This is a genomic window from Shinella sp. M31, from assembly GCF_049199205.1.
In the GTDB taxonomy this organism is placed as follows: Bacteria; Pseudomonadota; Alphaproteobacteria; order Rhizobiales; family Rhizobiaceae; genus Shinella.
Map to the genome: position 1 here is coordinate 24,650 of NZ_JBLZPH010000138.1, position 56,682 is coordinate 81,331.

Sequence of the window (56,682 nt, forward strand, 5' to 3'; positions counted from 1 at the left end):
GGGTTCCCGCTCGGCGCATGCCTTGCCACCAACGAGGCCGCCTCCGGCATGGTCGCCGGTACGCATGGCTCGACCTATGGCGGCAATCCGCTCGCCATGGCCGTCGGCAATGCCGTGCTCGACGTCGTGCTCGAAGACGGCTTCCTCGACCATGTGCGCGATGTCGCGCTCGTCTTCCGTCAGGGCCTTGCCGCCTTGAAGGATCGTTTCCCCGAGGTCATCGAGGACGTGCGTGGCGAGGGCCTGATGCTCGGCATCAAGGCGAAGATTCCCGTCGCCGAACTCCTTGCGGCCGTTCGCGCGGAAAAACTGCTGGGCGTGCCGGCTGGCGACAATGTGCTGCGGCTCCTGCCGCCGCTCACCGTCACCGCCGAGGAAGCACGCGAAGGGCTCGCCCGCATCGAGCGCGCAGCCGAAAAGCTGACGGCGGCGAAAGCCGCCTGATCAGAGACCGGGACAGACAGGATACATCATGGCCAAGCATTTCCTCGACCTTTCCGCCGTTTCGGAAAGCGATCTCCGCGTCATCATGGACGATGCGCACAAGCGCAAGGCAGCCAACAAGGCCGGCAAGGAAGAGCGACCGCTCGCCGGCAAGATGCTCGCGATGATCTTCGAGAAGCCTTCGACCCGCACGCGCGTCTCCTTCGATGTCGGCATGCGCCAGCTCGGCGGCGAGACGCTGTTCCTGTCGGGCACGGAAATGCAGCTCGGCCGCGCCGAGACGATCGGCGACACGGCCAAGGTGCTGTCGCGCTATGTCGATGCCATCATGATCCGCACGACGGACCACAATCGCCTGCTGGAGCTGGCCGAGCACGCCACCGTGCCCGTCATCAACGCGCTGACGGACCTGACGCATCCCTGCCAGATCATGGCCGACGTCATGACCTTCGAGGAGCATCGCGGCTCGGCCAAGGGCAAGACCTTCACCTGGACGGGTGACGGCAACAACGTGCTGCATTCCTTCGTCGAGGGCTCCGCCCGCTTCGGCTATACGATGAAGATGGCCGTGCCGATGGGCTCCGAGCCCGACGACAAGATCCTCAACTGGGCGCGTGACAATGGCGGCAACATCCTGCTCGGCCATGACCCGGAGGCGCTCGTCGATGGCGCCGACCTCATCGTCACCGACTGCTGGGTCTCGATGAACCAGGAACACCGCGCCCGCGGTCACAACATCTTCCAGCCCTATCAGGTCAACAAGACCTTGATGGCGCGCGCCAACAAGGATGCGCTCTTCATGCACTGCCTGCCGGCGCATCGCGGCGAGGAAGTGACGGACGAGGTCATCGACGGCCCGCAGTCCGTGGTCTTCGACGAGGCGGAAAACCGCCTGCACGCGCAGAAGTCGATCCTCGCCTGGTGCCTCGGCGCCGTCTGAGGCGCGTCTTGAAAAACCGTGCCGCCCGCACGATCTAGGGGCCATCACGAAGCGCCGGAAGGTGCTTTCTCTGGCGTATGCCCGCCCGGTATGGAATGATCGGGCTAGAGCGCGCTCAAATCACGGTAGAACGCCGGTCGAAAGCAGCCGGGCCCATGGCCCGGTGGCTTCCCGGTGTGCAAGGAGCAGAACGATGATGGCTGAAAGTGCCCTGAAACTCGGTGAAGTCGGCTTTGCCGGCGACGACCATGTCCTGCCGTTCCAGGTCGAAGGCCTGGATGTGCGCGGCCGTGCCGTGCAGCTTGGCCCGATGCTCGACACCATCCTCGGCCGGCACAACTATCCGGCCCCCGTCGCGCGCCTGCTGGCCGAAGCCATCACGCTCACCGTGCTGCTCGGCACCTCGCTGAAATTCGAGGGCAAGCTGATCGTCCAGACCAAGGGCGACGGCCCGGTCGACCTGCTGGTCGCGGATTTTTCAGCGTCGGAGAACGTGCGCGCCTATGCCCGTTTCGATCAGGACGCGCTCGACGCGGCGATCGGGGCCGGCGCAACGGAGCCGCACGAACTACTGGGCAAGGGCATTCTTGCCTTCACCATCGACCAGGGCGCGCATACGCAGCGCTACCAGGGCATCGTTCCGCTCGACGGCCATACGCTCGAAGAGATCGCCGGCGTCTATTTCCGCCAGTCGGAACAGATCCCGACCAAGGTGCGCCTTGGCGTCGCCGAACTCTATGACCGCGACGAGGCCGGTAAATCCCGCCATCGCTGGCGGGCCGGCGGCATGGTCGCGCAGTTCCTGCCGCAGGCGCCGGAGCGCATGCGGCAGGCCGACCTGCCGGGTGGTGACGGCGACGAGCCTGGGCAGAAGATCGCCGATGACGACACCTGGGCCGAAGCCAAGGCCATGGTCGAGACGATCGACGCCGACGAGCTGACGGATCCCAATGTCGGCACCGAACGGCTGCTGTACCGTCTCTTCCACGAGCGCGGCGTGCGCGTTTACGAACCGCAGCAGGTCTTCGACCGCTGCTCCTGCTCGCGCGAGAAGCTGAAGGGCGTTCTCGCCGGCCTCAGCGCCGACGACATCGCACACACGGCCGACGAGAAGGGCGAAATCGCGGTGACCTGCGAATTCTGCTCGACGACCTACCGCTTCGAAGCGGCGGAGGTTTTGCCGGAGTAAGGCAGCGTATGCCCTCATCCGGCTGCCGCCACCTTCTCCCCGCCTGCGGGGAGAAGAGAGGGATGCAAGGCCCCGCCTTGCGTCTACGAAAGTGATTTCAGGAAAACAGTGCGGCGATGTCCCTTCGCCCCGCTTGCGGGGAGAAGGTGACCGGCAGGCCGGATGAGGGGCAATCCACCCAATGCTCAATTCAGCGTGCGCGTCTGCCCCGGCGTATCCAGCGAAAAAGCGGGAATGGCGACGTCGAAGGCTTCGCCGTTTTCGGCTTCCATGCGGTAGCGGCCGAACATGATGCCGGACGGTGTCTCCAGCGGGCAGCCGGAGGAATATTCGTAGGTATCTCCGGGACGCAGCACGGGCTGCTCGCCGATGACGCCGGGTCCGTTGACCTCGTCCACCTGGCCGTTCTGGTCGGTGATGTTCCAGTAGCGCGTCACGAGGCGAACGGCGATGTCGGAGTGGTTGGAAATGACGACCCTGTATCCCCAGACATAACGGCTGTCGTCGGGATCGGACTGATCGGCCAGATAATACGGCTCGACGGTCACTTCGATGTCGCGGGTCAGCGCACGATACATAGGCAAGCCTTGAACTGATTAGGTCCTGCTATTGTACAGGATTATGGTTTCGTCAAGGATAAGCAAAGAAGCACCGGCTTTGTCGGCCGGTGCCTCCGTATTTGTCCGTTCTCGCGTGCGAAAATCAGGCCTGGACCTTGGAAAGCGCCCGCGCGAAATCTTCGAGCAGATCGTCGCTGTCCTCGATGCCGGCCGAGAAGCGCACGGTGCCGGCGGACATGCCGAGCTCGGTGCGGGCCTCGTCCGTCAGGTTCTTGTGCGTCGTCGTTGCCGGATGCGTGATCAGGCTCTTGGCGTCGCCGAGATTGTTGGAAATCTTCACGACCTCCAGCGCATCCTGCAACGCGAAGGCCGCGTCCTTGCCACCCTTCATTTCGAAGCACACCAGCGTCGAGCCCCCGGTCATCTGCTTGGCGATGATATCGGCCTGCGGATGGTCCTTGCGGCCGGGGTAGATCACGCGCGCGATCTGCTTCTGGTCGGCGAGGAAATCGGCGATGCGGCTCGCATTCTCCGTCTGCTGCTTGACGCGCAACGGCAGCGTCTCGATGCCCTTCAGCAGCGTCCAGGCATTGAACGGCGACATGGCCGGGCCGGTGTGGCGGAAGTAATCGTGCAGGTTCTCGTCGATCCACTCTTTGTCCGAAAGCACGACGCCGCCGAGGCAGCGGCCCTGGCCATCGATATGCTTGGTGGCGGAATAGACAACGACGTGCGCGCCCAGTTCCAGCGGCTTCTGGAAGAGCGGGGTCGCAAACACGTTGTCGACGACGACCTTGGCGCCGATCTGGTTGGCAAGCTTCGCGACGCCGGCGATGTCGATGACTTCGAGCGTCGGGTTGGTCGGGCTTTCCAGGAAGAAGACCTTGGTGTTCTTCCGGATCGCGCCTTCCCAGTTGGCGAGGTCGCGGCCGTCGATCAGCGTGCATTCGATGCCGTATTTCGGCGCAAGCGTCTCGACCACCCAGCGGCAGGAGCCGAAGAGCGCGCGGGCGGCGACGATATGATCGCCGGCCTTCAGCTGGCAGAGGATCGCGGCGGAGACGGCGGCCATGCCGGATGCCGTGGCGCGCGCGTCTTCCGCGCCTTCCAGCATGCACATGCGCTTTTCGAACATGTCGTTGGTCGGGCTGCCGTAGCGGGCATAGATGAAACCGTCCGTCTCGCCCTTGAAGCGGGCTTCGGCCGCCGCAGAGGTGTCATAGACGAAACCCTGCGTGAGGAAGATCGCCTCGGCGGTTTCGCCGTGCTGGGAGCGGGTGGTTCCGCCGTGAACGAGTTGAGTGGCTGGGCGCCAGGACTTGCTCATGTGATCGTTGCCTTCAAACAAAAAAACCGGCCGCAAAAGCAGGCCGGTTTCGAACCCGGCCTTTTTAGCTACTTGTTTAACGTGGCTGCAAGCCGACCGGCCAAATCACCACGGGATAATCTGCTAATACTGCGCGCCCGCGCTTGCGTCAATTGCCGGCATTTGGTTTTGTGCGAACCCTCTGACAGGACGGGATTATCATGGCTTCTGCGACGCGCAGCACGGGCATTCTGGCGGACAACGCCATCAGCGGCTTGTTCGACAGCGGACGGCTGAAGAGCGAAGCCGCGCTGGATGCGGACCAGATCCAGCCGGCAAGCCTCGACCTGCGTCTCGGTGCCAAGGCGTTTCGCGTGCGCGCCAGCTTCCTGCCGGGGCCGTCGCATCTGGTCGCCGACAAGCTCGACCGGCTGCAGCTCCATGTCATCGATCTCTCCGAAGGTGCCGTGCTGGAAACCGGCTGCGTCTATATCGTGCCGCTGATGGAAAGCCTCGATCTGCCGGAAGACCTCGCAGCTTCCGCGAACCCAAAGAGCTCCACCGGCCGCCTCGATATCTTCACCCGCGTCATCACCGATCGCGCGCAGGAGTTCGACAAGATCCCGGCCGGCTATTCCGGCCCGCTCTACCTCGAAATCTCGCCGCGCACCTTCCCCATCGTCGTACGCCGCGGCTCGCGCCTGTCGCAGATCCGTTTCCGCAAGGGCAAGGCCCTGCTGGACGAGACCGAGCTCTTGGCGCTGCATGGGTCCGATACGCTGGTCGCCAGCGAGACGCCGAACGTCTCGGGCGGCGGCATCGCGCTTTCGATCGATCTTAAGGGCACCGGCCCGGAGGGCCTGATCGGTTATCGCGGGAAGCATCACACCTCCGTCGTCGATGTCGACCGCAAGAACCAGCACGACATCTTCGATTTCTGGGAGCCGCTGTTCAGCCGGGGCCGCAACGAGCTGATCCTCGATCCCGATGAGTTCTACATCCTCGTCTCGCGCGAAGCCGTGCATGTGCCGCCGCTCTATGCGGCCGAAATGACGCCCTTCGATCCGTTGGTCGGCGAGTTCCGCGTGCACTACGCCGGCTTCTTCGATCCCGGCTTCGGCCATGCGCCGGCCGGCGGCTCGGGCAGTCGCGCGGTGCTGGAAGTGCGCAGCCATGAAGTGCCCTTCATCCTTGAGCACGGCCAGATCGTCGGCCGCCTCGTCTATGAGCACATGCTCGATGCGCCGGAAGGCCTCTATGGCTCCGGCCTCGGCTCGAACTATCAGGCGCAGGGCCTGAAGCTCTCCAAGCATTTCCGCGCCGGCTGACCCCGGCGTTCGGGCGCTTTACATTAAAGTTAAACGTTTTTATTGTGCGGTGAGCCGCGCTTCTTTGCGGCGCCACGGCGAGACGGGCTTTTTATGTCAAGACCCACGATCAAGACCATCGCGCAGGAGACCGGCCTTTCGATCGCCACCGTATCGAAGGCGCTGAACGACAGCCCGCAGGTGCGGCCGGAAACCCGCGCCCTCGTCGTGGCCGCTGCCGAACGCGTCGGCTATCAGCTCAACATGCATGGCGTTCAGCTGCGTACGGGAAAGACCTATCAGGTCGCGGCGATCATGACGGCGCCCGGTCCCAAGCAGAACGAATGGGAGGGCGTCGAATATGCCCAGCTGCTCAGCGGCATCTCCTGGGCGCTGGAGGACAGTCCCTTTCGCGTCTCGCTCTATGCCGTGCGCTCCTTCGAGGAGAGCATCGCCACGATCCGCCAGATCGTTTCGCTGAAGAAAGCCGACGGCATCATCGTGTCGGGCACCCATGCCGACGATCCGCGCGTGCGCCTCATGCAGGAGGCGGATTTCCCCTTCGTCACCTACGGCACGACGATCCACAACGCCCCGCACGCCTATGTGGATGCCGACAATGAGCAGATGATCCGCCTGTCGGTGGCGCGCCTCGCCGAGCGCGGCCACAGCCGCATCGCGCTGATCAACCCGATGGCGGACCTCAGCTATTCGCTGACCCGCTTGGAAGCCTACCGCCAGGCCCTCGATATCGCCGGCCTGGCCTTTGATCCGGCGCTCACCGCCCACGGCCACCTCACGCCCGCCTTCGGCCGCGAAAACGTGCTGCACATGTCGGGCCTTCCAAACCCGCCGACCGCCTATATTTGCGCCAACGAAGCCTCAGCGCTGGGCGCCTTCTCCGGTTTCCATGCCCGCGGCCTCGTGCACGGCCGCGACGCCGTGATCAACGCCACCGACGACCTGAACGTCAGCCAATACTTCGCCCCGCCCATCACCACCTATTTCCTACCGATCCACGAACCGAGCGAAATGCTCGGCCGCTACATTCTGCGCCGCATGGAAGGGGAAGCGCCGGAGGCGCTGCAGACGCTGATCATGCCCAAGCTGATCGAGCGGTCGGATGATCGGCTGGTGAGAAACTAGAGAACGAAATCGAACTTGCCGAAGGCTTTATGGCTTAGACGCCTCTGAAGTCGATGTGGCCAACAGGAGGCAGGCTATTCCTTGCCGATTAACGCGTGATATACGCGACTCGGCTGGTTTCGCTCTCGTATGCAGTTGAAACACCCTCTGCGGATTACCTTTGTTTAAAAAAATTTCCTTCCGGATTCTAGTCAAGCCGATGTCGTTTTGCTACTTAGAATTGATCTTTCTGGTTGATTAGAGCAAGAATAGGGTTGTGATGAATTTTGTAGCTTCCGCACAAGGCACCAGCGGCAACGATGAAATTACCGCGCATGCTGGCGAGATCGTCGATGGTGCGGCAGGCGACGATCTTATAAGGGGCACAACAGGCGCAACTATGCGCGGCGGGCTTGGTTTTGATACGCTCGTATTCAGCGCCAAGGGATATCTGGAGAGTATCACTTTTGATGTTGGAAAGCAGCGTCTTGGCGATGTCGCCTTGCAGCCTGGAACATTCATTTCCGGCTTCGAAAAGTTCGAATTCACTTTTGGGAGCGGTGATGACGCCCTTGATATTCGAGGAGCGACTTTCGGGAAAGATTATAAGTCGGGCAGTTATTTTTCAGGGAGCACGGGCAAAGATACCGTTTTTATCGATCATCTCGCCACCGGGTTTGCTTCCATCCAGGGTTTCGAGGTTCTTCAAGCTGATTTTTCGAAGCTTAACACTGCCGTAAACTGGAATGGCTCGACTATCGAATTCGGTGGCTTTAGCGGCATACTCTGGAACGTGAAGAGCATGTTCATCAAGGGTGGCAGCGGGAACGATGTTTTTACGAACGCCAACCTCGGTGGCGCTATTGAAATCTACGGTGGTGCAGGCAATGACCGGATGGGTTGGGCCAGCAACGAAGACCCGCATAAAAACACGATTTTTGACGGCGGCCCGGGCAATGACATTATTTCTGGATATCTTTCCACAACTGTTAGAGGTGGGGCAGGAATAGACCACATAGGGTTGTCCTTCGATACGGTCCGCACCAATATCTATTTCAAGGTGTCCTCTCAGCTGTCATCTGAGATAACGCTACCAAATAATACAAAAATCAGTGGTTTTGAGCACTTTTCCATGGCGTTCGGTCGTGGCGATGACACGCTGGATGTCCGGGGAATGAATTTGTCTCCCACGTTCTACATGGGAGGACGAAAGGAAAACGCTCAAAGTATGTTTGGCGGCGGTTACGGTGTCGACACCGTCGTTATTGATTCAAAGACAAGAGGGTCGTTCTCTCTTATGAATTTTGAGATGCTTCGGGCGAATTTCTCTGATGTTAAATCGGATATTTCGGTGGAAAATGGCGGAACTATTCGGTTCTCTGGATTTATATTCGATGGCGGTGTTTTTAATTCAGTGGATATTGTAGCCGGATCTGGTCAGGACAACCTTGACGGATCATGGAAAAATGATCGCTTAAATGGCGGTGCAGGTAACGATTACATCACTGGAATGGATGGCGACGATGTCCTGATTGGCGGCTTGGGGCGTGACGTTCTTGAGGGAGGATCGGGAAATGACACCTATATCCTCGATAAGTATGACCGAATTTACGAAAATACAGATGATGGGATCGACACTGTAAAAATTGGCATTTCCTATACGCTGCAGGATGGCTTCGAGAATCTTACTTTGCTTGGGCGGGCAAGCATAAACGCGACCGGGAATGCGCTGCGAAACGTCATCATCGGAAATAGTGGTGACAACATCATTGATGGTATGGAAAACATAGATACGATGGATGGCCGAGGCGGCAACGACGCCTACTATGTCGATTCTGCAGGCGATATCATTGTTGAAGCGAAAGGAAATGGTTTTGATCGTGTTATCACCTCCGTGAGTTACACGCTGAGTGCCGGAGTAGAGGTGGAAAGCCTCTACGCTAGTTCGGACTCTCCGGCCAAAAAGATCAAGCTTACCGGGAATGAGTTCGGGCAAAAGCTCTTCGGCAATGCGGCTGCAAATGTGATTAATGGCGGTGCTGGTAAAGATTGGATAGACGGAGGTAAGGGCAGTGACACCCTTATCGGCGGTAGGGATGCCGATAGCTTCGTGTTTAACAAGGGCTATGGCCAGGACAGGATCGAGGATTTCGAAGATAATGTCGATAATATCGACCTGCGTTCCTATAATTTCGCGTCAATCAAGTCGGTAATCAGCAAGGCCGTTCAGGTCGGAGATGACGTCCACATCAAGCTTGGCGGCACCGATATTATCATGCTGAGCGATTTCAGGCTGAAAGATCTCGATGCGCGCGATTTTCTGATTTGATGCGTGGGCCTGTGTGAACGGGCCGACTTCATCGATGCAGATTGACCTGTATTGCCTCAGAAAAGGTGGGGTTGACGTGTGTCAAGCGAAGGCCCGCACGCTCCTCCGCTTGACACACCCCGCGAACTGTTGAATGACTGCGGCCTCGGCGCCGCCTGCGGGTATGATGTAATGGTAGCCTGTCGGCTTCACAAGGCTACTCGCAATGGTTGTATAAGCTGGCTGTAATCACATATTTACAAATATGATCAGTGATTTAAGAGCGTTCCTGCTTGCGAATTTCCTCGGAATTTTTGCCAGCGAGCAGCACAGAAATCGCACCAGTTCTCGAAAGGAACGGACCTTCTGTAAGCCGATGTTTACGAAATGGTCTCGCGCATGGTCGTAATGAATTGCAGCGCACCCGAGTGGCACCAGGAACCGCCCACCTCGTTCCAGCATGGTCTTCCAAATGAACGGTCGTCATTTGAGACCAATTCCGGGCGAGGGTGCTGACCAAATTCCTCGATTTTCCAGAGCGATTTAAATCGCGTTTTTGAAAATGCCTACGGTCGTGTTCAAGTCAGGTCTGATTTGAGATTTATTCCTCCCCCGCCGCATCTCGATCCGCGTTGTCTAACCCGGTGACAAAATGGATCCTCGTCTCACCGAACAAGGAGAGGCGACATGACCAAGGCAAAACCGACCGCAACCGTTCCGACCGACAAGGCTGTCATCGCAGTAGCGATCGCGGAAGGACGGAAAATGATCGAGGCTGGAAAATCCAAAATCGATACCGCCCTAGCGATTTACGAAAAGCTTGAAGGCATGGAGCAGGACGTGATCGTCAAAGCGTTCATCGAGGGCGCAGCACTGACGGAAAAGGGTGCTCTCACTTATTGGTACAACTGCCGTAGGCGCCTTGCGAAAGAGCGACGTAGTAAAGTGCGATAGTGTGCATGAATATGTCGAGGACGATGAGACGGATTGTTGGGGCAGAAACTGGTGAGTTGTGCCCACCGCACCAAGCGCGTCATCTCGTTTACAGCCCTGAGGGATATCCCAGCGTTAAAGCGTATATAGGTGCATGTGTAGGGTTGTTGAGCCCAAGCAGGCTTCCAATCCATGAGTGCCGTAGCGCTGCGGTTGGACAAGCAGTTAGTCCATGTTGTGTAGCGGCTAACATCACATTTTGGCCGATATGTCCGGCTTCGATCATGACAACTCTATATGCGTTTGCGTCGGCATATTTCCACATAGTCCGATCTAGATGTGCACATAGGAGTACCATACAAGGCATGGTCTCGGCCCATTCTTGGCCACCTACCAATTCTGAAAAGGGCGGAGTAGCTCCTGGGAGGCAGCATTCCAGTGAGTGCTCCTTGGCCGAATAGTGGTAAATTCCTTCTGCAAGACCTTCTACTTGGCGCACCAATACATAAGCCTCATAAGGATTGCGTGCGCCGCCTGAAGGGGTCATTCCAAGCGGAAGCTTACCCACGCAATTTTGCGTTTCGCCAGTGATGCCCATACCGGCATAGAGGCATTCCGATAGGATTGCCAGCGGAATGGCTTGGTCTCTGCCCTGGCGCCTAGTGCGTCGTGCTTCCATCAGGCCCAAAAGCGAACTTGTTCCGCTTGCCTTAGGAAGTGCAATGGCGCGCTCCGGGCTATTCAAATGAAAGAGACTAATGGCTCCATGACTTGCAAGTTTTTGACGTTGCATGCCTTCTGCCTGGTCAAGCGAGATGAATTCAGGATCTTGAACAGTGAAATGCATCAACGCGGTTGGCAGACCCCACTTCCAATGCTGCTCGACAGCATTCTCTCGCTCAGCCAGAGGATCACCTTCGCGGACGAGAACGGACATATCTAGAAGAGAGTCGATTGTTTCACGGAGTTCGGGCCAGGAAAACTCCGGAACGAGTTTTCGCACCTGTTTTAGGGGTATCCAATCCGGGATTTTTCGGAGAAAGCCAAGAAGGTCATAGCTGCATTCGAAAACCCTCTTGGTGAGGAAGTTGCAAGCTATCAGCTGGTCGCCTTCAGGCTGGAAAACTAGCGTTCTAGAAGACCTTATTCTCATAGTAGTGGCCCGTCGCGTGGGCGGCGACGGGCCCTCCCCGACTATTCAGCGCGGTACATCATCCCAGGGCTGACGAAGTTCGGCTTCGTTTTGACCGGGGTGACAGAGAGGTTGGGCTTCGACTGCGACGGCTTCGTGGATTGGGTCTTCATCGTCATCCTCTTTGTAGTTGTGAGCGGGCTACAGCCGCTAGGAAACGATGTGCGTTATTTCAAAATAATTCGTTAAAAGGTAAATATTAAATCCGGCAGTCTAAAGTATATATTGAGCTGATCTGACACAAGAAACGAATATATCTGACTTAAATTGGAATTATCAAATATTTAATTACGTTAAGACTACGTTTCAATACAATTGAGGCCGGAATCTGGCGATTCTTTTATATGGAGGGTGCGATGGAAGGCGACTATTGGGCAAAGACGTACGGGCGATATGCCAAAAATCAAAAACAATCCTCAAATATAGAGAGTGTTGAGTGTCTCCCGCTTCGCGCGCTCGTGGCACTCTTGGATAGTCAAATACCGAAGTTCGCAGACGATGAGGCATCGGACCTGCAATACCTGTTGAGAATGGCAAGGAGTGAAGCGGCAGATATGCTTGCTCGAGAGTACCGGATTCAACGCAAGGACGTGCCTAGTCAGGAATATCCCGCTTCACCCACTCAACCAGCTCACGTCGCATCTGGGGAATAAAGTCCCGGACAAGGTGCGGCACCAACGGGTCATTTAATGGGCGAGCCTGGGCGAATTTAATAGCAGTCCGCAATGATGTGGTTGTTGGAAGCGGATGCATTACGACCGCTGAAAATGAGGGGCCTGCATGGGTCAGAACCAAAGCATGCCCCCCTAACAGGGGGGCAGCGACGGGTAGCCATCGTAGCCGCATCAACGTAGGCTCATGCTGTCCACCTTGATTTGCTGCCACGAAAGAGAGGACGTTTAGTCGCTCGACCACTAGCCCTTTGTGGTCGCCGCGAAAGCGAGACCAATACGTGTCTCGTTTTGCACCCCACCCGGTAAGCCGTCTGAATACAGTGGTGCTTCCAGCCCGTGCAACGACCAACACGGACATAAACAGTTGGTCCATCGTTCCCGGCACAGTAAAATAGACATGATATAAACCTTGAGAGATAGAGGCGATTGGCTCCTCTAGGAGCGGGCTCATTGCCAGTCGAATTTCGGCACCGATTTGAATTTTGCTCGGCTGTGGCAAGTCAAATTTGAACTGTTCGGGCGGGAGAAACAGTGCGGCCTCGTCGATGCCAAAATGGTCTGCGATGTGCTTTCTTACCGCGGGGCTAGCTTCGCGCTCGCCGCTAAGATATTTTTCCAATTGAGCACGATGGATTTTCATCTCGCGTGCGGCCGCAGAAATGCTTCCTCTTGTCATACAGAGGCGCCTAAGGTTTAAAGCGAAATTCTCTCGTGCAGACATTTTGCCTTCTCGGACGGATTTGCCTCCCGTAAAAGCGTGGTATCCTCAGACGTAGCGAGCGAATATCCCTAAAATTATGGGGGATTTTTTTGGAAGTGGATTAGGCGGCAATTTGTTAAGTTGCGTCCTACCAAAATCCAAAAAGTGGAGACTTAGAATGGCCTCCTAGTAGGGTTTCTGCGTCTGTCGAAATAAAAAAATTTTACTCACTCTTGCATAATTAGTGCATTGACTTTTATGAATAAAGCTGGCGACAGTGCCGCACCTCCGTACACAGGTCTGATCATGCCGCAACGCTCCAAACATGACGCCGAAATACGAATGTCTATTGGCGTCGCAAGAGTTGCCTTGCGGGCGGGAAAGTCACCGGAGGAGGCGGTTCAAATGATTAAGGATCAACTACGGAGCAGAGAGGGAGCGGATGCTTCCCAAGCTTCAATCGTGTCACTTGAAAAGCCGCCGCACACTCCGCTGAGGCGAATAGAATAACAAATATCAGCCGAATCGGCATTTTGTGTATTTAAGTTTTCGCCTCAATCGCGACGTAGCACTGGTTTTTTTTAACAAGAGCATTGCCGCAGTTGTGCGGCCTTCTAGGAAGCACGCAAAGCTTTCTGGTTCATTGCCCTTTTTTCGAAAGAGCTGTTACGGTTGCGGTTTGCAGGCACCGCTTATAACATCAGACGCTTGTGCGTGGGCCATATCCAAGAGGTAGGTCAGCATAGAATCCACCCCCGCAACTTTTATCCGCAGCTCCTTCAGCATGGTCACCGTGTAGGCGAGGTTTTCTGCAGATGTAGGCGTTGGCGTCTTTGCTTGGCGACGAATTGCAGTGACTTCACTCATGATTGTTGCCCCTCAGGAAGTTAGCAAATCACAACCTCTACGGTAATTTCTGCCATTAGAATCGGCAAGAACTATTAATGATCCGTAAAATATTGCAACACTTATGCGAAGTCTACGAGAAAGTGCAACCTGAGGGAATGATTAACGTGATAAATTTTAACCTCGTTAAGTAAATTCGTTAAGGATATCAAAAAAGGCTCCTTGGCAGATACAACTCTACAACCAGGGTTGCCGAGAATCTTCCTTCGATCGGTACTCAAGAATTATTCAGTAGCACCTGCATCGAGTTCTACGGGCGCGGCATTAGCTTTTAGTGGAATCAAAAATTAGGAACCAGATTCGGTCAAACCGGGAAATCCGTAAATGTCCTATATGGGAGTGGGGAACCAAGAATTACGAGGCCATCACTACGTGATGACGTCGCTATGCTCCGAACCATTGTTCCTGTTATGATCTAAAATCCGTAAAAGTTCTATATGGGAGAGGGGAGAAAAGATTTACGGATTTCAAATTTCCATGCCCCAGACGGTAGGAAGGGGGCATGGAAAAAGTTCGAAAATCAGAGTGGGAAAGATACGTCTAGGCTGCAAGCTTCTCGGAAGATTTTGGAAGTTTTTCCATGGTTCCTTCCGGGAGAAAGAGTTCTATCTTGATCTCAGGATAAAAGTCCGATTTCAGTTTTAGCAGGGCTTCAATGACGTCGTCGGTATCGGGGGAGTTATTGGTTTCAAACGCTGCCTTCTTACCGTTGTCGATGTCACTGATTTTGCAAGGGATGCCGCAGGCATTTAGGCTTTCCATGAAAATCCCGTGCTTTAGCTTGTACTTGATGCGGATCGCATCGAAACCAGCTAAGCGCTGCTGATATGCACGCGTTATATCCTGCTTCAACCTTCCAATAGCTCCGTCTTGTTTTCTAATGTATTTAGATTTTGCGCTCGGTAGTGAACCCTTTGCAGTTCTAAGCTTCTCGAATATGAGAAAATCCTCTGTCAGCTTCAAGTTGTGCTTGTTTTTCTTGTCGTAGGTGTGCCAAGCCTCGCGCACTTGGTCGAACGCTGAATGGTCTTCAATAGGGACCGTATCGAAGGTGAGATGCTTGTATCGCTTGCCTTCGAATTCCACGTCGACATCGCGAATGTTCACCCGCCTCCGCTTCCAATCGAATTCCATCGACAGGCGTTTGTTGACAGTACGGTACACGAAGTCTGTGTCGTTCCTCACCATGTCTTTGATGCCAACGCCGGTCTTGTAGTCGATCTTCTGTTCGGGATGGCGATTTAAGAAAAGCTCGAATGTGGTGCTGTTTTCCTCGCGAAGGTTGAACAACGCGTTGGTTTTTATGCCACCTTTCTGGAGAACGATGCCGTTGTCACCGTCACCGGGCTTCAAGGTTGCAGACCCTCGGGTGCGCCATCCGAGAGGCTGACGAACCACATGCTTGATTTCCAGGGGTGGTTTGTCATCAAGCTGACCGCGTGCATCGCTGAACGCCTTGAACAAGTCGCCGGTCGTTGCCTGCTGGCTGGTGTTTCCGCTCGGTGTATGTCTTTATGTTCTTGGCAATATTCTCTGGACGAAAATACCGATCTCGCTCTTGTCCAAACTCCAGCAACTGATCGCCACTTCCACCTTGGTTGACCGGTAGGTCACCAAGTGTCCCGTAGGGATGAATAATGTTTATGGATTTTACTATCTCGTCTGCATGCCCGATGTTCATGCGATATGCAGCGGCGATTTGATGGCGCAGATAATGTTCGATACACCGATCGTAATTGAAACAGATAATGCTGATATTGTTTCCGATTTTTCCCGGGTCTTTTACGCCATCGACCAAAATGCGGAAAAAGTGTCCGAGCCATGTGTCATCCGGGTTTGTGAGACTCTTTCCGGTTGAGTTTATGGCCTTCGACCTCGGGTATTCTCGAAGGTTATTCCACTTATCGGGAAATAGGCTGCTCTCTCGTTCGGCCTTCGCAATCTTCAAAGCGATGAGCATCTTCCCTACAAGCGGTATAAACTCGTCGTCACTAAATCGGTCAATGAAGGCGTCAATGCTAACCGCTGTGTGAATACCATCGTGGATGGTCTTTGCAGCCTTTAACGGTTCCTCACGATCTGACGCTTGCGACCACAGCCGACCGAAGGTTTCGTACATCGTTGGATCGCCCACTATTGGGTCTCGTCCCCCGAAGTTTCGAAGCAATGCGCTTTTACGAATAGACTGTGCAAGTTCGCTGCCCACAGGCATCCCGAATTCGGCACTCGCGCCAGCGCCGATAACGAACGTCGTGTTATTTCTGAATGGCACGGAGCAATCTCTGATCAGTTATAGCCGTAGTACCCAAGCAAGGCCTTCTCGAGGAGAGAGCCCGCAGCACCAAGGCTAACAGCCCACGCACCGGCACCGGCCTTACCCATCATCTTAGTAACCCACTTGTTGACCTAAGGGCCGAACTTCTTTTCAGCCTCGATCCTCGGCTCATCGATAAGAGCGGCTTCCAACTCGATAAAGTCTGCATCATCGACGCCGTGGCTAGCGAGAGCCTGACGGAGTTCCTGCACGTTGCCATGGTTTACGGTGATATTGACCGTGCTGTTCTCTGCATTGCCCGCCACGCCGACATTGCCGTGGATCGTGTTGTAATAGATATTGCTCACTACCTTCTCCACTTCTGGGGCTTTCGTTGTTAGACCGTCGATCTCTCCCGCATTCGGGTATCGTTCTTAAGCGCCAGCACGAAGTCGAGAACTCGACTGCGCACTGCATCAACTATTCCGACAACCAACGCAGCAGATATCTCACCCCAAAACGAAAAGAGGCTCACGCCCTCATTCATCTCTCGTTCGATGAGAGGAAGATAGTTGTCGAAATTAAGCCTGCATGTCCCGCTGTCACCGAGTTGATCCGGTAGGATTGTCCCAATCGCTTGCCGGCACTTGAAGGTGGAGACCTCTTTGTTCTTCGCCGCTCGCTCGACTACCAACTGAGCAATCGGCATGTTGTTATACTGCGCAGCGATGGTCGCGCCGCTTGCTTTGAAAGCGATACCCATGGTGCGATACTTCGGCACCTCGACATCAGCCGGGTAGCCGTGAAGTTCGTGCCGCACCCAATCCTCAAGCAGATCGCTGTCGATGTTGGAGGCCAACACTAGCACCTTGCGGAGAAGGGTCGCGACTGGGGTCGTGTCGGAAAGAGCGTCGTTTTGAATCTCGGTAAGCAAACCCATGCCCGGTGTCCTTCTGTCCACTCGCAATTTAGGCGCTCAAGCGAACTTTAAGAAGAGTTCAATTCTAGAATTCAACGCTTTATTGCAGAATATTGTCATCAGGTACGTGATGAACCATTGCGTAGAAGCCACCGGAATATATGGCGTTGCGGTAGACCTAGGCGCCTGAGCGACGTTTCTTGGCGAACGCCTACAGAAGGTTCAAGCATTTATAATCTTCACGCTCATAGGCTTCATTCTTGCACTAGGCCTGTTTGGCGATCGCACGAGCCTGAATGAGACCATCCGTTTTATCCGTAACTGGATTAATGGGTTCGTTTTGGTCCTCGCTGTCGCGGCCGTCATTGTGCGGGTATATATCTCGCTAGGCATCAACGCGTGATCCACATAACTCGCCGGATCTAGGAATCTAGTCCTTGACTCAATTCGCCATGCGAACATAATAAGAACATCCATCTGCTGACGAACAACCGCTTGCTATGCTCGCATAAGAGAACGGCGATATGCGCCCAATCGCTAAACCCGATGAACCACTAGGGCCAGTCGATGAAGCCCTTGCTTGGCACCAAGGCGATGCCAGGGCGACCATTGCAACGCTCATCGCTGACTGCGGTCATCTACGCGAGCAACTGGCTATCACGGATCGAGCAGTTAGCCGGGGCTTCACTCGTGGCTGGAAGCCTTCGCCGGACCGAGAATGATCGACCGCAAGGCTGGTATAGTGCGGGAGCTTTATGCGGTTGAGCAGCCGATTGACCTCTATCAGTTTGGTCCTGCGCTTGTTGCGGCCGGATACACCGAGCAGGCCATCGTCAGCGCACTGGCAGCCTCGTCTATGAAAAGCGTCTCAAATATGCTGGTGGAAACCGAGAGAGTTGCAAGATGAAACGAGAGTTACCAAAGACCATAACTCGACAGCAGTCTTGGGAGCGGAACTACGAGAAGAACCGCTATATGCACAATCTTTCACTACCGGACCTCAGTGCTCGCCATGACGTGTTAACTAACAATATCACGACGCTCGTCGCGAAAGAGGGAAAACTTCTTATTTCGCCGGTCCCATACCAGGAAGATCCCAAGTGGATTGAACTGTATACGCACTGCCTGCACGAACTTCGTTTGCGGAGAATCCCGTTTCCGGGGCCATTCAACGCGAATGGCGACGGCTTTTTAAAGAATCTTGACCTAGAGACCCGGCGAGCCGTCTTTCTACGGCTTGAAATCACCAAGGGCCTCTTCAAGTTAGGTAAGAAGCATCACCTTGCTGATCTACGGACGAATGGAAAGTTAAGGCTGACGCCGGCCACTGTTTACGGAAAAGGCGGCTACGGTTACGCCGTTGATGACGACGAGATTAACAAATACATCGAACTCAATCACGGGAATAGCGTGATCCCGTCTCTTCTCGACGGGATCAACCTTCATGAGATCGCGCGATACAACATTCGGTTACCAATTAAGGCACCCACCGACTACTACCTTTTTTCGATGTCGAACACGTTTCGATATCGCCACGTTTTTGATTTCCACTACAATGGCGCGTTACAGATCGATAACCGTGCTGCATTTATATCGAGGGTGAGAGAAGGCGTAAAAAGCCATTTCGGCAAAGATGTCGAGGTCCATGAAATCAATGTGACTTATGTCGATCCTCTTCGGCCTATCAACCAAAAATACGTGGCCATGAGCATGAAGCATATTAAGTTTGCCTATCAGACAGAGTTTCGCTTCTGCCTCGTCCCCCGCTCACCCAACCTAGATCTGGGCGACGTTGTTACGATCGATATCGAGCCGCTGGAAGACATCTCGCACATCATCGATTTCGAGGAACTGGCGGCATAAAAGTCACGAAGTCGCCCCCTGTTTCATCGACAAATTCGACTTCGCCACAGCCCTCCAGTTCATGGCCGTTAGCGGACAACTCAGTGATCAACTTGACCATTGACGGGCTTGGCATTCGCTGATGTCATTGCGATGTGCGACCTTATGGGGGTGTGGTTCAGTAACGAACTCGTGCCGTGTTGGGGGGGCTTGAGGATTGTTCAGAGCACATAATCAAGGGCTGCGAAGATACTCAACGTAATCCGGGATATTGCTGAGGTGTGATAAAGCAGCAAAAGGTTTAGCCACGTTGAAAACCCGTAAACCCCGCACACCCTTCCGCTTGACACACCCCGTGAACTGTTGAATGACTGCGGCCTCGGCGCTGCCCTGCGGGTATGATGTAATGGTAGCCTGTCAGCTTCCCAAGCTGAACGCGCGGGTTCGATTCCCGCTACCCGCTCCAGCCGTCTGACGTGATTTTCCGTTGAATTTCCTGCTTTTGCTCCACTTTCGGCAGCCTGTTGCGTCGCGTCAAGACTCCTCAATAAAAACGTTTATATTTCTTATTGAAAACGTTTATATTCCTTGTTACGGTTCCGTCAGAATGGTGGGGCGGTCGTGCGCCTGCCGGGAGATTTGTCGAGTGCCGCCAGTTCAGGGCGGTGCCGATGGTTGAGGAGGAAGAGATGAGGAAATTCGTTGCGACTTTGGCGCTGGCCGTTCTTGCGGCGGGCGGCGTTCATGCGGCCGATCTGGGCGGCAAGCTTCTGAAGGTCGGGTCCGACACGACGTCGCCGCCGATGGAGAGCGTGGATCCGGCGAGCGGCCAGATCGTCGGCTTCGATGTCGATGTGGTCAACGCCATCTGCGCCAAGATCAATTGCCAAGCCGAATTCGTGACGACGGGCTGGGACGGCATCTTCGCCGCGCTTGATCAGGGCAATTTCGATCTCGTCGCCTCCGGTGTCTCGATCACCGAAGAGCGCAAGAAGGCGATGGATTTCTCCGATCCCTATATCGTCAACAGCCAGGCCGTGCTGACGCGCGCCGAGGACCAGGGCATCACGCTGGAAAAGTTCAAGGCCGAGGGCCGCAAGCTCTCCGCCCAGGCGAATACGACGGATGCGCAGGTCGCGGAGGGCGTCGTCGGCAAGGAAAACGTCGCAGCCTATGACAGCTTCAGCGCCGCCATCATCGCGCTCAAGAACAAAGACGTCGACGGCGTCGTGATCAACGGCGCCAATGCCGCCGCCTATGAGCGCGAATTCGCCGGCGAACTCGTCGCCTCGATCAAGGATCTCGAATCCGACCCGCTCGGCCTCGTCTTCCGCAAGGGCGACGAGAATATCGCCGCCTTCAACGAAGGCCTGAAGGCGATCAAGGACGATGGCACGCTCGACACGCTCGTCGCCAAATATTGGGGCCTTAAGTAATCTCTTCGCCGGAGGCGCTTTGCTGGCGCTTCCGGCGGTTCTTTCCATATCCAGATGGTTCCGGCGGGTTTCGCGTCGGAGCTGAAAAGCAGTTGAGAGGGCATCGCCGCCTTGGGGCGCATGACGCCCTGGCGCCGGAGGCCGCAATGTCGTTCGTCAGAAGCGTGAGACCCAGCAACCTGGTGATCCTGGCCGCGCTGCCCTTCATCGTCTATCTGTTCGCCTCCTCGCCGGATTATCAGCGCTCGCTGCGCGCGATCCTCGGCATCGAGCTGGGTTCTGGTACCTTCGTGCCGGGCTTCCTGCTTCTGGCCGTTGCCTTTTCCGCCGGCTTCGCCGTGCTTGTCCTTTCGCGCCTCAAGGCGGCCCGCCCGCGGCTAACGCTCGCCGCCGGGCTCGTCGGGCTGCTCGCGACGGCGGCGATCCTGGCCGGCGATCTCGTGCACCCCTTCATTGCCTCGGTGGTGGCCAACGGCGTCGATTCCTTCAAGTCCGATCTCGTCGTCAAGGGCGCAACACCACGACAGCTGACGGAGGCCGCCGATCTCATGGTGCGCGGCGTGGAGGCTTGGCTGTGGCCGGCCTATGCCGTGCTGCTGCTGGCCGGTCTTGGCCTCACCTTTGCCGGCAGCCGCGCGCCGGCGCCGTCGGAAAGTCCGGCGGGCCGGGCAGGGGCTTGGATCCTCGGTACCGTCAATGGTGCCGGCCTCGTCTTCGTCTTCCTCTTCGCCCATCTCGCCTTCGCATCGGGTCTCGCCACGACCATCCGCGCGGCGATCGCCGCCTATATTCTCGCGGCCATTCTCGGCCTCGTCTGGGTCGGACTTTTGAAGCTGCGCTATTCGCGCAAGAGCCTGTTGCTCTTCGTGGCCATGAGTGTGCTGTTTGCCGCGCTCTCGGCATGGTTCCTGCTGCAGCCGCGCGACAGCTATGTTCTGGCCGGCACGCTGGAGGGCAAGATCGGCATCGTCACCAACACGCCGGCCGGCCTGATCAGCGCCGTGCGCTTCGGCCAGTACGAGGGCGGCCCAACGACGGAGACGCCGGTGCGCACCTTCGTCACGCCACAACAGGCAATCGAGATCGTCGCGAAGAAGGAGGACGTCAGCGGTGCGCTGCTGCCGGCCGCCGCCGTGCCCGCCGATTGGCCGCGCCTCTGGCAGGTCGAAGCGCTGAACGACCGCGACCGGGCAGCGGGCATCACCTTCGCCGTCGTCGCCATCGCGCTCGGCCTTTTGACGCTCGGCGGCTTCCTGCATGGCCGCCATCCGCTGTCCATCGGCTCGGAATTCATCGTCGATACGATCCGTGGCATCCCGATGCTCGTCATCGTGCTCTATGTCGGCCTGCCGCTGTCGGGCGCCCTGAAGGACGCGACGGCCGGCGTCTTCGATCCGCCGAACCTCGTGCGCGGCATCGTCGCCATGGCGATCGCCTATTCCGCCTATCTCGCGGAAATCTTCCGCTCGGGCATCAATGCCATTCCGGCTGGCCAGATCGAGGCGGCGGGAAGCCTCGGACTCAACCGCTGGCAGACGGCGCGGCTCGTCATCCTGCCGCAGGCCTTCCGCATCGTCATTCCGCCGCTGGGCAATGAGCTGATCGCTATCCTGAAGGACACGTCGCTGCTGTCGATCCTGTCGATCCGCGATATCACGCAGCGCATGCGCGAGTTCCAGTCGGCGAGTTTCCTGCCGTTCGCGCCCTATAATTCGGCGGCCATCCTCTACATCCTGCTGACGCTGGCGGCCGCAAGCCTCGTCAGCCTGATCGAGAAGAAATATGACGTCAAACACCGCTGAGAACCTTGCCGGCACCGTGTTGATCACCGGCGCCGGGCGCGGCCTCGGCCGCACGCTTGCCGAGCTCTATGCGGCGGCCGGCTGGCGCGTCATCCGCTGCATGCGGCAGGCGATAGACGGTGCATTGCCGCTCGATGTGGCGGATGCCGGCTCCATCGCGGCACTTGGCGAAACGCTCGCCGGCCAGCCGATCGATATCGTCATCAACAACGCCGCGATCCGCGGCGATACCGGCGGCCTTTCGTCTCTGGAGGCGGGCGATTTCCTCGAGGTCATGCGTATCAATGCGCTGGCTCCGCTGCTGATTGCCCGCGCACTTCAGCCGAACCTCGCGGCCGGCAGGCGCAAGGTGCTCGTCAATATCAGCAGCCGTGCCGGTTCGCTGGCTGAGGGCACGCTCGATGATGACGATGGCGACTATGCCTATCGTTGCTCCAAGGCGGCGCTCAACATGGCGACGGTCAAGCTCGCTCAGGATTTCGCCCGCGACGGCATCGCCGTCATCTCGCTGCACCCCGGCTGGGTGCGCACCGATATGGGTGGCGACGAGGCGGCGATCGACGTCGGCGTCAGTGCGGCAGGGCTGAAGGCGCTGATCGACGGCACGACGATGGCGCAGAGCGGCGGTTTTCGCGCCTATGACGGCCGGACGGTGGCGTGGTGAAGGCCCGCCGCAAGACGAACAATTGAAGCGATAGACAATCGCAATCGTAACGATGGCGGCGTCCCGGGCGCCGTGGATGACAAGGATACCGCACGTGCATAAGCCGCTGACCAGACAGAACCGCTTCGACGCCGCCCGCAAGGATGCCGGCATGCTGGAGCTCGGCGTCTGCTATTATCCGGAACAGTGGCCACGCGAAAAATGGGACGAGGACGCCCGTCGCATGGTGGAGCTCGGGCTTGCATGGGTGCGCATCGGCGAATTCGCCTGGTCGCATATCGAGCCGCAGTCCGGTATCTTTCAATGGGAATGGATGGACGAGGCGGTCGAGGTGCTCGGCTGCGCCGGCCTCAAGGTCATCCTGGGAACGCCCACCGCCGCGCCGCCGAAATGGCTGGTCGATCGTTACCCGGATATCCTGCCGGTCGATGCGCGCGGCGTGGTGCGCAAGTTCGGTGCGCGCCGGCACTATTGCTTCTCCAGCCGCCGCTACCGCGTGGAGGCCGCCCGCATCACCGAGGTCTTGGTGCGCCGCTATGGCGAGAACCCTTTCGTGCACGCCTGGCAGACGGACAACGAATACGGCGATCACGATACGATCCACAGCTATTCCGACGAGGCGAAGCTGGCGTTCCGCGAATGGCTGGCCGCCCGCTATGGCACGGTCGAGGCGATGAACCGTGCCTGGGGCACGCAATTCTGGAGCATGCATTACAACAGCTTCGATGAGGTGGACCTGCCCAACAACCTCGTCGAGGAGCCGACGCCGACCCATCTCGTCGATTACTACCGCTTCTCGTCGGATCAGGTGAAGAGCTTCAACAAGGCGCAGGTGGATATCATCCGCCGGCATTCGCCGGGCCGTTCGGTCACGCACAATTTCATGAACCAGAACACCGACTTCGATCACTACAAGGTCGGTGAGGATATCGATATCGCCTCCTGGGATGTCTATCCGATGGGCGGCTTGATCAACGGCCGGCTGAGCGACGAGGAGAAGGCCCGCTATCTGCGCGTCGGCGATCCCGACCAGACGGCCTTCAACCACGACATCTACCGCGCCGTCGGCAAGGGCCGCGTCTGGGTGATGGAGCAGCAGCCGGGGCCGGTGAACTGGGCTGCGCACAACCAGTCCCCGGCCGACGGCATGGTGCGGCTGTGGACCTGGCTCGCCTATGCGCACGGCGTCGACATGGTCTCCTATTTCCGCTGGCGTCAGGCGCCTTTCGCGCAGGAACAGTTCCATGCCGGCCTGCTCCTGCCGAACAGCGAGGTGGATCAGGGTTATCTGGAAGTCGCGCAGGTGACCGAGGAAATGACACGCCTGCCCGAGGGCGAGGCGCGTGAAAAGGCCGAGGTTGCCATCGTGCTCGATTACGAGTCGCGCTTTGCCGCCCGCGCCCTGCCGCAGGGCCAGGGTTATGCCGCCTCGGCGATCGCCCTCGACTGGTATTCCGCCATCGCCCGCCTCGGTGTGGATGTCGATGTCATCGGCCAGCATGCCGATCTCTCCGGCTACAAGCTGGTCGTCGCGCCCGATCTCGTCATTCCCGATGCGGCGTTCATCGCCCGTCTCAAGGCCTCCGGTGCGAAGGCACTGTTCGGCCCGCGCAGCGGCAGCAAGACGCGCGACATGCACATTCCCGCCGACCTGCCGCCCGGCCCGCTTGCCGATCTCCTGGATTTCCGTGTGACACGCGTCGAATCGCTGCCCGAATATCACAGTGAACCAGTACTCTACGGCAATACCAGCCACGCGGTGACGGGCTGGCGGGAACTCATCCGCACGACCGAAACGGTGCTCGCGACCTTCGAGGGTGAGCATCGCCAAGGCTCACCCGCGATCATCGGCAATGCGAAGGCGCGCTATGTCGGCACGCTGCCGCGCGGCGAATTCCTGTCGAAGCTGATGGGCGACACGCTCGGCTGGGCGGATGTCAAAGGCCTGCCGGACCTTGGTGACCTGCGCCTTGCCCGGCGCGGCAAGCTGCATTTCGCCTTCAATTACGGCAGCACGCCAGCATCGGTGCCCGCCTCGCCGACCGCGGATTTCCTGGTGGGCGGCCGGGAGCTTGCCCCCGTCGATGTGGCGATCTGGACGCAGACGCCCTGATCCGGCCCTGAGCCGGGAGCTCTACCCGGTTTCCGCAACCGTCCCGGCGCTCGCCGTCGTCTGTGCCGGGCGGTGTGCGGTCTTGTTCCAGAAGAACGGATTGCTGCGCAATTCCCGCACGGCGCGCCAGGCGGCAAGTGACATCAGCAGCCAATAGGCGGGCGTCATCGCCCAGCGACGACCGGTTGCCGGTCGTTCATCCGGTGTCATTCCGGCTCGGCCGAGCGCCACGAAGATCGCGTAGCTGCCGAAGATATTGATGATGTCCACGGTGAAAAGGACCAGTTTGAAACCCTCGGTGACATGGGCGGATTGGCCGAAAAGCTCCCACGCGATCATGCCGACATAAAAGATCAGCAGCGGATGGGCGAGCGAGGAGAGGATCAGCCCGCCGATCAGCACCTGGAAGACGAAACACGGCCAGAGGCCCATGTCGCGCACCAGCTGCGAGGGCCGCCGCATCAGCACCAGCCAGGTCTGCAACCAGCCCTTGAACCAGCGTGTCCGCTGTCCTAGCCATGCGGATGCGGTCGTCGGTGCCTCCTCATAGGTCGGCCGATTGATCGTGCCGCAGCGATAACCCAGCCGATAGAGCCGCATGCCGAGATCGGCATCTTCGGTGACATTGTACGGATCCCAGCCACCGACATCCTGAAGCACGCGGGTACGAAAATGGTTCGAGGTGCCGCCGAGCGGCATCGGCAGGCGAGCTGCGGCAAGGCGCGGCAGCAGGACACGGAACAATCCGGCATATTCGAAGGCGAAGAGGGCGCTCAGCCAGCTTTCGCGCGCATTGGTAATGATGAGCGGTGCCTGCAGGCAGGCGATGTCGGGCGCGGCGGCTTCGAAACTGCGCCAGGCTTCCTCCAGTTGCAGCGGATCGACCCGATCCTCCGCATCGTAGATGACGAGATAGGTGCCGCGTGCGGCCCCCAGCGCGTAGGACAGCGCCTTTGGCTTGGTGCGCGGATGGCCCGGCGGCACGGCGACGATTTCATAATGCCGGCCAAGCCGCATGGCCCCAAGCGCTGCCAGCGTTGCCTCGTCATCCGCCTCGCAGATCAGTTTGATATCGAGGCAGGCGGTGGGCCAGGCGAGCTTATCCAACGTCTCGATCAGCTGCGGCACCACCGCCGCTTCCCGATAGAGCGCCACGAAGATCGAATAGACCGGCCGCGGTCCGGCGGGTGGCGTCAGGTTGAGCGCGCCACCGCGCTGTTGCCGTCGCTCTGCGACAAGCGCAACGAGGCGGACGAGAAAGGCGGCGAAAAAGAGGAGGGTGAGCACGATGTGCAGAAGAAGCGAGGCGATGACAGGTTCCGTGATAGCCAGTGCCAGAAGGGTGGTCAGAACCGTGCCGACGTAAAAGCCCTGCCGGCCCCAAAGGGTGATGCGGGCGCTTGCTTCCGGCAGGGTGCCGAACAGCCTGTCGACTGTCTCGCGCAGGCGCCGCATGCGGCCGGCCTGCCAGAGTGCCGTGCGCAGTGCGGACGGTGTCGTCGCCGCCAGCATGGTGCGCAGCATCGGCGAAAGCTCGAGCCGCTCACGGAAGGATTCGATCCGGTCGGCGCTCGGCACGATCGCGGTAACGGGAGGTCGGGCAGGGTGGCGAAGCCGGATGATGCTCGGGTCCACCAGCTGGCTGTCGGCGCCGGGCAGGTCTTCCACCTGCGCGGGATCCAGCTGCCGGAGAAAGGGAAGGCGCAGGATCTCGGCGAGCGCCTCGTAGTAGATATCCTCCGCGAGCACACCGCTCGCCAGCATTTCCGCCTCCAGCGTCGTGCCATGCCTGTTGGCCCGAACCAGCATGGCGGAGATCAGCGTTTTCGACAGGCCAAGCCGCCGGAAGAGCCGGGCTTCCGCCATTAGCCGGGGCGGGACATGCGGCTCTTCGGTCGGATGAGCGAGGCCTACCGGCCGGATGCCGATTGCGGTGGCGAAAGCGATGTCGTCGGGATATTCTGCCAGTCGCATGCAGCCAGCGCTGCCGCGTGAGCGGCTGCGTCCCCGTTAAACCCCAAGTTGATTGTAATGTGGAATAAAGCAATTTCATCCTTAAAAATCTACGGGTTTTTTACGCTCTGCCTGTTGATGGGGGCGGTGAGCCCGACGGCAGCTTCCGCCCAGGACAAACCGTCGGTCGATCTGCCGATCCTGTTCGACACGCGCGAGCGCATCGCAAAGCCCGATCTTTCCGGCATCGTGCGCCTGCGCTTCCTCACGACCGTCGACTTTCCGCCCTTCAACTTCATCGACCAGACCGGCAAACTTGCCGGCTTCCATGTCGATCTGGTGCGCGAAATTTGCCGTGAGCTGGCGCTGATGGACAAATGCCAGATCCAGGCGGTGACCTTTCCCGAGCTGGAGAAGGCACTGGTCGACGGCAATGGCGAGGCCGTAGCGGCAGGCGTTGCCGTCACGGCGGATCTGCGCACGCGGTTTGCATTTTCGCGCCCTTTCATGCGCCTGCCGGCGCGTTTTGCCGTGGCGAAGAAAGCTCCGCCATCCGGCGAGACGGCCGCAGCGCTGGACGGAAAGCGGGTCGGCGTGGTGGCAGGCAGCGCGCATGAGGCGATGCTGAAGGCCTTCTTCCCCCGCATACAGGCGGAGGCGCTTGCCGATCGCACGGCGCTCCTGGCCGCGCTCAAGGACGGCAAGGTGGATGCGGTGTTTTCCGACGGCATGCAGCTTGCCTTCTGGACGAACGGCACGGAATCGGCCGGCTGCTGTCGGCTCTTCGACGGTCCCTATCTGTCGGAACAGTTTCTCGGCGAAGGGCTGACGATCATGCTGCGCAAGGAAGATGCCGCTCTTGCCACGGCGGTCGATCATGCGCTGCTGGCGCTGTCGCGCAATGGCCGCCTGCAAGAGATTTATCTGCGCTACTTCCCGGTCAATCTTTACGGCGGCTGATTGCGGCCGCTTACTGACTTGCCCAAATGATGCGGGCGATCCAGTCGACTTCGTCGATATCGAAGCTGCGGTTCGGATGCTCGGGATTGAGCGAGACGAGATCGATCGTGCGCGGCGTCTGGCGATGCAGGACCTTGGCCATGACCTCGCCCTCGCGCGTCTTGACCACGACGCGGTCACCCCGGCGCACCTGCGCGCCGGGCTCGACGATCAGCACGTCGCCATCCCGATAGAGCGGCATCATGCTGTCGCCTTGCACTTCCAGCGCATAGACGCCGGCCTTGCGATCCGGCGAGGCGGGAAATTCCACCACGTCCCATCCCTGGCCGGCCGGAAAGCCGCCATCGTCAAAGAAACCGCCGGCACCGGCCTGCGCGAAGCCGAGCAGCGGAATGCTGCCGGCCTGCGGCGGAAAGGTGCCCTGCGGCAGCGCGAAATCGCGCGCCGTGCTGGCGAGGAATTCGTCGATCGAGGTGCCCGTCGCGTCAAGCACCTTTGCGATCGATTCCGTCGAGGGCCAGCGCTGGCGGCCATCCACCCCCTGGCGCTTGGATTTGTTGAAGGATGTCGGATCCAGCCCGGCGCGGCGCGCAAGGCCGGACGGCGAGAGCCGGTTGCGCTCGGCAAGGGCGTCGATCGCTGCCCAGATCCGGTCGTGGGAGAACATGCTTGAGAACCCTGCCAAGGCGGCGGACCGGCTTCTGCCGGTCCGATTGACCGGAAGCATAGCGAAGGTGGGATGCGGAGTAAAGGAAAAAGGATTATTTTCCTTTCCGGTTTGTCCCCGCATTTTCCGCAGCGCGGCGGCGGGCGACGACGCTTTCGCGCCAGATGGTGAAGATGCCGGCCCCCATGACGATGGCCGAACCGACGACCATGTTGAGGCTCAGCGTTTCGCCGAAGACGGTGGAGCCGATGACGGCGGCCAGCACCACCTGGAGATAGGTGAGCGGCTGGACGGCGGCGGCATCCAGCAGGTCGTAGGCACGAATGAGGAAATAATGGCTCGATATGCCAGTCACGCAGAGAAGCGCCATCCAGAGCCAGTCGACGGGTGCAAAATTGGTCCAGAAAAACGGGCCGACCAGCGAGATCGCGGCGGCGCCGGCCACACCGGTATAAAAGAAGCTCGTCGATGCGGCGTCGTCCCGGCTGACGAGACGGGTCGTGATGACATAGACCGCAAAGGACAGCGCCCCGGCGAGGGGCAGGAGCACGCTCATATCGAAGCCTTCGCTGCCGGGCTTCACGATGATCAGCACGCCGCAGAGCCCGACGCCGATCGCCAGCCAGCGCCGCCAGCCGACCCGCTCGCCCAAGAGCGGCATGGAGAGCAGGGCGACGAAGATCGGTCCCGAGGCGAGGATCGCCTGCGAATGCGCAAGACCCACGGTGCTGAAGGCCGTGATGACGACGACGATCTGGGCGGCCAGCAGCACGCCGCGCAGGATTTGCAGCGGCAGCCGTTTCGTTGCCGCCGCCGCCTTCAAACCGCCGGGGCTGCGCATGCCGAGCGCGATCGCGAAAGCCCCGAAGGCCCAAAAGCGCAACATGGCGATGAAGACAGGCGGATAGGCGCTGCCGAGATGTTTCGAGATCGCATCCTGCAGGCTGAAGATCACGATCGCCAGCAGGGTGAAGACGTAGCCGAGTCGTTTGGAATCCATGATGCCCCGCGCATATACCCGGTGCACCGCGCTTGCACGCTGAAACTTATCATACCCTGGATATTTCCAGGTGGGATGCGAGAATTAAGAAAAATTTCCTGCCCCCTGAATTCCCGCCACTTTCGCCGGTTCGCCGGGCGCGCTATCAAGAAGAACGCGGCTCTGCTCCGCGTCCGAGGTTCCTTCCGTGCACAAGACCGTCTCTTCCGGCATTCTGCTGACGTCCTTCGCCTATTTCCTGTTTTCCCTTCAGGATGCGTCGGTCAAATGGCTCGTCGTGGCCCTGCCGGTCTGGCAGATTCTTTTCGTGCGCAGCGTCACGATTTTTGGTCTCAGTCTTGCCATCGGCGGGCGGAAGATCATCCGGGAGGCCCGCACCTCGCCGGTCTTGAAGCCGCTCTTCCTGCGCAATCTGCTGCTGCTCGCCGCCTGGCTCAGCTACTATACCGCCGCGCGCGATCTCGGGCTCGCGGAGCTCACCACACTCTACTATGCCTCGCCCGTCGTCATGACGATCCTTTCGGTGCCGGTTCTCGGCGAAAAGGTGCCGGGCTACCGCTGGCTTGCCGTGGTCATCGGTTTCGTCGGCGTGGTCGTCGCCTGCGGCATCGCGGCGAAAGGGCTCACGTTGTCGCTCCCGGTCTATCTGGCGCTGCAAGCGGCCATCTTCTGGGCCGTCGCCACGGTGCTTTTGCGCAAGACGGCGCTGCATGAGCGCACCCAGGTTCAGGTGACGATCTCCAGCGGCTTCTTCCTGCTTTTCACCGCCTTTGCCATTCCCTTCGTCTGGCAGCCGGTTTCCGCGATCGACCTTCTGCTGATGGCCGGCACGGGGATTCTGGCCGGCATCGGCCAGTTCGCCCTTTTCGAAGGCATGCGCCGTGCCCCCGTTTCGGTGCTGGCACCGTTCGAATATACCTCGCTCGTCTGGGCCTTCGCGCTCGGTTATCTCATCTGGAGCGACGTGCCGGGCTCGAACGTCTTCGCGGGCGCCGCCCTCATTTTCTCCGCCGGCATGATCATCATTGCCCGCGAGCAGCTGGGCGGACGGTTCCGCGTCCGCGCTGGCGGGGGTTAAGTCGCGATACAACCAAAAGAATTCCGATTTTTTCGGTGTCGATTGGTTGCATAGGCTTACTATCTCGATATTGTCGCGATCCTTCAGATGGCTTGAACCGGGGTGTGGAATGCCGATATCGAACGCCGCCTTCGTGCGCTCGACAGTGATCCTGTTCGCCGCAGGCATGATTGCGTTGCTCGGCATCGTCGGCACGTCGCTTTGGCTCGTCGACAAGGTGCAGACCTATTTTGCCGAACTGGTCGAGGTGCGCGAGGTGCGCAGCTCTGCGTCCGACCTGCTGTCGACCCTCAAAGATGCCGAAACCGGCCAGCGCGGTTTCGTCATCACCGGCGAGGCAACCTTCCGCAAGCCCTATGACGAGGCGCTTATGGCAGTTGCCGAGCGGCAGAGGACGCTCGAGGAAAAATCGGCGAAGTTCGAGCACTACGCACGGCGCAGCCCCGATATCAGACGGCTCGTTTCGGAAAAACTCGTCGAGCTCGCGGAGACGGTCGAGGCCGTGGAGCAGGGCCGCACGGCCGACGCAGTCGCGCAGGTCAAGACCGATCGCGGCCGCATCCTCATGGATCAGCTTCGCGAGCAGCTTGGCGCCATCATGGCGGATGCCGACCAACGCCTTCAGGTCGGTATCGTCGATACGCTGTGGTCGGCCGGCGCGCTGCAATGGACCACGGTCATCGGTGCCATCGCCATCATCGGCGTGCTCGGCGGCGCGGTTCTCGTCGTCGCGCAATATACCCGCGATATCATGCTGGCGCGCCGCGAGGTCGAGACGCTGAACGCCACGCTGGAACGGCGGGTGGATGAGCGCACCGAGGAGCTGATCCGCGCCAATCAGGAAGTGCAGCGCTTCGCCTATATCGTCACCCACGACCTGCGCGCTCCGCTGGTCAACATCATGGGCTTCACCAGCGAATTGCAGGCGTCACTCTCTTCCATTCAGACCTATGTTCTGGCCGACGGCAAGCCGCCGAGTTCGGACGATATTCTCGAAGCGCGCCGCGCCGCATCGGAAGACCTGCCGGAGGCGATCGGGTTCATCCGCTCTTCCACCAAGAAGATGGACGGCCTGATCAACGCCATCCTGAAGATCTCGCGCGACGGGCGCCGTGAGTTGAAGATCGAGCGCGTCGATCTCAAGGCCTTGGTCGAGATGGGGGCTGCGGCCGTCAATCATCAGGTCGGCGAATCCGACGGGGTGATCACCATCGGCAACAATCTGCCAACGGTCATTTCCGACCGGCTGTCGCTGGAACAGGTCTTCGGCAACCTCTTCGACAATGCCATCAAATACCAGACGCCCGGTCGTCCGCTGCGCATTTCCGTCACCGCGCGCAATAACGGACGCGCTGGGTCCATCATCGAGTTTGCCGACAACGGCCGCGGCATCGCGCCTGAAGACCATGAGCGGGTCTTCGAGCTGTTTCGCCGCTCCGGCACGCAGGACAAACCCGGCGAAGGCATCGGTCTTGCGCATGTTCGTTCACTGATGCGCAATCTCGGTGGTGATATCGTCGTCAAATCCGCACTCGGGGAAGGCACGACGTTTGTTCTGCGTCTGCCGCCCGACCTCAGCAAAGTAGTCAGGAGTATGCAGGCATGAACGGATTGGGTAAGGAAGTTACCATCGTGATGATCGAGGACGATGAAGGCCATGCGCGCCTCATCGAGAAGAATATCCGCCGCGCGGGGGTGCACAACGAGGTCGTGCCCTTCACCAACGGCACGGACGCGCTCGATTTCGTGCTCGGCAAGGATCGCTCGGGCCTCGTCAGCGCCGGCAAGTTCATCCTGATCCTGCTCGATCTCAACCTTCCCGACATGTCGGGCATCGATATCCTGCAGAAGATCAAGACCAACACCCACACCAAGCGCCTGCCGGTGGTGATCCTCACCACCACGGACGACGAGCGGGAAATCCAGCGCTGCTACGATCTCGGCGCGAATGTCTACATCACCAAGCCGGTCGAATATGAGAGCTTTGCGCATGCGATCCGCCAGCTCGGCCTGTTCTTCTCCGTGATCCAGATCCCCGAGACGCAGTAAATGCCCGAGACCAAGTACATGCCCGAGACCAAGTAAATGAAGGACGGCCCGATCCGCATCCTCTATATCGATGACGACCCGATCCTCGCCCGGCTTGCCGAGCGGGCGCTCGGCCGTCTCGGCTACGAGGTACGGCATGCCGAGGATATCGAGCGCGGCCGCGTGCTTCTCGCCGAGGGCGGCGCGGACGCCGTTGTGCTCGACCATTTCCTGAAATCGGGCACTGGCCTGTCCTTCCTCAAGGAGCTTGCCGATGCGCCGGATGCCGTTCCGGTCGTCTATGTCACCGGCTCGAACGACGCGCAGGTCGCCGTCGAGGCGCTGAAGGCGGGCGCGGCGGATTATGTCATCAAATCCGTCGGCGACGATTTCATGCCGCTGCTCGCCAATGCGCTGGGCCAGGCGCTGGAAAATGCCGAGCTGAAGCGCGCCAAGCTGCGTGCCGACCAGGAGATCCGCGCCGCCAAGGAGCGCGCCGAAGTGCTGCTCGCCGAGGTGAACCACCGCGTCGGCAATTCGCTGGCGCTGGCCGCCGCCCTGATCCGCCTGCAGATGTCGAGCGCCTCGAACGAGGCGGTCAAGGAGGCGCTGTCGGAAACGCAGGCGCGCATCACCGCGATCGCCGGCATCCACCGGCGGCTCTATACGTCGGAAGACGTGCGCCATGTCGATATGGGCGCCTATCTCGGCACGCTGCTCTCCGAACTCGATACGTCCTTGCAGAGCCAGGGACGCAATGTACGCCTCAACCGGTCGCTGGAGCCGCTGCATGTCCCGACGGACCGTGCCGTCTCGCTCGGCGTCATCGTGACGGAACTCGTCACCAACGCCTTCAAATATGCCTATGGCGAGTCCGGCGGCGAGGTCCGCGTCGGTTTCACCCGGCTCGATTCCGACAATGCGCTGCTCTTCGTCGAGGATGACGGTATCGGCTGGCGTGGCGAAGGCCCGGTGCGCGGCACCGGCCTGGGTACCAAGATCATCGGCGCCATGGCCTCGAGCCTCGGCGCCAAGCTCGATTACGCCAGCCGTGCCGCCGGCACGCGGGCGGAATTGCTGGTGCGGATGACCGACACAGCCCGGCCGGCATAGGTCGATATCCCCATTTCCGTCGATCATTCCTGCACCACCGCCCACGCGGCGGATGTCCGCCCGTGGGTTTCAAAGAGCATTCCGGACGGGGCGCTGAGAGCTGCCTCGACTGAAATAATGTAGGTGGCACCTTTCAGCGCCCCGTTTAGCGGTTTTTGCCCGCGACTCCGGTCCCTCTGCAAAGGCCGGAATGGCGGATGTTACTCGTCGGTTTCCGGGCGGGAACAGGCCGGCGATCCCGACGGAAGACTTTCGCCTTCCGACCTGTTCCCACCCGGCGGACGATGCCGACGCATCCGCCAGTCCCGGCCCCCTTGCGTGCCGCACAGGCACATCCGGCGCGCCATTTGGGGCATGAAGCGAAAGGGTCGGTCCGACACCCCGTCGCTTCCCCCATGTCGCCGGAGGGAGACCATTTTCCGCAGGCCCGGTGCGTGAGGTCTTGCGTCTCTTCCCCACACCCCGCGCCGATCCCGCCTCGCTGCCACGCCTGGCAGTGTATCCGCGGCGGGATGGGAGGATTGTAGACAGGTTCGCAGGGCGGGGAAAATCGAGGCTGGAAGCGGGGATAAACCGAGAGGGTTTGCCGTGCGGCAAACGGCAAAAGACCCGGATGCAGGGGAACATCCGGGCCTTCGGGGAGGTCAGTATGGGTCGCTTAGCGGCAGACCTTGATGCGCTTGATGACGACATTGCCGTAGTAGTCGTAGGACTTGATCTTCTTGATGAAGCAGGTCGGCTGGTAGTCGTAGCTGTAGTAGCCGGCCTGCGAGGGGGCCGCAAACGAGACGGCGGCGACGAGGGCAACGGTGGCGGAAACGATGAACTTGCGCATGGGGTCTCTCCTGATCGGTTAAGGATGAGCCTCTCTCATCCGGTGATCTGAAGGTCTCATATCCCCACGTGCGGCGCTGTTTCCGATGAACAGGTCTCTGCCGATCCTGCTTTCCCGCCGTTCAGCCAAGTGTCAGCGATGCGCTCTAGCGAATATGCAGGCTTTGAAGAAAGGTTCACGCCATGACATATCGCATCGCCACGCTTGCAGCCCTTACCGCCATCTGCCTCAGCGCCCCGGCCTTTGCCGCGACAACCATCAAGGTGGTCGAGGGCGGGGAAGGCGGGGGACCGATGACACTTTCGCTCGACCAGTCGACGGTCAGGGCCGGCGATGTCGTCTTCGCCGTGCACAATGATGCGGTCAGCGAGGCGCACGAGATGGTGCTGGTCCGGCTGAAGACGGCGAACGCGGAGGTTCCCGTGATCGCCGCGAAGCATCGTGTGGATGAAAAGGCGCTGAAAAGCCTCGGCGAGGTCTCGGACCTGAAGCCGGGGGCGGATGGAACGCTGAAAGCCAAGCTGAAGGCCGGCACCTATCTGCTGCTCTGCAACATCAAGGGCCACTACGAAGCCGGCATGCATGCAAAATTGACGGTGACGAAGTAGGCCGAACCGGCGGGCCGCTCATTGGGCGGCGTGGTGCGCCTGGTTTTACCGGCAAGGGCAGGCCGGGCAATCGCCCGGCCGCAAAAGGTTTAGCGCGGGCGCACTGCCTTCTTAGGCGCAGGCAGCAGGCCTTCGCGCTGCATCTGCTTGCGTGCAAGCTTGCGCTGGCGGCGGATGGCTTCAGCCTTCTCGCGTGCCCGCTTTTCCGACGGCTTTTCAAAAGCGCTGCGCGCCTTCATTTCGCGGAAAACGCCTTCGCGCTGCAATTTCTTCTTCAGGACGCGAAGCGCCTGTTCGACGTTGTTATCTCTGACGAGAACCTGCAATGGATGTCCTTTCTGTCGCGGCTTCGGGCCGCATTGATAGCCGAAAATAAAAATCCGTGAAGCCTACTATCACTTCCCGTCGCGAATGTTCAGTCATTTTCGCGCAAAAGCTGATTTTCCTGCGCAGGAGGCCGTTTTTCGCCGCACGGCCCTGGTATTCCGGTGTTTCGGCAGGCCTGGAAACGATAAGAGGCGGCCGGAAGGCCGCCTCTTGCCTGTCTGTGATGCCTGGATTCAGGCTGCCTTCTTCGTTTCCGGTGCAAAACGGCTGTAGAAGGTCTCGCCCTTGGCGGCCATGTCCTTGAGCAGCGCCGTCGGCTGGAAGTGGCTGCCGTATTGGGCGGCGAGCTTCTCGCAGAGCGCGACGAAGGTCTTCACGCCCATGCCGTCGATGTAGGACAGCGTGCCGCCGGTATAGGGGGCGAAGCCGAAGCCGAGGATGGAGCCGACGTCAGCCTCGCGCGGATCGGTGACGATGCCCTCTTCCATGGTGCGGGCGGCCTCCAGCGCGATGGTGACGAGGAGGCGCTGCTTGATGACGGTGATATCGACATCGTCGGGCTTCTGCTGCGGGTACATGTCTTTCAGGCCGGGCCACAGCTTCTTCTTCGCCGGCTTCGGCGGATAGTCGTAAAAACCCTTGCCGGCCTTTCGGCCGAGGCGGCCTTCGCCTTCCACCATCTTGGTGACCAGCTCCATGTGGCGCGGATCGACCGATTGCGGGCCGAGATCGGCGATGGAGGCCTTGAAGATCTTGTAGGAAAGATCGACGGCGACCTCGTCGTTGAGCGACAGCGGGCCGACCGGCATGCCGGCCATCTTGGCGGCATTCTCGATCATCGCCGCCGGCACGCCCTCGATCAGCATGTCATAGGCTTCGGCCATGTAGCGGAAGACGCAGCGGTTGACGTAGAAGCCGCGCGTGTCGTTGACGACGATCGGCGTCTTCTTGATGGCGGCGACGTAATCCAGCGCGGTGGCGAGCGCGGTGTCGCCCGTCTCCTTGCCCAGGATGACTTCGACCAGCATCATCTTGTCGACCGGCGAGAAGAAGTGGATGCCGATGAATTTTTCCGGGCGCCTGGAGTTCTTGGCCAGCCCCGTGATCGGCAGGGTGGACGTGTTGGAGGCGAAGATGGCGTCCTCGCGCAGCACGGCCTCGATCTTTTCCGTGACCTCCTTCTTGACGGTGCGGTCCTCGAAGACGGCCTCGATGACGAGGTCGGCATCGGCAAGGCTCGCATAGTCGGGCGTCGGCGTGATGAGGGAGAGCAGCTTTTCGCCCTCCTCCTTGGTCATGCGGCCCTTGCCGATGGCGCCGGTGACGAGGCCCTCAGAATGCGCCTTGCCCTTGTCGGCGGCTTCCTGATCGCGGTCGATGAGCACGACCGGGATGCCCGCGGCGGCCGTCACATAGGCGATGGAGGCGCCCATGAAGCCGGCGCCGACGACGGCGACCTTCTTGAACTCAGCCTTGGGAATGCCGGCCGGGCGGCGGGCACCCTTGCCGAGCTCCTGCATGGAGATGAAAAGCGACCGGATCATCGAGAAGGCTTCGGTCGTCTGGAGGATGTGCGTGAAGTAGCGCTGCTCGATCTTCAGGCCCGTCTCGAAGGGAACCTGAAGACCTTCATAGACGCATTTCAGGATGGCGAGCGCACCCGGGTAGTTGCCCGACGTTTCGCGGCGCAGGATGGCAGGGGCGGCCGGCCAGAGCTGGGCCGCGGCCGGGGTCCAGATACCGCCGCCGGGGGCCTTGAAGCCCTTTTCGTCCCAGGGCTGGACGGGCTTCAGGCCGTCCTTGATCATCTGCTTGGCGGCGGGGATGAGCTGGTCGGGCTCGACGACCTGATGCACGAGGTTCATCGCCTTGGCGCGGGCGGCCGTGAGCGACGAGCCGGTCGTCATCATCTGCAGCGCGTCCTGCGCATTGGCGAGGCGCGGCACGCGCTGGGTGCCGCCGGCGCCGGGGAAGATGCCGACCTTGACCTCGGGCAGGGCGATCTTGACCGACTTGGCATTCGAGGCGACGCGGCCATGGCAGGCCAGCGACATTTCGAAGGCGCCCCCCATGCAGGTTCCGTTGATGGCGGAAACCCAGGGCTTGCCGCAGGTTTCGAGCTTGCGGAACAGCCAGGTCATGCGGCCGGTGGCGTCGAACAGCTTCTGCACGGCGGTGGCGGGATCGGCCGCTTGCGCGTCCTTCAGGAGGTCGAAGCTCGCCTTGATCATCGAGAGATCGGCACCGCCAGAGAAGGAGGACTTGCCCGACGTGATGACGGCGCCCTTAATGGCACTATCGGTCACGACCTGATCGATGATCTTGTCGAGTTCGTCCATCACCTCCACGGTGAAGACGTTCATCGACTTGCCGGGCATGTCCCAGGTGACCAGCGCGATGCCGTCGGCGTCGGTCTCGATGGTGAAATTCTTGTAGCTCATGATGGGATTCCTCTTCCCTGAAATCTATCTGGCGGGGCGCTGCCCCTCATCCGCCTGCCGGCACCTTCTCCCCGTCAACGGGGAGAAGGGACATGCCGCGCCGTTGCCGTTCCCCCTCGCCCCGCTTTTGGGGAGAGGGTACGCCGAGCGCAGCGGAGGCGGGGTGAGGGGCTTTCACGCGCAATTCCCTTAGACCCGTTCAACGATCGTGGCCGTGCCCATGCCCGCGCCGATGCAGAGCGTGACGAGGGCAACGTTGAGGTCGCGGCGCTCCAGCTCGTCGAGCACGGTGCCGAGGATCATCGCGCCGGTCGCGCCGAGCGGGTGGCCCATGGCGATGGCGCCGCCGTTGACGTTCATCTTGTCGTGCGGGATGTCGAAGGCCTGCATGTGGCGCAGCACCACGGCGGCGAAGGCCTCGTTGAGCTCGAAGAGGTCGATGTCGGAGAGCTGCATGCCCGTGCGGGCGAGAAGCTTTTCCGTGACGTCGACGGGGCCGGTCAGCATCAGCGCCGGGTCGGAGCCGATATTGGCGAAGGCCTTGATGCGCCCGCGCGGCTTCTTGCCGAGGATGTTGCCGCCTTCCTTCGAGCCGAGCAGGACCGCGGCGGCACCATCGACGATGCCGGAGGAATTGCCGGCATGGTGGACGTAATTGATGCCTTCGATTTCCGGATGGGCCTGGATGGCGACGGCCTCGAAGCCGCCCATCTCGCCGGGCATTTGGAAGGAGGGTTGCAGCTGGGCGAGCGCCTGCATGTCGGTGCCGGGACGCATGTGCTCGTCATGGGCGAGGATGGTGAGGCCGTTGATGTCTTTCACCGGCACGACGGAATTGTTGAAATAGCCGTTCTGCCAGGCGTGCGCGGCGCGCTTCTGGCTCTCGACGGCATAGGCATCGACGTCGTCGCGGGAGAAGCCGTATTTCGTGGCGATCAGGTCGGCCGAGACGCCCTGCGGCATGAAATAGGCCGGGAAGTTGACCGAGGGGTCCATGAACCAGGCGCCGCCGGACATGCCGAGCCCGACGCGCGACATGGATTCAACGCCGCCGGCGATGACGATGTCGTCGGCACCCTGGGCGATCTTCGCCGCGCCGAGGTTCACGGCGTCGAGGCCGGAGGCGCAGAAGCGCGACAGCTGGATGCCGGGGGCCTTCGTCGAGTAGCCGGCTTCGAAGGCGGCAGCCTTGGGGATGACGGAACCGGCATCCATGACCGGATCGACGCAGCCCATGACGATATCGTCGACCTTGGTCGTATCGAGCCCGTTGCGGTCGCGCACCGCTTCCAGAACCTTGGCGGCGAGGCGCACGGAGGGCACTTCGTGCAGCGAACCGTCCTTCTTGCCGCGCCCGCGCGGGGTGCGCACATGATCATAGATGAAGACGTCGGTCATTCTCTTCTCCCTATGGCCTTTCAGCCGAAACCATCATTCGAAAAATGTCGCCACGCGCGCCAGAACCTCATCCATGATAAAGTCGGGAACGCGTTCGATGAACTTGCCTCCACGGGCTTTCAGATCGACGGCGCGCAACTGGTTGCACAAGACGACGCCATTGCTTCGCGTCCCGGCGCCGGAAAGGGAAACGGCGAAGCCGCGAAACCGGGCAAACTCTCCGCCCGACGTGATCGGGGCCACGATCGGGATGCCGACCTTGTTGAAAAGGGCGTCCGTCACCACGAGGACATAGCGGGCACCGGCCTGCTCGCGGCCCTGCACCGGCTCGAGATCGACGTGCCAGACTTCGCCCCGGTTCATCAGATGACTTCCCGACCGACCGGCGGATCGTTCAGCCATTCATGGTCCTCGTCGGAAAGCGGCGCGTCAAGATCGCACTGGGCTATCAGCTCCTCGAGTGTGTATTTGGGGCGGGAGCGGGCAACGGCGATCAGTCGGCCGTTCTCGACGGTCACTTCGACCTTTGTATTGGCCTGAAGGCCGAGCTCCTCAAGCACCGGCTTGGGCACGGTCATCATCACCGAGCCGCCGACATTGCGCAAAGTCGATACTGCCATCTTGGCCTCCGTGAAAAGTTATACGAATATATAACTTTTTCCCGCTGCTCACAATCCGTTCAAAACGCCTCTGCCGCCAGTGCCATGGTCGTGTCGGCGCCGGCCTCGATGCGGGTCTTGCGGAGCGCGGTTTCGGGCATCAGGCGGTCCATGAAGAACTTTGCGGTGATCAGCTTGTTCTTCAGGAAATCCTCCCGCTCGCCGGCACCGTTGGCAAGGCCGGCTTCGGCCGCCTTGGCGATCTTCGCCCACATATAGCCGATGACGACGAGGCCGAAGAGGTGCATGTAGTCGGTCGAGCCGGCGCCGGCATTGTCGGGCTTGGCCATGGCGTTCTGCATGAACCACATGGTCGCCGCCTGCAGGTCGTTCAAGCCCTTCTTGAGGGTCTTGGTGAACGGAGCGAGCTTTTCGTCATTGCGGTTCTCCTCGCAGAAATCGCCGATTTCCTTGAAGAGCGCCATGACGGCGCGGCCGCCGTTCATGCCGAGCTTGCGGCCGACAAGGTCGAGCGCCTGGATGCCGTTCGCACCCTCATAGATCATGGCGATGCGCGCATCGCGCACATACTGGCTCATGCCGTGTTCTTCTATATAGCCGTGGCCGCCGAAGACCTGCTGGGCCATGACGGCATGGTCGAAGCCCTTGTCGGTCAGCACGCCCTTGAGAATAGGGGTCATCAGGCCGAGAATGTCGTCGGCGGCCTGGCGTTCCTTCTCGTCGGCGGAGCGGTGGGCGATATCGGATTTCAGCGCGGTCCAGAGCGTGAAGGCGCGGCCGCCTTCGGTCCAGGCCTTGATGGTCATCAGCGTGCGGCGGATATCGGGATGCACGATCAGCGGATCGGCCTTGCCCTCGGGGTTCTTGACGCCCGAGAGCGAGCGGCCCTGCAGGCGCTCGCGGGCATAGTTGGCGGCGTTCTGGTAGGCGACTTCGGCAATCGACAGGCCCTGCAGGCCGACGCCGAGGCGGGCCTCGTTCATCATGACGAACATGGCGTTGAGGCCCTTGTTCTCCGCGCCGATGAGGAAGCCTTTCGCCTCGTCATAGTTCATGACGCAGGTGGCGTTGCCGTGAATGCCCATCTTGTGTTCGATGGCGCCGCAGGTGACCGTGTTGCGATCGCCCGGCGTGCCGTCGTCCTTCAGAATGAACTTCGGCACGATGAAGAGCGAGATGCCCTTCACGCCCTCGGGCGCGCCATCGATGCGGGCGAGAACGAGGTGCACGATGTTTTCCGACATGTCGTGCTCGCCGGCCGAGATGAAGATCTTCTGCCCGGAAATCTTGTAGGAGCCGTCGGCCTGCGGCACGGCCTTGCTGCGCAGCAGGCCGAGGTCGGTGCCGCAATGGGGCTCCGTCAGGTTCATCGTGCCGGTCCAAGTGCCCTCGACCATCTTCGGCAGATAGGCGGCCTTCTGTTCGTCGGAGCCGTGCACGAGGATCGCGGCGATCGCGCCCTGCGTCAGGCCGGGATACATGGTGAGCGCCATGTTGGCCGACGACATGTATTCGCCGACGGCGGTGTGCAGCACATAGGGCAGGCCCTGGCCGCCGAATTCTTCCGGCACGGCAAGACCCATCCAGCCGCCCTGGCGGTAGAGGTCATAGGCTTCCTTGAAACCCTTCGGCGTCTTCACCGTGGCGTCGTCGTTGCGGGTGCAGCCTTCCTGGTCGCCGGAGAGATTGACGGGGAAGAGCACCTCTTCCGCGACCTTCGCGGCCTCGCCGGTAATCGCTTCCACCATGTCGGCCGTCGCGTCGGCAAAGCCGGGCAGGTTGTTGTACCGCTCCAGCGACAGGACGTCGTTCAGGATGAAAAGCGTGTCATTCACGGGGGCCTTGTAGATCGGCATTGCTCGCGTTCCTCACCTATCCCGCGGACGTGAGTCCGCTCCTTGGCGAGGGATACTATAAAACTTTGACGTTTGCGTAAACGTCAAAACGCAAGCGCGGCAAATTTTTCGTCGGACGGGAAGGCGGGCAGGATGGAGGATGTCAGGGACGCGGTGCGAATGCGCCTGTCGCGGCGGGTTGCTGTGCCGTAACCGGTCGCCTTTCCTCCCGAACGCCATTCTATGAGCAAATCGTTAAAAAATTTCCGGGCCGGTTAACCCCTTGTTTACCACGTTTCATGAATTGTGGCGTCTGAGGGCGTGGGATCGGGAATCATCTCGTTTCCCCTCTGTGGTGTCCGGCTCCGGCCGGGACGGACAGGGACGATCCCGCCGAATGGAATGAAGGGCGCAGCCGGGCGGCAGCGCTTTCAAGCGTATCTCCCGGCAGGCCGAGGCGGCCGCCAAAGCGAGGCGAAAGATGAACGGATCGCGAAACCCGCAACGTCCCGGCGAACGCTCTTCGCTCGACGCGCTCAATCGCACCATCGAGGGGCTGGAAGCCCGTATCGAAGGTCTGATGGCCGGCGGCCGCGACACGCGTCCCCGCGGCGAAGAGCGTTACGCGCCGCGCGGCGAGCAGGCCCGCTACGAGCCGCAGCAGCGCACGATCCCGCTGCGCGAGGACCCGGTTTCCGAAATCATGCAGCGCCAGCGCGCCATCGAAGGCGGTCGCGAGCGTGTCGCCCAGCGCCTGGAACGCCGCCCCGTCTCCGGCGATCACCACGCCGCCGCCCAGCAGGCCCATGCCGCCTATGGCAATCAAACCGCCGCTTATGGCGGGCAGCAGCCTGCCTATGCCGCCCAGCATTCCGCCGCGCCCGCCCGCGCGGACAATTCGGTCGAGGACATCGCCAAGGCACTGGTCTCTCTGCGCCAGGATCTGAAGAAGGATATCGCCGACGGCCTCGAGCGCGAGATGCAGTCGCTGCGTTCGGAAATTCGCGGCATCCGCCAGGTGGCCGAGGGCCGTGGCAACAATGACGACCTGCGCGAGGAACTGACCCGTCTTTCCGCCGGCATCGGCCAGCTCGGCCGGCAATCCGGTCAGGCGGCCGGCCAGACGGACGGCCTGCGCGTCGAGTTCGACGAGCTGCGCTCGGTGCTCGACGGTCTCGCCCGCGAGGATTCCGTGCGGCGCATGGAAGACCGCTGGACCGGTGTCGAGCAGAAGCTCTCCGCCTTCGACCAGACCCGCGACGACGAACTGGTGGCGCTCGCCTACCGGCTCGACGAGCTGAAGGCGCAGATCGGCGCGGTCAGCGCGACGCCGGCCATTCATGCGCTGGAAGGCAAGATCGAGACGATCGCGCGCGCCATCGACATGCTGGCCCGCCAGGCGCAGCAGCCGGACGACCGCCATCTCGCCTCCGCCGTCGCCTCGCAGTTCGAGGGCCTCGATACGCGCCTCGACGAGATCAGCCGGGCGATTGCCGCCGCCGGCCGCATGCAGCAGTCGGCCTCGGTCGACAATGGGATGATGCAGCGCCTGGAAGGCCGCATCGCCGATCTCGCCGGCCAGCTCGACCTGATCGCCCACCGTCCGGCGCCGGCGCCGGATCAAGGCCTCGGCCTGCGCATCGAAGCCTTGGCCAGCCGCATCGAGGAGCTTTCCAGCGAGCGTGCCGCCCTGCGTCTCGAAGAGCGCATCGAGCAGCTGTCGCTGATGCTGGAGCAAAGCCAGCAGGCCGCGCCCGCCCGCGAAAGCGACGAGCTCGCCTATTATCTCTCCGATATCTCGCGCAAGATCGACGCGCTCGACCAGGGCAGCGTCAACGACGTGCTCGCCGAGCGTCTGGATGCGCTGGCCCGCCGCATCGACGGCCTCGATACCGCCCCCGTCGGCAGCCCGTTCCAGGAAGACCGCTTCTCGCAGATCGAAGGCCGCCTGTCGGCCATCGCCGACCGTCTCGACGCCACGCGCGTCGCGCCTGCCGGCGACCATGAGGCGCTGCGCGGCCTGGAAGCGCAGATCGCCCATCTCTCCACGCTGATCAGCACGCCCTCGGCCGGCACTGCCGCAACCTCGCCGGATGTCGAAAATCGTCTGGCGACGATCGAAGACTATATGGCGACCAATGACGAATATATCGTCGAGGCCGCCCGCCAGGCGGCGGAAGCCGTCATGGAAGCCTATCGCCATGCCGGGCCGACCAGCGCGGCGGTCGCCGACATGGAAGCGATCGCCGGCCTGGCCGACGACCTGCGGGCGCTGGAAAACCTGACCCGCTCCAGCGAGGAGCGCACCGCGCGCACCTTCGACGCCCTGCACGACACGCTGGTGCAGATTGCCGGCCGCCTCGAACAGCTCGACGCCCCGCGCGAGACCTTCGGCCGCCGCGAGGCCGCCCAGCCGCGTGCCGAAATGCCACGCGCCGAGATGCCGGCCATGGATTTCGGCCGCGCCGAGGAGCCCGCCGCCAGCTTCCATGGCAACGACTATCCGTTCGATGACGACGGTTTCGGCAATGCGGCCCGCAAGGCCGAGGCCGAGGCACCGCGCGAGGAAAGCCGCTTTGCCGACGTCGAGGTCGAGCATATCGACGTTCCCGAACGCCCGGTCGTCGAGGATGCGGCTGGACAGGCTGTGGCGCTCGTCGCCGCCGAAGCCCAGCCGAAGGGTGGCCTGCTCGCCGGCCTGAAGCGCCGCTTCGCGCCGGGCCGCAAGGAAACCGTCGCCATCGTCGAGCGCCACCAGATCGATCCGGCACCGGCGCTCGACCCGGTCGACGAACTGGCGCCCGAAGAGGCAAACCAGCTCCTGGAGCCCGGCTCGGGCGTGCCGGACGTGCGCCGCATCCTGGAGCGCGTGCGTGCCGGCCAGATCGCGGGTACCCGCTCGACGGTTCCGGGCGAGGGCGACAAGGCCGCCCAGCAGATCGCCGCCGCGCGCCGCGCCGCCAAGATCGCCGCCGAGGAAGCCGATGCCATCTCCCGCGTCGCCCCGGCCAAGAAGGGCGACAAGCCGGCAAAGGCCGGCGACAAGCCCGCCTCCGCGCTGTCGCGCCACCGCCGGCCGATCTTGCTCGCCGTCGGCGCCGTGCTCTTGGCGATCATGTCCTATCCGCTCGTCACCGCCGTCATCAGCGGCGACGATGCGCCCGTCATCGTCGAGCAGACCGCCGTCAATTCCGATGCCAAGCCGGCTGAAACGACCACCGGTTCCGGCGAAGCCGTGACGGCCAATACGGCTGCTGCGCCCGTCACCGAAGACAAGGCCGACACGAAGGCGCTGGCCGAGCCCGCCCCGGCGGATGACGTTCTGGCCGGCGACGACAAGAGTGCTGCCGCCGAAACGACGGCGACCCCGACGTCGGGCTCCGACTTGCTGGCCGCGCCTGCGACCGGCAGCGATGCCGACACCGCCGGCTTCGAGCCGGTGACGACGCCGGAAGCCGGGCCGGTTGCCGGCACGGACACCTCGGCCGCCGCTGAAAAGGCGCCGGTCGATACGATCGAGACGGCGGCCATCGTCGTCCCCGAGGCCATCACGCCGCCGTCGCTCTCCAAGGCTGCGACAGAGGGCGATCCGCTCGCGCTGTTCGAGATCGGCGCGCGCTACACGGACGGCCGCGGTGTTGCGACCGATCTCGCGCAGGCCGCGCACTGGTACGCGCTTTCGGCGGCGCGCGGTTTCGCGCCGGCCGAATACCGCCTCGCCAATCTCTACGAAAAGGGCCAGGGCGTCGAACGCGATCTGGAGCGGGCACGCAAGCTCTACGAGACGGCGGCCGGAAAGGGCAATGCCAGCGCCATGCACAACCTCGCCGTCCTGCTCGCCACGGGCAGCGGCACGGCGCAGCCGGATTTTGAAGGGGCCGCAAAATGGTTCCAGAAGGCGTCCGAACTCGGCGTGCGTGACAGCCAGTTCAACCTCGCCATCCTCTATGCGCGCGGCAACGGCGTGAAGCAGGATCTGGTCGAGTCCTACAAGTGGTTCGCCATCGCCGCCCGCGACGGCGACCGCGATGCCGGCGCCAAGCGCGACGAGGTGGCCAACGCCATGCGTCCCGAGCAGCTCTCCGACGCCAAGGCGAAGGTCGAGCTGTGGAAGCCGCAGGCGCTGGACGACAAGGCGAACTCGGCCGAGCTGCCCGACGAATGGGTCGGCAAGCCGACCAAGACCGCCAGCGTCGACATGAAGAAGGCCATCCGCAACATCCAGGCCATCCTCAACAACAACGGCTTCAACGCCGGTACGCCGGATGGCGAGATGGGCAAGAAGACGGTCGCCGCCATCAAGTCCTTCCAGAAGTCCGTCGGCCAGGCCGAGACGGGCGAGATCGACGACGCGCTGGTCAACGAACTCCTGAAGCGCAACAAGCAGCCGAGCTGATCGGCGCTTTGCCGGAGAGGCCCGAAAAGCGGCTTTTCCGGTTGTCGTGTCCAGACCCCGCGGGCATGACGCTCGCCACGACGCCGCACGCCGATCACGATGTGCAACAGACGTTGCGGCATTTTGTGTGCGATGCACGATTTCATCCTTAAATCGGCCCCGATTTGCGGAATTATGCAGTAGAAAATTCATGTCTCTCCAAGATGATAAGGCGTTCGTGAAACGTCCTCGTCGATGAGGGGTGGAGGGCGTGCCGCATGGGCTCGCCCGAAGACCGATCCTTGCGTGATGCGAGGCGCGACCGGCCGATGGAGGGGGTTCCCTTTTCGCGGTGGGGCGCTTGTCTGCATTCACGGCCTGCCGATAGGAGCCGCGGCAGGGCAGGACGGGGAAAGCGGCTGACAGAGACGTGGCCTCCGCGAGAGCGGAAACATTGCCGATCGGGGTATCGTTGTGACTGTGTACCTGCCTATTGCAGAGCTGTCGGTGAATATCTTCATCATTCTCGGCATGGGCGCGGCCGTCGGTTTTCTTTCCGGCATGTTCGGTGTCGGCGGCGGCTTCCTCATCACGCCGCTGCTCATCTTCTATAACATCCCCCCGGTCGTCGCCGTTGCCACCGGCGCCAACCAGGTCGTCGCCTCCTCGGTCTCCGGCTCGCTGTCGCATTTCCGGCGCGGCACGCTGGATGTGAAGCTCGGCACGGTGCTCTTGGTCGGCGGTCTGGCGGGGGCGACGGTCGGCATCTGGATCTTCGCGCTGCTGCGCAGCGTCGGCCAGCTCGATCTCGTCATTTCGCTGCTCTATGTGGCGCTGCTCGGCACCGTCGGCACGCTGATGCTGCTCGAAAGCATCCGGGCGCTGCGCCGCTCGGCCAAGAACCAGCCTGTCTCCCTGCGCCGGCCCGGCCAGCACAGCTGGGTGCACCGCCTGCCGCTCAAAATGCGCTTCAAGAAGTCGAAGATTTATCTCAGCGTCATTCCGGTCGTCGGCCTGGGCTTCTGCATCGGCATCCTGACCTCGGTCATGGGCGTCGGCGGCGGCTTCATCATGGTTCCCGCCATGATCTATCTCCTGCGCATCCCGACCAACGTGGTCGTCGGCACCTCGCTGTTCCAGATCATCTTCGTCACCGCCTACACGACGATCGTGCAGGCGACGGCGAACCACGCGGTCGACATCGTGCTCGCCTTCATCCTGATGGTCGCGGGCGTCATCGGCGCGCAATACGGCGTGCGCGTCGGCCAGAAGCTGCGTGGCGAACAGCTGCGTGCGCTTTTGGCGCTGCTGGTGCTCGCGGTCGGCGCCCGTCTCGCCGTCGATCTCGTGCAGACGCCCGCCGATATCTACTCCGTCGTCAGTGAGGGGGTCTATCGATGAGAGCGCTCGCCGCCCTCCTTCTCCTCATCGGCCTCGCCGTGCCGGCCGGCGCGCAGGTGCTGGAGGACAAGCCCGTCAATTTCCCGGAAAAGCTGGAGATCGGCATTTCCACCGACGAGATCGCCATTTCCTCGGATTTCCGCGGTGCGGACCTGACGATCTTCGGCGCCATCGAAGGCTATGACTCCTCGCTGCTCGCCCAGGGCAAATACGATATCGTCGTGGCGCTGGAAGGACCGAAGGACAACAACACGGTGCGCGTCAAGGAGCGCATCTTCGGCATCTGGGTCAATCGCCGCTCGATGACCTTCGAGCTCGTGCCGGAATCCTATTCGCTGTCGAGCACGCGCGACGTGGAGACCATCGCCCCGACCGCCATGCTGAACGGCGTCGGCGTCGGCATTCAGCATATCCGCCTGTCGCCGATCGGCTATGTCGGCGACGGCAGCAACATCACGGAATTCCGCGACGCCTTCCGGCGGCTGAAGGAAAGCGGCGGCTTCTATCAGCGTGATCCCGGCGGCGTGCAATTCATCAGCGCGAGCCTGTTCAAGGCGACCGTCAAGCTGCCGGCCAGCGTGCCGAACGGCACCCATGTGGTGCGCGCCCATCTCTTCCGCGATGGCGTGTTCATCGCGGAAAAGGCGCTGCCGCTGCGCGTGATGAAGACCGGCATCGAGCAGATGATCTCGAACGCCGCCTATAACAATTCGCTGATCTACGGCCTCTTCTCGGTGACGCTCGCGCTCTTGACCGGCTGGCTCGCCAGCGTGGTCTTCCGCAAGGATTGATCAGCCGGCGCGCCGCGCCACGGTTGCCTCATAGGCGGCCTGCAGCTCGCCGAACACGGAGCGGGCAGGCATGGGAGCGCCCGTGTGGATGGCGCGCAGTTCTTCCATGAAGGCCGCCCACATGGCCGGGCCGCCATCCTCCAGGAGCTCGGCGCGGATCGACAGTTCCTCCGTGACCGGCAGGAAGCGCCGGCCCCAGGCGCCCATCATGGCGAAGACCGGCACCAGCGCGATGCCCATCTCGGTCAGGCTGTAGAGGCCCTTCTGCTTGTGGCTCGGATCGTCCTCCCTGGTGATCAGCCCTTCCGCGACGAGGCGCTTCAGCCGGTCGGCGAGGATGTTGGAGGCGATACCTTCTTCCGATTTCGTCAAAAGCTCGCGGAAATGCCGGCGGTTGCCGAACATCATGTCGCGCAGCACAATAAGGCTCCAGCGGTCGCCGAGAATTTCCAGCGTCAGATTGATCGGGCAGCCGGACCGGTTCGTGTCTTTCATGCGATTCTCCAAAACTGCTTGCATAATACAATCGGTTTCGCTATCCATCAACCAGTTGCAAATCGCAACTGGTTAAACTAGCCGCGGCATGGCCGCAAAAGGGAGGACAAGGCGATGGCAAAGGTGATCATCTGGAATCTCGTGACGCTCGACGGTTTCTTCGAGGGCGAGAAGAAATGGGATCTCGACTTTCACAACCGCGCCTGGGGGCCGGAGCTGGAAGCGCTGAGCCGCGACTTCGGCAAGACGGCCGGTTTGCTGGTCTTCGGCCGGGTCACCTATGAGGGTATGAAAGCCTATTGGACCTCGGCGGAAGAGGAGGGCGAGGTGAAGACCTATATGAATGCCCTGCCGAAGCTGGTCGGCTCGCGCACGATCGCGTCTTCCGACTGGAACAACACCACGGTGACGGCCGATATCGTCGGCGAGATTTCCAGGCGCAAGCAGGCGCTCGACAAGCCGATCTATATCTTCGGCAGCGCCTTTCTTTGCGATGCCCTGCTCACGGCGGGCCTCGTCGACGAGGTGATGCTGGCAATCGTGCCGGTCCAGCTCGGCAAGGGCACGCCATTCTTCAAGGACGGCGCGCGGCGCGACTTCGACCTCATCGAGGCGAAGCCGCTGTCGAACGGTGCGGTCCTCGCGCGCTATGTGCCGCAGAGCGCGATAACCATTTCTTGAAGAGGCGTGTTGAAACAAATCATGGTGCTGACCCCTTCGGCGGTTAAGGCGGGTTTCGACAGAAAACCTGCCACGCCTCCAACAAGGGAAACCACCATGCGCATGACCAGCACTCTCCTTGCCGGCACCCTTTTTGCAGCCGCGATGTTTGCCGGCCCGGCCTTCGCCCAGGCGGGCAAGACGGCGGAAACGAAGGAGGCCAACGCCCCCGACCAGAAGCCGGCCTTCGAAAACCAGACGCGGGCTTCGCTTCCCGATGCTGTGCCCGAGATTAGCGTCGATGTCGTCGCCAAGGGCCTGCCGCATCTCTGGGCCATGGAGTTCCTGCCGGACGGCCGCATGCTGGTGACGGCGAAGGCCGGCACCATGCATGTCGTCTTCCAGGACGACGGACAGGCGAGCCCGCCGATCGAGGGCGTGCCCGAGGTCATGTCAAACGGGCAGGGCGGCTTGCTCGACGTGGCGCTGGCACCGGATTTCGAGCGCTCGAACCGCATCTATTTCTCCTTCTCCGAGCCGCGCGACGGCGGAAACGGCACCTCGGTCGCCTCCGCGAAACTCATCGAGCAGGACGGCACGTTTCTGCTGCAGGAGGTGAAGGTCATCTTCCGGCAGATGCCGACCTATGACGGCGACAAACATTTCGGCTCGCGCCTGGTCTTCGGGCCGAAAGGCGAGCTTTATGTGACGGTCGGCGAGCGCTCGGATCCTGAAACCCGCGTCGGCGCGCAGGATCTCGCCAGCGGTTTCGGCAAGGTTTTCCGCATCGACGCCGAGGGCAAGGCATTTGCCGACAATCCCTTCAGCAAGACGGAGGGGGCGCAGCCGGAAATCTGGAGTTTCGGCCATCGCAATCTCCAGGCCGCGACACTGGATGATCAGGGCCGGCTGTGGACGGTCGAGCATGGACCGAAGGGCGGCGACGAGCTGAACCGGCCGGAGGCGGGCAAGAACTACGGCTGGCCGAAGGTGACCTATGGCATCGACTATAGCGGCGCGCCGATCGGCGAGGGCATCACCGCGCTCGAAGGCACCGAGCAGCCGGTCTACTACTGGGACCCCGTCATCGGCCCCTCCGGTATGGCCTATTATACCGGCGACGCCATTCCCGAATGGAAGGGCGCCTTCCTGATCGGCGGCCTCGTCAGCAAGGGCCTCGTCGTGCTGCATATGGAAGGCGACAAGGTCGCGCACGAGGAGCGCGTGCCGTTCGATGCACGTATTCGCGACGTCAAGGTCGCGCCCGACGGGTCGGTCTTCGTGGTGACGGAGGCGCGGGGTGGCGGCGAATCGACGATCCTGCGGCTGGTGAAAAGCTAGCCGCGCAGGTTGGAAAACCGCACCGAATAGATGCGGTCGCGGCCGAGCATGTGGGCGATGAGGTTCGGTCGGTCGAACAGGCCGGTCATAGCCTTGTGGCGGAGATCGAGGCCGCCGGTCATCAGGCCGAAAGCGGGCATCAGCAGGCGCTTGCCGTCGGTCGCGAAACAGGGACGGCGGACCGCCTTTTCGCGGCGGATGACGGTGGCGGCAGGGTGCAGATGCCCGGCGATCTCGCCGGCCGCCGCGCGCAGCGACGGCTCGTGGCGGAAGGCGAGGCCGGCATAGTGCAGCTCGTCTGCGGACTGGCCGGGCAGGTCGACGGTGCCGTCGGGATCGTGGTTGCCGTTGATCCAGATCCATTCGCGGCCGCGCGCGAGATCCGCGATCTTCGTGCGGAAAATCTCCGGCAGGTGGGCGGAGCCGACGCGATCGTGGAAATTGTCGCCGAGGCTGACGACGATGGCCGGGTCGTGCCTGGTGATGACGGCTTCCAGCACCTTCAGCGTGGCGAGGGTGTCATAGGGCGGCAGCATCATGCCGCGGCGGGCAAAGGCGGCGCCCTTTTCGAGATGCAGGTCCGAGACGACGAGCAGGCGGGTTTCCGGCAGGTAGAGCGCGCCGAGCGGATCGCAGACGGCCTCGACGCCGGCCACGACCGTGCGCGCGCAGACCGCTCCGAAATCCTGTATCTCCATCGATGCCAGCGCCAGTCTCTGCACGCGTCAGTCTTCCTTACATATTCGTTTCGCCCATCGCCTCGGCGATGAGGTCCTCGGCGGCTTCGGCCAGAAGCGAATCCTGCGCCTCGCCCGCCACCGTCTCCCGGCCGATTTCCAGCATGATCGGCACGGCGAGCGGCGAGATGCGGTCAAGACGGCGATGGGCGATATGGCCTTTGATTCGCATCAGCATATCGCCCAATCGCTGAATATCCAAAAGCCCCGCCGCCGCATCGTTGCGCGTCGCCTCCAAGAGGATGTGATCCGGCTCGTGGCTGCGCAGCACGTCGTAGATCAGGTCGGCGGAAACCGTGACCTGCCGTCCGGTCTTCTCCTTGCCCGGATGGCGCTGCTCGATCAAACCGGCAATCACGGCGCAATTGCGGAACGTGCGCTTCAGCATGAAGCTTTCGTCGAGCCAGGCTTCCAGATCGTCGCCCAGCATGTCCTCGTCGAAGAGATTTTCCACTGACGGGCGCTCGATGGTAAAACTGTAGCCGAGGTCGTCCAGCGCCCAGATGGCCAGCGAATAGTCGGTCGCGACGAAGCCGAGCGGCCGGCGGCCGGCACGCTCCAGCCGGCGGGTGAGCAGCATGCCGAGCGTCTGGTGGGCCAGGCGACCTTCGAACGGATAGGCGACCATGTAGTGGCGGCTGCCACGCGGAAAGGTTTCGATCAGCAGCTCGTCGCGTTTCGGCAGCGAGGAGATATCGCGCTGCAAGGCGAGCCAGTCGCGCACCTGATCGGGCAGCGCCTCCCAGCGCTCAGGATCGTCCAGCATGGCGCGCACCTGATCGGCCAGATAAGTGGAGAGCGGGAACTTGCCGCCGGCATAGGCCGGCACCTTCGGGTCGAGCGAGAAGGCCTGGCTGACGAGGCATTCGTTCTCGCGGATGCCCTCGAAACGCAGCACCTTGCCGGAGAACAGGAAGGTATCGCCGGGTGCCAGCATTTCGAGGAAATATTCCTCGACCTTGCCGAGTGAGGCCCCGCCGCGGCCGACCGCACCCTTGGCGCCGCGTTTCACCATGCGCACGTTCAGCATCGGCATTTCGACGATGGTGCCGAGATTGAGGCGGTATTGCTGGGCGACCCCGGGATTGGAGACGCGCCACAGGCCGTCCGCCGTCTTACGGATGCGGGCATAGCGCTCATAGGTCTTCAGCGCATAACCGCCGGTCGCGACGAACTGCACGATGCGGGCGAATTTTTCACGCGGGAGATCGGCATAGGGCGAGGCGGTGGTGACTTCGGCAAAGAGCGCATCCTCGTTGAAGGGCGCGGCGCAGGCCATGCCGAGAACGTGCTGGGCGAGCACATCGAGCGCGCCGTCGCCGACCGGCGGCGTGTCCTGCGCGCCGAGATAGTTGGCGTCGAGCGCCGCCTGGCACTCCATCACCTCGAAACGGTTGGCCGGCACGAGGATGGCGCGGCTCGGCTCGTCCATGCGGTGATTGGCGCGGCCGATGCGCTGGGCAAGCCGCGAGGCGCCCTTCGGCGCACCGACGTGGATGACGAGATCGACGTCGCCCCAGTCGATGCCGAGATCGAGCGTCGAGGTGGCGACGACGGCGCGGAGCCGATTTTCCGCCATGGCCTGCTCCACCTTGCGGCGCTGGCCGACATCGAGCGAACCGTGATGCAGCGCGATCGGCAGCGTGTCCTCGTTGATGTTCCAGAGCTCCTGGAAGAGGATTTCCGCCTGGCTGCGCGTGTTGACGAAGAGCAGCGCGGTCTTGTGCGCCTTGATCGCCTCATAGACCTCGGGCATCGCATATTTCGCCCGATGGCCCGACCAGGGCACGCGCGCCTCGCTCCTGAGGATGGTGATGACGGGCTTTGCCCCGCCCGGCGCGTTGACGAGGCCGGCGTGATGTTCCGCCTCCGGCGTCTGCGCGACCAACCAGCGGCGCAGGTCCATCGGCTCGGCGACGGTGGCGGAGAGACCGATGGTCTTGAGGCCGGGCGCCAGATGGCGCAGGCGTGCCAGACCGAGCGACAGCAGATGCCCGCGCTTGGAGGTGACGAGCGAGTGCAGCTCGTCGAAGATGATATATTTCAGGTCCTTGAAGAACCGCGGCGCCTCGCCGTTGGCGATCAGCAGCGCCACCTGCTCGGGCGTCGTCAAAAGGATGTCCGGTGGGTTCAGCCGCTGGCGCTGGCGCTTGGCTTGCGGCGTGTCGCCGGTGCGGGTCTCCACCGTGATCGGCAGGCCCATGTCCGAGACCGGCTTCATCAGGTTGCGCTCGATATCGACGGCGAGCGCCTTGAGCGGCGAGATATAGAGCGTGTGGATGCCGGTGAAGGCGGAGCCCGGTGGGATCTTGCCGCGCTGGGTGAGGTCGGTCAGCGCCGGCAGGAAGCCGGCGAGCGTCTTGCCGGCGCCGGTGGGGGCGATCAAGAGCAGGCTCTCCCCGGCATGAGCACGGGCGAGCAGCTCCATCTGGTGCGCGCGCGGCTGCCAGCCCTTGTCCGCGAACCAGCGGGTGAAGGATGGGGGCAGCAGAGAGAGGCCCTGCGCGGCTTGGCTGAGATGAGAATCGGACACGGCGTTAAGCTAATTCACGCGGGCGGAAAGAAAAGCGTTCCCTGCAACAATCTCCGCGACCCGCTGAAACACGAGGCTTTCAGGACGATGCCGGCTTTTCACAGGGCATACACGAGGCCGTTACTGCGGCAGAAAGATGAAACTTTTTCTGCGGGCCCTCCGTTTACCGCCCCGTGACAGAGAAATTGATAGGAGATTTCCCATGAAGAAGATTGTTCTTGCTCTGGCCGCCCTTTCGTTTTCTGCCGGCGCGGCCCTCGCCGAAAACCCCTATGTCGGCCGCACCGACATCATCCAGTCCGGCCCGAATGCCGGCAAGGAAGTGATGAACCCCGCGGTCAACAACCTCGATATGGGCACCACGGCGTCCATCACGTCGAATGACACGTCGCGTCAGGTCCCGAACGAGACCAGGGAACAGATGGCCGATCCCGGCGCCAACCGCTACGGCGATTCCGATCCGGGCAGCATGCAGTTCGACTAAGCATTCAATGCACACCGCCTGACCCAAGCAGGTCTTCGGCCCTTCCGGCATCCGGGAGGGCCGAATGCGTTTTGAGGCTCACATCGCGATATAGCGGTCGGCGCGATGGTTGACGGTGAGGAAGAGGTTCAGCACCACCGCGCCGACGACCGAGCAGAGCACGATGAAGGGGGCCGCGACGGCGAAGGCGGCGATCAGCACGAAGAGATCGAAGGCAAGCTGCACGAGGCCGGCGCGAATGCCGAAGCGTTCCTGTAGATAGACGGCCAGCACGCCTACGCCGCCGAGGCTGGCGCGGTGGCGATAAAGCCCGAGCAGGCCAAAGCCGAGCAGAATGCCGGCCAGCACCGCCGTCCACATCGGATCGATGCTTTCGATGCGTACGAAATGCGGCTGGAACTCGGTGATGACGGAAGTCATCGTCACCGCAAGCACGGTCTTGATGGTGAAGCCCCAGCCGAGGCGTTTCAGTGCGAGAATGTAGAAGGGGATGTTCACAACGGTATAGTAGATGCCGAAGCTGATGCCCGTGAGATAGTGCAGGATGAAGGCGACGCCCGCGGTGCCGCTGGCCACCAGCCCGGCGCTGCTCATCAGCGCCAGCCCCAGCGCTGCGATCATGCTGCTCGCAAACAGGCCCTGCGCATCTTCCAGCGGCGTGTGGCGGGTGGGTGTGGGATTCCAGAAGCCGAAACGCCGCTTGTCGCCGTCCATGGCCGATCTCCGATGATGTTTATCGTTGTATAGGGCGTTGCCGCTTGCGTGAAGCCTATGGTTGGCGCCGCGCAAGGAACAGTAGGCCATGCACCGGCTGGCCGCCATCTTGGCGGATGACGCTCTTTTCCAGCGCCACCAAATCGAAGCTGCTCTCGGCCATCCGCCTGCGGATGAAGGCCTCGGGGTGGGCATAGCGCAGCGAGGGGCGCAGCACGGGCGCCTCGCCATCGCCGCCATCTTCCACGGAGAAGGCGAAGAGGCTGCCGGGTTTGGCAAGCCGCGCGACGCTCGCGAACACCTGTCCGAGATCGCCGAGATACATCAGCACGTCGGCGGCGCTGACGAGATCGGCGCGGGCTTCCGGCAGATCACCGAAGAGGCCGCTGTCTTCCGCCGGCAGCGACAGATCGGCCTGCGCGAGATGGTCGTAGACGGCTTTTTCGCCGGCCTTGGCCAGCATGCCGGCGGAGAGGTCGAAGCCTTCCAGGCGACCGGCATGGGCACGGAACTCGACGCCGAACAGGCCGGTGCCGCAGCCGATATCGGCGACGAGACCGAAATGCGCGTCGTCGCCGGCCTGTCTGCGCACGAGCTTCGCCAGCGTCTGCGGCACGGTATAGTCGAGCCGTTCGACCAGCGCGGTGTCGAAACGATCGGCATAGTCGTCGAACAGGCGTTCGACATAGGGCATCGGCGGGGCGGCGGGAGCCTCCGCCATCCCGAGGACGGCGAGTTTCAGGCTGGCGCCGAAAATATCGGAGGGGTCGAGCGCGATAACCTTTTCAAGGGCGGCGGCGGCTGCCTCCTTCCGGCCCGATTTCTCGGCATATTCGGCGAGCCGGAACCAGCCGGCGGCCCAGCCCGGCACCTGTTCGAGCGCCTGTTCCATGAGTTCCTGCGCCTCCGCAAACTCGCCCGATTCCGCAAACATGCGGGCATAATCAGCGCGGCGGTCGGCGATGAGATCGCCGGAGGAGAAATGCGGGCTCGTCATCGGGCTCGTCATGGGGGCTCGGATCTGGAAACGGATGGCCGCTACATGGCAGGGCGGCGGCAAAAGGCAAGCGAATTCTCGTGAGCGGCCGTTGCTTGCCGCGGGCCGGGCGAACGCTTATCTCAGGGTCGAACGAATTTTTGGAGAATCAGCAGATGTCGAATGGCGTGAACGGGTTTCTGGGCGATAGCCCCCTGCGCGTGCTCATCAAGCTCCTGATCCTGTCGGTGGCCGTCGGCTTCCTGATGTCGATCTTCGGGCTCTATCCCGACGATATTCTCTTTGCGGCCCGCGATTTCATCCTCGATTTGTGGAACACCGGCTTCAAGACGCTTGGCCGTCTCGGTGATTACCTGTTGCTCGGCGCCGTCATCGTCATCCCCGTCTTCATCCTCATTCGTCTCCTGAGTTACCGCCGCTGACCATGCTGACCCGTCGCACCTTCCTTGCCGCCTCGGCGGCGGCCATCGCGGCGCTTGCCGCCGGCTGTTCCACCACCAGCGTGCTCACGCCCTCGGCCGGCACCGGCAGCGACCAGACGGCCGCCTCGCTCGGCCTCGTCAACAAGCTCCGTGCCGAGCGTGGCCTCCCGGCGCTCGCCATCGACCGGCAGGCGCAACGTGCTGCCATGGATCAGGCGAGCCGTATGGCCTCCGCCGGCAAGATGGAGCACAATA

51 protein-coding genes, 1 tRNA gene and 1 riboswitch (1 of these 53 running past the window's edge) are annotated in these 56,682 nt (G+C 61.4%); of the genes, 28 read left to right on the plus strand and 24 right to left on the minus strand.

Features of this window, described 5'->3' with window-relative positions; translation table 11 throughout:
• The 3 genes from ACOZKU_RS21810 to ACOZKU_RS21820 all read left to right on the plus strand — a co-directional run.
• Window positions 1–444 (plus strand): aminotransferase class III-fold pyridoxal phosphate-dependent enzyme (locus ACOZKU_RS21810; RefSeq protein ID WP_421580655.1); only part of this gene is annotated, 444 nt, incomplete at its 5' end.
• A 28-nt stretch (window positions 445–472) separates the two neighbouring features.
• The gene (gene argF / locus ACOZKU_RS21815; protein ID WP_314090177.1) at window positions 473–1,384 is read left to right on the plus strand and encodes an ornithine carbamoyltransferase; all 912 of its coding nucleotides are present in this window, start codon (window positions 473–475) and stop codon (window positions 1,382–1,384) included.
• A gap of 196 nt (window positions 1,385–1,580) precedes the next feature.
• Complete coding sequence (locus ACOZKU_RS21820) at window positions 1,581–2,573, plus strand: Hsp33 family molecular chaperone (protein WP_421580706.1); 993 nt, start codon at window positions 1,581–1,583, stop codon at window positions 2,571–2,573.
• Between the two features lie 185 nt (window positions 2,574–2,758).
• Here ACOZKU_RS21820 and apaG read toward each other — a convergent pair whose 3' ends face one another.
• Together apaG and ACOZKU_RS21830 are read right to left on the minus strand one after the other, a co-directional pair.
• Entirely contained in the window at window positions 2,759–3,151 is a 393-nt protein-coding gene (apaG, locus tag ACOZKU_RS21825; protein WP_244761177.1) for a Co2+/Mg2+ efflux protein ApaG, read from the minus strand.
• Window positions 3,152–3,275: 124 nt separating this feature from the next.
• Window positions 3,276–4,460, minus strand: coding sequence for an O-succinylhomoserine sulfhydrylase (locus tag ACOZKU_RS21830; RefSeq protein ID WP_421580656.1), 1,185 nt, complete (start codon window positions 4,458–4,460; stop codon window positions 3,276–3,278).
• A 43-nt stretch (window positions 4,461–4,503) separates the two neighbouring features.
• A riboswitch (SAM riboswitch) is annotated at window positions 4,504–4,582 on the minus strand.
• 78 nt (window positions 4,583–4,660) lie between these two features.
• Between ACOZKU_RS21830 and ACOZKU_RS21835 the strand changes: the two genes are divergently transcribed.
• From ACOZKU_RS21835 to ACOZKU_RS21850, 4 genes are all read left to right on the plus strand, one after another.
• Entirely contained in the window at window positions 4,661–5,767 is a 1,107-nt protein-coding gene (locus ACOZKU_RS21835) for a 2'-deoxycytidine 5'-triphosphate deaminase (RefSeq protein ID WP_421580657.1), read from the plus strand.
• Between the two features lie 93 nt (window positions 5,768–5,860).
• The gene (locus ACOZKU_RS21840) at window positions 5,861–6,892 is read left to right on the plus strand and encodes a LacI family DNA-binding transcriptional regulator (RefSeq protein ID WP_421580658.1); all 1,032 of its coding nucleotides are present in this window, start codon (window positions 5,861–5,863) and stop codon (window positions 6,890–6,892) included.
• Window positions 6,893–7,151: 259 nt separating this feature from the next.
• Window positions 7,152–9,200: a calcium-binding protein gene (locus ACOZKU_RS21845; protein WP_421580659.1), complete on the plus strand. Its 2,049-nt coding sequence runs from the start codon at window positions 7,152–7,154 to the stop codon at window positions 9,198–9,200.
• A gap of 666 nt (window positions 9,201–9,866) precedes the next feature.
• Window positions 9,867–10,133: a hypothetical protein gene (locus tag ACOZKU_RS21850; RefSeq protein ID WP_421580660.1), complete on the plus strand. Its 267-nt coding sequence runs from the start codon at window positions 9,867–9,869 to the stop codon at window positions 10,131–10,133.
• An 88-nt stretch (window positions 10,134–10,221) separates the two neighbouring features.
• Here ACOZKU_RS21850 and ACOZKU_RS21855 read toward each other — a convergent pair whose 3' ends face one another.
• From ACOZKU_RS21855 to ACOZKU_RS21885, 7 genes are all read right to left on the minus strand, one after another.
• A complete protein-coding gene (locus ACOZKU_RS21855) occupies window positions 10,222–11,265 on the minus strand; it encodes a SagB/ThcOx family dehydrogenase (protein WP_421580661.1) in 1,044 nt (347 codons plus the stop codon).
• Window positions 11,266–11,898: 633 nt separating this feature from the next.
• Window positions 11,899–12,654, minus strand: coding sequence for a helix-turn-helix domain-containing protein (locus tag ACOZKU_RS21860; RefSeq protein ID WP_421580662.1), 756 nt, complete (start codon window positions 12,652–12,654; stop codon window positions 11,899–11,901).
• A gap of 690 nt (window positions 12,655–13,344) precedes the next feature.
• On the minus strand, window positions 13,345–13,545 hold the full coding sequence (locus ACOZKU_RS21865; RefSeq protein WP_421580663.1) for a hypothetical protein: 201 nt from the start codon (window positions 13,543–13,545) through the stop codon (window positions 13,345–13,347).
• Between the two features lie 579 nt (window positions 13,546–14,124).
• The gene (locus ACOZKU_RS21870; protein WP_421580664.1) at window positions 14,125–15,048 is read right to left on the minus strand and encodes a hypothetical protein; all 924 of its coding nucleotides are present in this window, start codon (window positions 15,046–15,048) and stop codon (window positions 14,125–14,127) included.
• Window positions 15,011–15,703, minus strand: coding sequence for a hypothetical protein (locus ACOZKU_RS21875; protein WP_421580665.1), 693 nt, complete (start codon window positions 15,701–15,703; stop codon window positions 15,011–15,013). Before ACOZKU_RS21875 ends, ACOZKU_RS21870 begins: the two co-directional genes overlap by 38 nt.
• Window positions 15,704–15,990: 287 nt before the next feature.
• Complete coding sequence (locus ACOZKU_RS21880) at window positions 15,991–16,206, minus strand: hypothetical protein (RefSeq protein WP_421580666.1); 216 nt, start codon at window positions 16,204–16,206, stop codon at window positions 15,991–15,993.
• A 29-nt stretch (window positions 16,207–16,235) separates the two neighbouring features.
• Window positions 16,236–16,778 (minus strand): hypothetical protein, encoded by a 543-nt coding sequence (locus ACOZKU_RS21885; RefSeq protein WP_421580667.1) that lies wholly within the window; start codon window positions 16,776–16,778, stop codon window positions 16,236–16,238.
• 697 nt (window positions 16,779–17,475) lie between these two features.
• Here ACOZKU_RS21885 and ACOZKU_RS21890 point away from each other — a divergent pair.
• The 7 genes from ACOZKU_RS21890 to ACOZKU_RS21920 all read left to right on the plus strand — a co-directional run bounded on the left by ACOZKU_RS21890 (window position 17,476) and on the right by ACOZKU_RS21920 (window position 24,614).
• A complete protein-coding gene (locus ACOZKU_RS21890) occupies window positions 17,476–17,664 on the plus strand; it encodes a hypothetical protein (protein WP_421580668.1) in 189 nt (62 codons plus the stop codon).
• Window positions 17,665–17,732: 68 nt separating this feature from the next.
• Window positions 17,733–18,620 (plus strand): hypothetical protein, encoded by an 888-nt coding sequence (locus ACOZKU_RS21895; RefSeq protein WP_421580669.1) that lies wholly within the window; start codon window positions 17,733–17,735, stop codon window positions 18,618–18,620.
• Window positions 18,621–18,991: 371 nt separating this feature from the next.
• A tRNA-Gly gene (locus ACOZKU_RS21900) sits at window positions 18,992–19,065 on the plus strand.
• 223 nt (window positions 19,066–19,288) lie between these two features.
• Window positions 19,289–20,035 (plus strand): transporter substrate-binding domain-containing protein, encoded by a 747-nt coding sequence (locus ACOZKU_RS21905; protein WP_314090165.1) that lies wholly within the window; start codon window positions 19,289–19,291, stop codon window positions 20,033–20,035.
• 146 nt (window positions 20,036–20,181) lie between these two features.
• Complete coding sequence (locus ACOZKU_RS21910) at window positions 20,182–21,837, plus strand: amino acid ABC transporter permease (protein WP_421580670.1); 1,656 nt, start codon at window positions 20,182–20,184, stop codon at window positions 21,835–21,837.
• A gap of 16 nt (window positions 21,838–21,853) precedes the next feature.
• Window positions 21,854–22,501 carry an SDR family oxidoreductase gene (locus ACOZKU_RS21915; protein ID WP_421580707.1) on the plus strand — a complete coding sequence of 216 codons (648 nt, stop codon included), beginning with the start codon at window positions 21,854–21,856 and terminating at the stop codon, window positions 22,499–22,501.
• Between the two features lie 94 nt (window positions 22,502–22,595).
• Window positions 22,596–24,614: a beta-galactosidase gene (locus tag ACOZKU_RS21920; protein ID WP_421580671.1), complete on the plus strand. Its 2,019-nt coding sequence runs from the start codon at window positions 22,596–22,598 to the stop codon at window positions 24,612–24,614.
• 21 nt (window positions 24,615–24,635) lie between these two features.
• On the opposite strand, the gene ACOZKU_RS21925 is transcribed toward ACOZKU_RS21920, so the two are convergent.
• Window positions 24,636–26,588 (minus strand): glycosyltransferase family 2 protein, encoded by a 1,953-nt coding sequence (locus tag ACOZKU_RS21925; RefSeq protein ID WP_421580672.1) that lies wholly within the window; start codon window positions 26,586–26,588, stop codon window positions 24,636–24,638.
• A gap of 57 nt (window positions 26,589–26,645) precedes the next feature.
• Between ACOZKU_RS21925 and ACOZKU_RS21930 the strand changes: the two genes are divergently transcribed.
• On the plus strand, window positions 26,646–27,527 hold the full coding sequence (locus ACOZKU_RS21930) for a transporter substrate-binding domain-containing protein (RefSeq protein ID WP_421580673.1): 882 nt from the start codon (window positions 26,646–26,648) through the stop codon (window positions 27,525–27,527).
• 10 nt (window positions 27,528–27,537) lie between these two features.
• Here ACOZKU_RS21930 and ACOZKU_RS21935 read toward each other — a convergent pair whose 3' ends face one another.
• Both ACOZKU_RS21935 and ACOZKU_RS21940 read right to left on the minus strand, forming a co-directional pair.
• Complete coding sequence (locus tag ACOZKU_RS21935) at window positions 27,538–28,194, minus strand: helix-turn-helix transcriptional regulator (protein WP_314090155.1); 657 nt, start codon at window positions 28,192–28,194, stop codon at window positions 27,538–27,540.
• Window positions 28,195–28,288: 94 nt separating this feature from the next.
• A complete protein-coding gene (locus ACOZKU_RS21940; RefSeq protein ID WP_421580674.1) occupies window positions 28,289–29,194 on the minus strand; it encodes a DMT family transporter in 906 nt (301 codons plus the stop codon).
• Window positions 29,195–29,381: 187 nt separating this feature from the next.
• On the opposite strand from ACOZKU_RS21940, the gene ACOZKU_RS21945 reads away from it, so the two are divergent.
• The 4 genes from ACOZKU_RS21945 to ACOZKU_RS21960 all read left to right on the plus strand — a co-directional run bounded on the left by ACOZKU_RS21945 (window position 29,382) and on the right by ACOZKU_RS21960 (window position 33,413).
• A complete protein-coding gene (locus ACOZKU_RS21945; RefSeq protein ID WP_421580675.1) occupies window positions 29,382–30,272 on the plus strand; it encodes a DMT family transporter in 891 nt (296 codons plus the stop codon).
• Window positions 30,273–30,381: 109 nt separating this feature from the next.
• Window positions 30,382–31,878, plus strand: a complete 1,497-nt coding sequence (locus ACOZKU_RS21950; RefSeq protein ID WP_421580676.1) for a sensor histidine kinase — start codon at window positions 30,382–30,384, stop codon at window positions 31,876–31,878.
• Window positions 31,875–32,321 (plus strand): response regulator, encoded by a 447-nt coding sequence (locus tag ACOZKU_RS21955; RefSeq protein WP_314090144.1) that lies wholly within the window; start codon window positions 31,875–31,877, stop codon window positions 32,319–32,321. Before ACOZKU_RS21950 ends, ACOZKU_RS21955 begins: the two co-directional genes overlap by 4 nt.
• A gap of 36 nt (window positions 32,322–32,357) precedes the next feature.
• Window positions 32,358–33,413 (plus strand): sensor histidine kinase, encoded by a 1,056-nt coding sequence (locus ACOZKU_RS21960; RefSeq protein WP_421580677.1) that lies wholly within the window; start codon window positions 32,358–32,360, stop codon window positions 33,411–33,413.
• Window positions 33,414–34,071: 658 nt separating this feature from the next.
• Here the strand turns inward: ACOZKU_RS21960 and ACOZKU_RS21965 are convergent.
• Entirely contained in the window at window positions 34,072–34,248 is a 177-nt protein-coding gene (locus tag ACOZKU_RS21965; protein WP_244760111.1) for a hypothetical protein, read from the minus strand.
• A 182-nt stretch (window positions 34,249–34,430) separates the two neighbouring features.
• Between ACOZKU_RS21965 and ACOZKU_RS21970 the strand changes: the two genes are divergently transcribed.
• The gene (locus ACOZKU_RS21970; protein WP_421580678.1) at window positions 34,431–34,856 is read left to right on the plus strand and encodes a sulfocyanin-like copper-binding protein; all 426 of its coding nucleotides are present in this window, start codon (window positions 34,431–34,433) and stop codon (window positions 34,854–34,856) included.
• Between the two features lie 89 nt (window positions 34,857–34,945).
• On the opposite strand, the gene rpsU is transcribed toward ACOZKU_RS21970, so the two are convergent.
• The 6 genes from rpsU to ACOZKU_RS22000 all read right to left on the minus strand — a co-directional run bounded on the left by rpsU (window position 34,946) and on the right by ACOZKU_RS22000 (window position 41,498).
• The gene (gene rpsU / locus ACOZKU_RS21975) at window positions 34,946–35,182 is read right to left on the minus strand and encodes a 30S ribosomal protein S21 (RefSeq protein ID WP_314090132.1); all 237 of its coding nucleotides are present in this window, start codon (window positions 35,180–35,182) and stop codon (window positions 34,946–34,948) included.
• A 234-nt stretch (window positions 35,183–35,416) separates the two neighbouring features.
• The gene (locus ACOZKU_RS21980; RefSeq protein WP_421580679.1) at window positions 35,417–37,624 is read right to left on the minus strand and encodes an FAD-dependent oxidoreductase; all 2,208 of its coding nucleotides are present in this window, start codon (window positions 37,622–37,624) and stop codon (window positions 35,417–35,419) included.
• A 189-nt stretch (window positions 37,625–37,813) separates the two neighbouring features.
• Window positions 37,814–39,022, minus strand: a complete 1,209-nt coding sequence (locus ACOZKU_RS21985; RefSeq protein ID WP_421580680.1) for an acetyl-CoA C-acetyltransferase — start codon at window positions 39,020–39,022, stop codon at window positions 37,814–37,816.
• A gap of 33 nt (window positions 39,023–39,055) precedes the next feature.
• The gene (locus ACOZKU_RS21990; RefSeq protein ID WP_314090130.1) at window positions 39,056–39,385 is read right to left on the minus strand and encodes a type II toxin-antitoxin system PemK/MazF family toxin; all 330 of its coding nucleotides are present in this window, start codon (window positions 39,383–39,385) and stop codon (window positions 39,056–39,058) included.
• Entirely contained in the window at window positions 39,385–39,642 is a 258-nt protein-coding gene (locus ACOZKU_RS21995; RefSeq protein WP_314090128.1) for an AbrB/MazE/SpoVT family DNA-binding domain-containing protein, read from the minus strand. Before ACOZKU_RS21995 ends, ACOZKU_RS21990 begins: the two co-directional genes overlap by 1 nt.
• A 59-nt stretch (window positions 39,643–39,701) precedes the next feature.
• Window positions 39,702–41,498: an acyl-CoA dehydrogenase C-terminal domain-containing protein gene (locus ACOZKU_RS22000; protein ID WP_421580681.1), complete on the minus strand. Its 1,797-nt coding sequence runs from the start codon at window positions 41,496–41,498 to the stop codon at window positions 39,702–39,704.
• Between the two features lie 460 nt (window positions 41,499–41,958).
• Between ACOZKU_RS22000 and ACOZKU_RS22005 the strand changes: the two genes are divergently transcribed.
• From ACOZKU_RS22005 to ACOZKU_RS22015, 3 genes are all read left to right on the plus strand, one after another.
• Window positions 41,959–45,873 carry a peptidoglycan-binding protein gene (locus tag ACOZKU_RS22005; protein WP_421580682.1) on the plus strand — a complete coding sequence of 1,305 codons (3,915 nt, stop codon included), beginning with the start codon at window positions 41,959–41,961 and terminating at the stop codon, window positions 45,871–45,873.
• 453 nt (window positions 45,874–46,326) lie between these two features.
• Complete coding sequence (locus ACOZKU_RS22010; protein WP_313526675.1) at window positions 46,327–47,253, plus strand: sulfite exporter TauE/SafE family protein; 927 nt, start codon at window positions 46,327–46,329, stop codon at window positions 47,251–47,253.
• Window positions 47,250–48,044, plus strand: coding sequence for a TIGR02186 family protein (locus ACOZKU_RS22015; protein ID WP_421580683.1), 795 nt, complete (start codon window positions 47,250–47,252; stop codon window positions 48,042–48,044). Before ACOZKU_RS22010 ends, ACOZKU_RS22015 begins: the two co-directional genes overlap by 4 nt.
• Here ACOZKU_RS22015 and ACOZKU_RS22020 read toward each other — a convergent pair whose 3' ends face one another.
• On the minus strand, window positions 48,045–48,539 hold the full coding sequence (locus ACOZKU_RS22020; protein WP_314090117.1) for a helix-turn-helix domain-containing protein: 495 nt from the start codon (window positions 48,537–48,539) through the stop codon (window positions 48,045–48,047). It abuts the gene before it with no gap.
• A gap of 114 nt (window positions 48,540–48,653) precedes the next feature.
• Here ACOZKU_RS22020 and ACOZKU_RS22025 point away from each other — a divergent pair, with 114 nt between their 5' ends.
• On the plus strand, window positions 48,654–49,220 hold the full coding sequence (locus ACOZKU_RS22025; protein WP_421580684.1) for a dihydrofolate reductase family protein: 567 nt from the start codon (window positions 48,654–48,656) through the stop codon (window positions 49,218–49,220).
• Window positions 49,221–49,316: 96 nt separating this feature from the next.
• Window positions 49,317–50,540 (plus strand): PQQ-dependent sugar dehydrogenase, encoded by a 1,224-nt coding sequence (locus ACOZKU_RS22030; protein ID WP_421580685.1) that lies wholly within the window; start codon window positions 49,317–49,319, stop codon window positions 50,538–50,540.
• On the opposite strand, the gene pdeM is transcribed toward ACOZKU_RS22030, so the two are convergent.
• On the minus strand, window positions 50,537–51,262 hold the full coding sequence (gene pdeM / locus ACOZKU_RS22035; RefSeq protein WP_421580686.1) for a ligase-associated DNA damage response endonuclease PdeM: 726 nt from the start codon (window positions 51,260–51,262) through the stop codon (window positions 50,537–50,539). The two genes, ACOZKU_RS22030 and pdeM, sit on opposite strands and share 4 nt — an antisense overlap.
• Window positions 51,263–51,275: 13 nt before the next feature.
• Complete coding sequence (locus tag ACOZKU_RS22040) at window positions 51,276–53,810, minus strand: ligase-associated DNA damage response DEXH box helicase (protein ID WP_421580687.1); 2,535 nt, start codon at window positions 53,808–53,810, stop codon at window positions 51,276–51,278.
• Window positions 53,811–54,012: 202 nt separating this feature from the next.
• Between ACOZKU_RS22040 and ACOZKU_RS22045 the strand changes: the two genes are divergently transcribed.
• The gene (locus tag ACOZKU_RS22045; protein ID WP_314090102.1) at window positions 54,013–54,294 is read left to right on the plus strand and encodes a hypothetical protein; all 282 of its coding nucleotides are present in this window, start codon (window positions 54,013–54,015) and stop codon (window positions 54,292–54,294) included.
• Between the two features lie 78 nt (window positions 54,295–54,372).
• Here the strand turns inward: ACOZKU_RS22045 and ACOZKU_RS22050 are convergent, their stop codons facing one another.
• On the minus strand, window positions 54,373–55,008 hold the full coding sequence (locus ACOZKU_RS22050) for a YitT family protein (RefSeq protein WP_421580688.1): 636 nt from the start codon (window positions 55,006–55,008) through the stop codon (window positions 54,373–54,375).
• A 55-nt stretch (window positions 55,009–55,063) separates the two neighbouring features.
• On the minus strand, window positions 55,064–56,005 hold the full coding sequence (locus ACOZKU_RS22055; RefSeq protein WP_421580708.1) for a methyltransferase domain-containing protein: 942 nt from the start codon (window positions 56,003–56,005) through the stop codon (window positions 55,064–55,066).
• A 155-nt stretch (window positions 56,006–56,160) separates the two neighbouring features.
• Here ACOZKU_RS22055 and ACOZKU_RS22060 point away from each other — a divergent pair, with 155 nt between their 5' ends.
• A complete protein-coding gene (locus ACOZKU_RS22060) occupies window positions 56,161–56,427 on the plus strand; it encodes a DUF6460 domain-containing protein (RefSeq protein ID WP_313526697.1) in 267 nt (88 codons plus the stop codon).
• Window positions 56,428–56,429: 2 nt separating this feature from the next.
• Window positions 56,430–56,682: the 5' portion of a CAP domain-containing protein gene (locus tag ACOZKU_RS22065; RefSeq protein ID WP_421580689.1), read on the plus strand. 236 nt of this gene lie beyond the right edge of the window; only the first 253 of its 489 coding nucleotides appear in the window; its start codon is at window positions 56,430–56,432; its stop codon lies beyond the right edge, outside the window.

Excerpts from the sequence above, each read along its gene's own strand:
- argF (WP_314090177.1), top strand. The coding sequence starts at position 473 with ATGGCCAAGCATTTCCTCGACCTTTCCGCCGTTTCGGAAAGCGATCTC.
- ACOZKU_RS21820 (WP_421580706.1), top strand. The coding sequence starts at position 1,581 with ATGGCTGAAAGTGCCCTGAAACTCGGTGAAGTCGGCTTTGCCGGCGAC.
- apaG (WP_244761177.1), bottom strand. The coding sequence starts at position 3,151 with ATGTATCGTGCGCTGACCCGCGACATCGAAGTGACCGTCGAGCCGTAT.
- ACOZKU_RS21830 (WP_421580656.1), bottom strand. The coding sequence starts at position 4,460 with ATGAGCAAGTCCTGGCGCCCAGCCACTCAACTCGTTCACGGCGGAACC.
- ACOZKU_RS21835 (WP_421580657.1), top strand. The coding sequence starts at position 4,661 with ATGGCTTCTGCGACGCGCAGCACGGGCATTCTGGCGGACAACGCCATC.
- ACOZKU_RS21840 (WP_421580658.1), top strand. The coding sequence starts at position 5,861 with ATGTCAAGACCCACGATCAAGACCATCGCGCAGGAGACCGGCCTTTCG.
- ACOZKU_RS21845 (WP_421580659.1), top strand. The coding sequence starts at position 7,152 with ATGAATTTTGTAGCTTCCGCACAAGGCACCAGCGGCAACGATGAAATT.
- ACOZKU_RS21850 (WP_421580660.1), top strand. The coding sequence starts at position 9,867 with ATGACCAAGGCAAAACCGACCGCAACCGTTCCGACCGACAAGGCTGTC.
- ACOZKU_RS21855 (WP_421580661.1), bottom strand. The coding sequence starts at position 11,265 with ATGAGAATAAGGTCTTCTAGAACGCTAGTTTTCCAGCCTGAAGGCGAC.
- ACOZKU_RS21860 (WP_421580662.1), bottom strand. The coding sequence starts at position 12,654 with ATGACAAGAGGAAGCATTTCTGCGGCCGCACGCGAGATGAAAATCCAT.
- ACOZKU_RS21865 (WP_421580663.1), bottom strand. The coding sequence starts at position 13,545 with ATGAGTGAAGTCACTGCAATTCGTCGCCAAGCAAAGACGCCAACGCCT.
- ACOZKU_RS21875 (WP_421580665.1), bottom strand. The coding sequence starts at position 15,703 with ATGTACGAAACCTTCGGTCGGCTGTGGTCGCAAGCGTCAGATCGTGAG.
- ACOZKU_RS21885 (WP_421580667.1), bottom strand. The coding sequence starts at position 16,778 with ATGGGTTTGCTTACCGAGATTCAAAACGACGCTCTTTCCGACACGACC.
- ACOZKU_RS21890 (WP_421580668.1), top strand. The coding sequence starts at position 17,476 with ATGATCGACCGCAAGGCTGGTATAGTGCGGGAGCTTTATGCGGTTGAG.
- ACOZKU_RS21895 (WP_421580669.1), top strand. The coding sequence starts at position 17,733 with ATGCACAATCTTTCACTACCGGACCTCAGTGCTCGCCATGACGTGTTA.
- ACOZKU_RS21905 (WP_314090165.1), top strand. The coding sequence starts at position 19,289 with ATGAGGAAATTCGTTGCGACTTTGGCGCTGGCCGTTCTTGCGGCGGGC.
- ACOZKU_RS21910 (WP_421580670.1), top strand. The coding sequence starts at position 20,182 with ATGTCGTTCGTCAGAAGCGTGAGACCCAGCAACCTGGTGATCCTGGCC.
- ACOZKU_RS21925 (WP_421580672.1), bottom strand. The coding sequence starts at position 26,588 with ATGCGACTGGCAGAATATCCCGACGACATCGCTTTCGCCACCGCAATC.
- ACOZKU_RS21930 (WP_421580673.1), top strand. The coding sequence starts at position 26,646 with ATGTGGAATAAAGCAATTTCATCCTTAAAAATCTACGGGTTTTTTACG.
- ACOZKU_RS21935 (WP_314090155.1), bottom strand. The coding sequence starts at position 28,194 with ATGTTCTCCCACGACCGGATCTGGGCAGCGATCGACGCCCTTGCCGAG.
- ACOZKU_RS21940 (WP_421580674.1), bottom strand. The coding sequence starts at position 29,194 with ATGGATTCCAAACGACTCGGCTACGTCTTCACCCTGCTGGCGATCGTG.
- ACOZKU_RS21950 (WP_421580676.1), top strand. The coding sequence starts at position 30,382 with ATGCCGATATCGAACGCCGCCTTCGTGCGCTCGACAGTGATCCTGTTC.
- ACOZKU_RS21955 (WP_314090144.1), top strand. The coding sequence starts at position 31,875 with ATGAACGGATTGGGTAAGGAAGTTACCATCGTGATGATCGAGGACGAT.
- ACOZKU_RS21960 (WP_421580677.1), top strand. The coding sequence starts at position 32,358 with ATGAAGGACGGCCCGATCCGCATCCTCTATATCGATGACGACCCGATC.
- ACOZKU_RS21965 (WP_244760111.1), bottom strand. The coding sequence starts at position 34,248 with ATGCGCAAGTTCATCGTTTCCGCCACCGTTGCCCTCGTCGCCGCCGTC.
- ACOZKU_RS21970 (WP_421580678.1), top strand. The coding sequence starts at position 34,431 with ATGACATATCGCATCGCCACGCTTGCAGCCCTTACCGCCATCTGCCTC.
- ACOZKU_RS21980 (WP_421580679.1), bottom strand. The coding sequence starts at position 37,624 with ATGAGCTACAAGAATTTCACCATCGAGACCGACGCCGACGGCATCGCG.
- ACOZKU_RS21985 (WP_421580680.1), bottom strand. The coding sequence starts at position 39,022 with ATGACCGACGTCTTCATCTATGATCATGTGCGCACCCCGCGCGGGCGC.
- ACOZKU_RS21990 (WP_314090130.1), bottom strand. The coding sequence starts at position 39,385 with ATGAACCGGGGCGAAGTCTGGCACGTCGATCTCGAGCCGGTGCAGGGC.
- ACOZKU_RS21995 (WP_314090128.1), bottom strand. The coding sequence starts at position 39,642 with ATGGCAGTATCGACTTTGCGCAATGTCGGCGGCTCGGTGATGATGACC.
- ACOZKU_RS22000 (WP_421580681.1), bottom strand. The coding sequence starts at position 41,498 with ATGCCGATCTACAAGGCCCCCGTGAATGACACGCTTTTCATCCTGAAC.
- ACOZKU_RS22005 (WP_421580682.1), top strand. The coding sequence starts at position 41,959 with ATGAACGGATCGCGAAACCCGCAACGTCCCGGCGAACGCTCTTCGCTC.
- ACOZKU_RS22015 (WP_421580683.1), top strand. The coding sequence starts at position 47,250 with ATGAGAGCGCTCGCCGCCCTCCTTCTCCTCATCGGCCTCGCCGTGCCG.
- ACOZKU_RS22020 (WP_314090117.1), bottom strand. The coding sequence starts at position 48,539 with ATGAAAGACACGAACCGGTCCGGCTGCCCGATCAATCTGACGCTGGAA.
- ACOZKU_RS22025 (WP_421580684.1), top strand. The coding sequence starts at position 48,654 with ATGGCAAAGGTGATCATCTGGAATCTCGTGACGCTCGACGGTTTCTTC.
- ACOZKU_RS22030 (WP_421580685.1), top strand. The coding sequence starts at position 49,317 with ATGCGCATGACCAGCACTCTCCTTGCCGGCACCCTTTTTGCAGCCGCG.
- ACOZKU_RS22045 (WP_314090102.1), top strand. The coding sequence starts at position 54,013 with ATGAAGAAGATTGTTCTTGCTCTGGCCGCCCTTTCGTTTTCTGCCGGC.
- ACOZKU_RS22050 (WP_421580688.1), bottom strand. The coding sequence starts at position 55,008 with ATGGACGGCGACAAGCGGCGTTTCGGCTTCTGGAATCCCACACCCACC.
- ACOZKU_RS22055 (WP_421580708.1), bottom strand. The coding sequence starts at position 56,005 with ATGACGAGCCCGCATTTCTCCTCCGGCGATCTCATCGCCGACCGCCGC.
- ACOZKU_RS22060 (WP_313526697.1), top strand. The coding sequence starts at position 56,161 with ATGTCGAATGGCGTGAACGGGTTTCTGGGCGATAGCCCCCTGCGCGTG.